Source organism: Exiguobacterium sp. s5, from assembly GCF_018618075.1.
Classification (GTDB): Bacteria; Bacillota; Bacilli; order Exiguobacteriales; family Exiguobacteriaceae; genus Exiguobacterium; species Exiguobacterium mexicanum_A.
On sequence record NZ_JACSLK010000004.1, the window covers coordinates 227405 to 282569 of the forward strand.

Genomic DNA, 55165 nt, shown 5'->3' on the forward strand with positions numbered 1-55165 from the left:
GTGTGCCGATCGTATGCAACAAGACGTCGATACAGCCGCCGAGCAGTCGTCCGGTCGCTTCCGTCCCACCGAGTGATTTCCATTCGGTCGGCTCGGTCAAGTGATACACATGAGGGCTCGGGTTCTCATGCTGCCACTCTTTTTGGAACTGTTCCGAGGCGAGCTGGATGACCGTCTCGCCTTCTTTCGCCGATACGACGTCGAGCCAACGCGAGCTCGTCGCGTCCCATTCTTCGCCGCGCAGGTCGACGAGGTTTGTGCCGTGGGCCGAGGCGATGCCGGTCTTGAGCGTGTACACGAATAAAAATAAGCTGACGTCCGAATATCCGAGCATCCATTTCGGCGGGAGCGCATCCCAGTCGATGGTGTCTAATAGCTCGATCAATAAGACGCCGCCCCATGGCGGAATAATCAGGTCAATGGCCTCGTCATGGAACAAGAGCGTCAACTCATCGGCCCGGACTTCTGCCGGTGCCGATTTCGCTTTGTCTTGCGTCCAGACCGATGGTTCAAATTGAAGCGTGAAGCCATGGCGAGTGAATGTGGCTTCGGCCTCGTGGAGCAACTTGTGCAGTTCAGCAGGAACACCCGATGAAGGGGCCGTCACACCGAAGTGATGACCGGTTAACTGTGGATAACGAATCATGTGAGCCTCCTGTGGATAAGTGATAGATGATGTTACGGAAATGGGTTATCCACATGTGGACAATTATTTGTTGCGCATGCGTTCGGCGTGTTGAATGCCCCAGGCGTTCATCGTCTCGAGCACCGGGATGAGCGTTTTCCCATACTCGCTCAAGCGATAGTCGACACGAGGCGGCACCTCCGGATAGACGGTCCGGATGATGAGGTCCTGCTCCTCTAAATCGCGGAGCTGGGCCGTCAAAATCTTTTGACTGATGTTCGGAAGGGAACGTTTCAATTCGCTGAACCGCAACGTGTCTTCGTTGATGAGTGCGAGTAAAATCGATGGTTTCCATTTTCCCGTGATCATCTCGAGTGCGGTATCGACCTCACAGCTTGAAATCAGTGGCATCTGCCTCACTCCTCTCTAAGTATCCTTTAGGTAACTATACCACCTTTTTGTGCCGTCTTCTGTCGATCCTACTTAGCGAGTATACTGAGGACAGAGGTGATTAACTATGAAATTAACAAACATACAACTCGGCGCTGTCACGCTGCGCGTCAATGATTTAGAAACGATGAAAACGTATTATGAGCACGTCATCGGAATGGATGTACTCGAGACGTCAGAACATCGCGTCACGCTCGGAACGAACGAAATGGCGCTCGTCGTCTTACATGAAGTGAAGGGTGTTCGTCTGAATCCACGGGCAGCCGGCTTGTTCCATATGGCCATTTTATTGCCGGACCGTGTCGAACTCGGACGGATTCTTCGTCATTTGATTGAGCAACGGATTGAAGTCGGCCAAGGTGATCATTTGGTCAGCGAGGCGTTTTATTTGAGCGACCCGGAAGGCAACGGCATCGAGCTCTACGCGGATCGTCCCCGGGAGCAGTGGGAATATGAAGCGAACGGTCATGTGAAGATGTCGACGGACCCGGTTGAATATGAATCGATGCTCGAGGCGGCGGCCGACCGTCCGTTCACGGGCCTTCCGAACGGAACGACGATGGGGCATGTCCACTTCAAAGTACGTTCCCTAGAAGCGGCAAAATTATTCTATCAAGATCGTCTCGGTTTCACGGTGACGACCGATTCGTATCCAGGCGCCTTATTTTTAGCGGCCGACGGGTATCATCACCATATCGGGACGAACGTCTGGGCCCGGCCGAGCCAGGCGATGGGACAAGAGGCCGGTCTGGAGGCGTGGACGCTTTTGGTCGACGCAGAGACAAACCGCGCGCTTGGCGGGACGACACCGGAATGGTCGCTCACCGACGATGATGGCATCAAGGTAAATATAAAAAGCGTGGACTAATTGTCCGCGCTTTTTTAGCGTGCTGAAATTTTCTTTTGACTCGAATCAAACGAGAGGCGAATGCCGCGTTTTTGATACGCTTGTTCGACACGTTTTGAATTGATACTGAGCTCAAGATGAGCGAGTTTCAAGTGTTCGAGTTCTGGCACCGTGACATCGAGACGGACGAGCTCCATGTTGCGCTCGGCCTTTTTACGTGTGCGTCTCAAGTTACGGGGCACTTCTTCTGACGTCAGTGCCGCGATCGTTTCATTGATTAATTGTCGTTTGTCGCCTTTGACGCTTAGCGCCGTATAGAGCTTATCAAGCGAACCAAAGCGTTTGATCAACTGGACCGATTGGCTTTCGTCCAATCCGGCCACAGGCGGGATCCCGTCTGAACGGTCTCCTGTCAATGCTTTGACTGCTGAGAGCTGTTTTGGCTTCAATCCTTCGTACAATGCCGCAATCTCCTCAGGACGAATCTCGAGATGTCGCTTGAGCGGGAGCGGGCGATTGTCTTTGATGTCGCAACGAGCCTGCATTTGTTGCAACTCTTGCGTTTGAAGCCAAACGGTGATGCGTGGGCTCACGAGCTGAAGCAAGTCCTTGTCTTTCGTCATGATGACGACAGGAGCGCTACAGCTAAACTTCCGAGCGATATGAGCGATCAAATCTTCTCCTTCATAGCCTTCGACTTGATATTGCGGAATCCCGCTATCTTCAAGCAATTGGCGCATGAGTTCCATTTGAGCTTTCAACTCGGGTGGTGTCTGGCGGCGACGGCGTTTATAGCCTGGATAAAGCTCGCGGCGCCATAATGTTTCACGTGAGACGTCCCACACGACGACAAAATGAGTCGGACGATGTCTACGTAGAATCGTCCGGATGAGGCCGGTCATACCGATGACGGCACTCCGATCGTTTTTAGATACCTCGCGTCCTTTTTTCGTTCGGCTCGCGGCGGCACCGTAATAGGCACTGGCCAGCATGGAGTTTCCGTCAATTAAAAATAGTTTACGTTCCATGCGTAACCTTCTTTCTGTAGTTGTTGGACCGAACATTCATGAACTGTTCGGTGATGTTGTGTCAATGAGTGACACGCACTCAAATAAGCAACATATGTGCAGTATATCACGACAAGGTCTGAAAATATAGCGACAGTTCGGACCGCCTACGAAAAGCCCTCCCCGATTTTTCGGGGAGGGCGGTCTAATTGGTCAGTCGAGTTCAGGTTGAATCTCGTCTTTATGAGCCAAAATCAAATCGACGAAAACGATACGGTGATTGTCGATTTCACGAACAATCAGCTCATGTTCGCCCGGTAAGACGAAGCGTTCTCCAGTACGTGCATTCGCTTTTTGTGATAAGACGAAGCCGCCGATCGTATCGACATCATCCTCGATTTCGATGCCGAACCGTTCTTCGATCTCTTGCGTCAAGACGAGACCGGACAGGCGATAATGCCCGGGTGTGACTTCGGTGATTTCAGCTTGCTCGTCACGGTCGAATTCATCACGAATCTCCCCAACGATTTCCTCGAGGATATCTTCAATCGTGAGAAGTCCCGCCGTACCCCCATACTCGTCGATGACGAGACACATCATCGTCCGCGCGTTCTGCATTTTCACCATCGCCTCTTGAAGCGGCGTGAACTCCGTCACGAGCGGGAGTTGATGGATGAACGATTCGAACGGGGCGTCGCTCTTGACGAGTTGAGCGGTGAATAGCTGCTTGGCGTTAATAAAGCCAAGCACATCATCGCGGTCACCGTCACGGGTGACCGGGTAGCGCGTATATTGGTGCTCTTGGACGGTAGCGATAATCGTCTCAATCGAGTCTTCTTCGTCGATGGTCACCATGTTCATCCGTGGGACCATCGCGTCTTTGGCGACACGTTCGTCGAAAGAGAAGATATTTTGAACGTAGGCGAGCTCATTCTCGTTAATTTCTCCACTGCGGAAACTCTCGGTCATGATGATTTTGAGTTCTTCTTCCGAGTGCGCCGTCTCCTGTGCCGTCGTCTGTACGCCGAACAAGCGAAGTGTTAGCCGGGCTGTGCCGTTTAGCACGTGGATGAACGGATACAATAATTTCGTGAAGAAATAAAGCGGTCGGGCGACGAGCAGTGTCAAGCGCTCGGCTTCGTGCACGGCCAGTGTTTTCGGGACCAGTTCCCCGATAACGACGTGCAAGAAGGCAATCAGTAAGAAGGCAATCAAAAAGGATAGGACGGTCGCGAGCGACGTCGATACGTTCAAACGGTCGACAAGCGGTTGAATCATCCCTTCGATTTGATCCGCACCAATCCAACCGAGACCGAGTGCGGCGAGCGTGATACCGAACTGTGAAGCCGATAGCGAGTCATCAAGGTTTTCAATCACCTTTTTGGCGACAGAGGCCCGTTTGTTTCCCTCGAGCACGAGTTGGTCAAGACGGGCGCCGCGCACTTTAACAATCGAGAATTCAGCCGCCACAAAAAAGGCGGTCATGAAAATGAGCAGGGCGACGATCAATAAGCTGAATAACATGGGACTGTCCAAAAATTCCCCCAAAAATCGGGGAGTCACCTCCATTAGAGTAAGTTGTATGTCGTTCAGGAGAATCCCTGAAAACAAATAGTTTGTTTCAGTATAGTAGATTTGCCACAAATATTCAAAAAACAGCCTAAAAGGTTTCACGAAGAGGGGAATGAGGGAACTACAAATCGAGAAGAGACGAAGGAGGAATTGATATGGCTAACTATCCAGAACTGAAAGGCAAAGTCGCAGTCATCACCGGCAGTTCGAAAGGACTCGGTCGAGCGATTGCAGAGCGTTACGCAAAAGAAGGGGTCCATGTCGTCCTGAACTATCGCAGCAGTGAAGACGAGATGAAGAAAGTGATTCAAGGAATCGAAGAGGCCGGCGGCAAGGCAGTCGCGGTGAAAGGTGACGTCGCAGAAGAAGGACTCGCCGAGAAGATGATTGAAACGGCCGTGTCCGAGTTCGGGAAGATGGACATCTTCGTCAATAATGCAGGGGTGCAGGTCGAAGCAAAAACGCATGAGATGGAACTCGACAACTGGAAGAAAATTATCGACACGAACTTGACTGGAACGTTCCTTGGTGTGCGGGCCGCTCTCAAATATTTTGTGGAGCACAAAATCCAAGGGAACATCATCAACATGTCGTCGGTGCATGAAGTGATTCCGCGTCCTGGTTATACCCATTACGCAGCGAGTAAGGGTGGCGTCAAGATGTTCACGAAATCGGTCGCGCTCGAGTACGCACCGAACAAGATCCGTGTCAACGGAATCGCGCCGGGCGCGATTGACACACCGATCAACGAAGAGACAATGCAAGACCCGGAAGAGAAAAAAGGGCTTGAGGCACTCATTCCGACGCATGAGATCGGGCGTCCTGAACAGATTGCGGCCGTGGCGGCCTGGCTTGCTTCTGACGAGTCGTCGTACGTCACAGGCGCGACGATTTTCGCGGATGGCGGTCTATCGCTGTACCCGGCTTTCGGACCTGAAAATAAAGTACAATGACGAAAGGGAGGACTCGCTTTACGCGAGTCCTCCCTTGTTCGTTAGCTGCTCATCTGGTCTTCCATACTATACTTCGGCAAGATAATCGTGAACGTCGAGCCATGGCCGACGCTCGAATCGACTCGAATCGAGCCGCCGTGCCCTTCAGCAATCTCTTTACAGATGGCGAGGCCGAGGCCCGTGCCGCCGATTTTACGGCTGGCCGAATTGTCGACGCGATAAAACTTGTCGAACAGTTTCGGCAATGCCGCCATCGGAATCCCGATGCCTGTGTCTTGAATGGAAATCTCGATGACGTCTGATTTATCATTTGTAACGCAGACGGCCACTTTCCCGCCATCCGGCGAGTACTTGATCGCATTGTGGAGCAAGTTCGTGAACAGCTGACTGAGCCGATCCCGGTCACCATATACATAGAGATTTGTGTCACATTCGAGGGCGAGCTGATGATGTTCGCTCGCGCCTTGGTGGACGGCAATCGTCTCTTTCAAGATGTCATGCAGGCTCTCCGGTTGACTATGATACGTCTGTTTGCCGGACTCCATCCGTTGCACGTCCAATAAGTTTGAAATCAAGTCCTCGAGACGCAATGTCTCTTGGTGGATCATTCCTAAATATTGGTCGGTGCGTTCGGCAGGCATCGTGCGATAACGCAACAGCTCGGTGAAGCCGATGATGCTCGTGAGCGGTGTACGCAATTCGTGCGACACGGTCGAGACGAGCTCTGTCTTCAACCGATCGACCTCGGTCTCTTGTGTCACGTCCCGGAAGACGAGCATCGTACCGTGCCGGGTACCACGCAAGTGAATCTTTTCCGCGTACATCTGGATGAAACGGGCTTCTTGATTCATTGAGAACGTCACGCTCTCTTCCATGCTCTCGCCATCAAACGCGCGACGCATAAATGAGAAGAACGAATCTTTTTGATCGACTTGAAGACCGAGTTCTTCTAGATCGGCGTCCAAGCGATACAAGTCCATCTCATTTCGTTTCGTGGCGGCTTGATTGAACATGATGAAGAGGGCCTGGTTAGCGAATTTTTCATGCGTCGTATGCTCCATATAAATGACCGCATCACGAATCGAGTGAAGGAGCCGCGCCGTCTTCTCGCGTTCTTCCTCGACTTGATTGCGTTGCGTCGCGAGCGAAGAGGCCATTTGACGGAAGGAGTTCGTCAATTGTCCAACCTCATTTCGTGACGACACAGCCGCCGGGATCGGGATGATCCGTTCGTCCGCCAAACGTTCACTGTTGATGATCAACTCATGAAGTTGACCGGTCAGTCGTTGGACGTAAGGACGGGCGGCGATGAAGAGGACGAGCAAGACCGCTAAGAGAGAGAGGAGCCATAACACTTGGGCCCACTTCGTATGTGTGGCCAGTTGTTCCCGTAGCAGATTCTCTTCTTCATTCAATGAGTTGCGATACTCCGTGAATACGGTCTCCATGTCGACGATGCTCGCGCTCATGTCAGCGGCACTTTTCGAATTGATCTTGAATTTGCGATCGGCAGGTGGTTCCGCTTGTGGATTCACTTTGCCAAGTGTCGGCATTTTCAAGAACGGTTCGGTGACCGTCCCTTCGCGTTTGGCGATGACATATCGCTCTAGACTCGGCATGACGCGTTGTTGATAGGCCGAGAAGAGCGTCCGCGCGTCGCTCGCATACGTCTTCTCTTTTTCCGTGACCGCGTTCGTTTCGAACCAAGCGGTCTGAATCTCAATCAAGTCTTGTTTTTCTTTGACGCGAGCGAGCATCGCCTCGTCGCCGAGGATGACGTAACCGCGCATTTCATATTGCATCGACTGCCACGTTTCGAATAGTTCGGTCGCGTTCGTGCGACGTTCGCTAATGTTTTCGAGCGATGATGTCGTCTGTTCGATTCGGTTTTCCGTATACATGTACACGGCGAGTGAGGTCAGGAGGATCAGTCCGATGAATAAATAGAAGACGAATAAAAACTGTCTTCCGATCCGCTGGTCAATCCATGCTTTCATAAAAATCGGTCCTTCCCGGAACTGCGTACATTCCTACTGTAACAAATATCCTGCGAGTGTCGTTCTTTCATTGTACAGATTTAAACCAGTTGTTTCCACCAATCAAGAAATATGCGGAAATTCAACTATTGTCTATTGAATAATAGTGAACGATAAGCTATTGTTTAATATATAGTAGGGGAGGCGAGGGAATGAATCCTCAATTTAAGAAAGGCGTGCTCAACTTGTGCGTGCTCGCACTTGTCGAGACGCATGATCGTTACGGTTATGAGCTCGTGCAAGCCATTTCGGCAAAAGTCGCCATCTCAGAAGGTGCCGTCTACCCGCTCCTAAGGCGGCTCACGTCAGACGGGTACTTCACGACGTATTTAAAAGAATCGGCAGAAGGACCACCGCGAAAGTACTACGCCATCACGGAGCAGGGGAAAGCTCATTTGGCGGAACTACGCGCGGAATGGGAGACGTTCACGACCGGCGTCAACGAATTGATCGAAGGGGGAACGGACAAATGACAGAAGAACAGTATTTATTGGAACTCGAACGTTTGTTGATGGGGATGAGCGTCATCGATCGGGTTGATATTTTACGGGATGTGTCGGAGTACTTTGCGAGCGGACGACTCGACGGGAAAAGTGATGCGGCAATGGTCGAGGAGCTCGGAACGCCAAGCGCACTCGCGAGCGAGTTGCTCGGCACGGTCGAGCCACTCACTGCAGAGCGAAAGGAACCGGCTATTGTGAAAAGTCCGAACGTTGCGTTCCGCAACGTCTCGATCAATGTCCTGCAAGCACACGTCAAAGTCGTCCCATCTGATGACGGCTTTGCCTACGCGACGCTCGAGACGGAACGGGACCACGGGGTGACGATGGATATCGTTGGAGACACGCTCGAAATCCGAATTGAGTCAGAACGTCGTTTCGGTCTGTCGAACCTATTCTCCTGGATCGTCACGAAAGCACCGGTGTTACACGTCGAGCTGCCGCGCCATGCGTATGAGAAGGTCATGATCAAAAACCGTCTCGGCTCGTGCGATATGAGCAATGTTGACGCCACGTCGGTCGACGTCGAGAGTGAGAATGGGAGCATCACGGCCCACACAGTTCGCGCCGAGCGTGCCTCATTCCGCTCCTCGAACGGAAAAGTCAGTTTGACGTCGATAACAGGACAGATCCTTGACGCGCAATCATCGAACGGGAGTGTGGAAGTGGGCGCCTCGAACGTGGACCGCCTCGAAATCCAATCGTCGAACGGTCGCCTCGATATTAACGACGTGACAGGAGCGATTGAGGGGAAAACCTCGAACGGCCGCATCGACTGTGTGATTGATGTGATCGAGCATCCAATCCGTCTGAAGACGAACAATGGCCGCATCGATATGCGTCTGAAGCAAGATCCGCGTGATGCCGTCATTCGGGCCAAGACGAGAAACGGCAAAGTCGAGCTGTTCGGGGATCGGGCGAACGAGCGGACGTTCGGGGACGGAGCGGTTGAAGTCAAACTGACGAGCTCAAACGGGAGTATTACGGTCGAATAAACTGAACACAAAAAGACTCGCTACGTGAATGGCTTCATCACGCGGCGAGTCTTTTTCCTTATAAGTCATGGACGAGCAAATAGGCGACACGGACAGGTCCGTGGACGCCGACAATCAAATTCATCTCGATATCGGCTGAGTTCGATGGACCGGAGATGAAGTTGACACCGTTCGGCGAGGCGAGGTCACCGGTCCGGTCAAGTTCGGCTAATTTTTTGGCTGCCTGTGTCATCCGCGGCACGAGCACCGATTTCGGGATGATGGCAATATGGTCGCGCGGCAATAAGCTGATTGTGCGTGACTTCCCTGGAGCCGCGTACTGGACGATCGTCGCACTCTCGGCGAGGGCCTGGTCGGCAATCGTGATACCGATATCGGCCTTCACGGCGAGGGCACGGCTGTCTTCTGGCCGCTCCGCATCCCACCAGTCGAACGATTCGCTCGTCTGGGGCGCCCATGCCTGGATTCGGTCGTCACGTTCGGCGATGATGCTCTTCCCGTCATACCGTTCAATCAAGAGACGGAGTGTATCATCGAGGTTAGCCGACTCGCATTCGACGACGTCAGTATGGATGCGTGTCGCGACCAGCCGGAACGTCTCGAGCAGTTCCTCGTCAGAGGCGTTTTTCAGCACCTCGTCTTGCGGGCGGTGTTTATACACGCGTTTCGGCGGCGTCAAGTCGACGTCACGTCCGAGTTGTCCGGCGATTCGTTTTAGAAAATCTTCGCGATTGGTGATCGTTCCTGGATTCATTCTACATTCCCCCGTTTCTTGAACCAATCCCGTACCGTCTGCTTGGCGGGTTGCGGCAAGTCTTTCGAATCTGTCCAGGCCGGCAAGCCTTTCTCAATTTGTCCCGCTTTCGTGAATGGGGACGATGCGAACGGTGCGATGTGTTCGGCCGCTTCGAACAAGAACGGGCTCGAAGACGTGACCGCGAAGCCTTTCATGGCGATGCGCTCGACGAACGGTGACTGTTTTTTCTCTTCGACGATGACACGGCGATGTTCGATCAATAGCTCGTGGAGCGGAATCTTGACCGGGCAGGCTTCCGTACAGGCACCGCATAGACTCGAGGCATACGGCAACTCTTTATAATTCTCGTAGCCGTCGAGGAGCGGAGCGAGCACAGCGCCGATCGGACCCGGATAAATCGAGCCGTAGGCATGACCACCGATGTGGCGGTACACGGGACAGACGTTGATACAGGCCGCACAACGGATGCATTGGAGCACAGATTGGAACTGTGTGCCGAGGATGCCGGAACGTTTGTTGTCGACGATGACGAGATGGAACTCCTCTGGTCCATCGACTTCGCCGTGATCGCGCGTGCCAGCGAACGTCGTGATGTACGAGGTGAGTCGTTGACCGACGGCGCTCCGGCACAACATGTTGACGAGTACTTCGAACTCCTCGTACGACGGGACGATCCGTTCCATCCCCATGACGGAAATGACAGTGTCCGGAAGCGACGTCACCATGCGGCCGTTCCCTTCGTTCGTGACGAGTCCGACGGCACCGCTCTCGGCGATGGCGAAGTTACAGCCGGTGATGCCGACCTCCGCTTTCAAAAAGTCTTTTCGTAACTCACGGCGTGCATAGCGCCCGAGCTCGGTCGGGTCGTTCGTCCCTTCGTAGCCGTGGGCCGTGAACGTCTCATGGACGGCGTTCCGGTCTTTATGGAGGGCCGGGGCGACGATATGCGACGGCGGATCATTATCGAGTTGAAGGATCCATTCCCCGAGGTCGGACTCGACGACCGTGCAACCTTCCTCATGGAGCGCCTCGTTCAGCCCGATTTCTTCTGTCACCATCGACTTCGATTTGACGACATGTTTGGCGTTTTTGGCGCGTACAACTTCCCGGATATAACGGTTTGCTTCTTCCGGCGTCTCGGCGAAGAAGACGTTGCCGCCTCGTTTCGAGATGTTCTCGCTCAATTGATATAAGTAATAGTCGAGATGTTCGAGTACGTGTTGGCGAATCTCTTCCGAATGGTCCCGGAACGCTTCCCAATCCCCGAGTTCACCTGCCGCGTTTAAACGACCGTCACGCAGACGGTTTTGCGCCGAACTGACGGCCTGACGCATGAATGGATTGTCGATTCCGTCTTTACGTCGATCCTGAAACTTCTCATCTAACCGAATCCCCATACTCATGCTTGTTTCACCCCTTCGTTCAACACTTCCGCGATATGCATCACTTTGATCGGATGACCTTGTTTATGCAAACGTCCCCCGATGTTCATCAGACATGAAGCGTCAGCCCCAATCAACACTTCGGCTCCCGAGTTCAAGATCGACTCGACTTTCTCATCGACCATCTGCACCGAGACGTCTGGCATTTTGACGGAGAACGTCCCCCCGAAGCCACAACAGTTGTGGACATTGTCGAGCGGGAGCATCGTCAATCCGTCGACATTTTTAAGTAGCTGGCCCGGTGCCGCCTCGATTCCGAGGAGGCGCGTCATATGACAAGACGCATGATACGTTGCCTTGGCTGGGAATTTGGCCCCTACGTCCGTCACTTCAAGCACGTCAACGATGAACTGCGTCAACTCGAACGTCTTCGCCGCATGAGCCTCAGCCCGCGCCTTCCAAGTGGGATCGTCTTTAAATAAATGTGGATAGTCGCGCATCATCATGACACAAGACCCAGACGGACCGACGATATACTCAGCATCCGCCTTCTCGAACGTCTCAATCATATGTTTCGCAATCTTTTTCGTCTCTTCATGGTAGCCACTGTTGTAAGCGGGCTGCCCGCAACACGTTTGTTCAAATGGGAAACTGACGTCACAACCTAGATGTTCTAATAGTTCGACCGTCGCTTGTCCTACCGATGGGAACAACGTATCGGAGAGACAAGTGACGAACAGCGCCACGTTAGGCATGTCCATTCCTTCTTTCCTGTTCTTAGTCAAAATCGAAAACGGTTTCACAGTTATTATTCCATAACAAACGAGGCCAAAACAGAAAAATGGAACGATTCTCACAAAAAATTGTCAAATCCTGTCTAATTGAGAACTAAATGATAATGAATCAATATTCAGAAGATGACTGCTATAAAACAGCATTACCCTGCCCGATAACAGAAAAACCCTCGTCGGTCGACGAGGGCTCGAATCTAACTTATAAGAAAAACATTTCCAGGATGAATAGCGCGCCGAACAAGTAGATGAGCGGGTGGACCGTTTCTTTGTTCATCGCTTTAAAGATCGGATAGAGGATGAAACCGAAGGCGATCCCGCGTTCGATACTGCCTGAGAGCGGCATGATGAGAATCGTCATGAACGCCGGGAAGTATTCGCTGAAGTCTGTCCAGTCGATGTAACGGACGTTCGTCAACATGAGTGCACCGACGATGATGAGGGCTGGTGCCGTGATGGCGGCAACGCCAGAGATGGCACCGATGAGCGGGCTGAAGAACAATGTCAGTCCGAACAAGGCGGCCACGACTGCTGTCGTCAGACCGGTCCGTCCGCCTTGGGCGACACCGGCGGCCGACTCGATATAAGCCGTCGACGGGCTCGTCCCGACGAGCGAACCGCCCATCGTCGCGAGTGAATCGGCGAACAAGGCGCGGTGCCCGTTTTCGATTGTCCCATCCTCTTTCAACAGGTTGGCCTGTTTTCCGACTCCGACGAGTGTTCCCGTCGTATCGAACAACGTGACGAGGAAGAACGACAAGACGGCACCGAACAAACCGTACTGGATGACATCCGAGAACGCCGTGAGCGGATTGACCATAAGTCTTTCCGGCAATGTCGGCATCGCCGTCACGCCTTCAATCTTCAAGAGACCCATGAAGGTGGCCGCGATGCCTGTGAGCACCATCCCGATGAGGAGCGAGCCCGGCACGTTCCGTGAGAACAAGAGGGCCGAGACGATCAAACCGCCGAGGACGAGCAAGACACTCGGTGACGACAAGTCCCCGAGGCGAACGAGGTTTGCTTCATCGGCGACGATGAGGCCTGATAACTTCAACCCGAGTGAGGCGATGAATAAACCAATACCGGTCGTGATGGCATGCTTGAGTGACGCCGGGATGGCTTGAATCAGTTTCGTCCGAATCGGTGACAGCGACAAAATCAAGAAGAAGACCGATGAGACGAAGACGACGCCGAGCGCGGCGGACGGCGTGATCTGTTGCTGGGCGACGAGCGTATACGCGAAGAATGCGTTCAGTCCCATCCCTGGGGCGACGGCAATCGGGAGGTTGGCGTAGAACGCCATGAGCCCGGTACCGATCAAGATGGCGATAATGGTCGCCGTGAACGCTTGTGCGAACGGGATGCCGGCGTCTGACAGAATCGCTGGGTTGACGACAGAGATATAAGCCATCGTCACGAACGTTGTGATGCCGGCCATCACTTCTTGTTTAACGTTCGTTCCATGTTGTTTCAATTGAAATAAGTTCATGAGTAGGACTCCCTATAATTAGAAATTTCCGAACAATAATGCCCGACAATCGTCGAATTAACGTTATCAACTTGATGACTATACAAAATGAGCTGGCTGTCGTCAATGATTTTGAGTTAAAAAACTTTAAATATCCTCATGTAAGCGTTGAATGTTCGGAAATAGACGAAATAAAAATAGTACTTGCTCTGAAACGCGTTTCAGACTGTACGGTTAAGTCAAAGGAGGGAAAGCTCATGAATCCGACAACGTGGAAAACATGGTGTAGTGGGATCGTCTACGAACTCGTCATCAATCAGTTGTATACGCCGCTCGGAAGAATGTTGTGCGCCCGTTTTCAAGACGAGTTTCTTCATCTACCCGTCGAAGAACGGTTCCGCCTCGTCCAAGCCATCCGAAAGCAAGTGATTGCGAAAGGTGACAGTCAGGAGTCAGACTGGGTACACTATATGCAAAGACTGACAGATTGAGGTGAAGCGGAATGGCGAACATCCGAGATATCGCGAAATATGCGGACGTCTCCGTGACGACGGTGTCGCGCGTGCTCAACGAGCATCCGTATGTGTCGAAAGAGAAGCGGGAGCGGGTGCGACGGGCGATGGCCGAGCTTGGCTATTTACGGAATCAGCAGGCGCTGACGTTATCGACCGGTCGCACGCAACGTTTCGTCGTCGTGTTGCCGTATTTGGATCATCCGTATTATGGACTGTTCGTCAACGGGCTCGCGAAAGCTGCCCTCCAAAGAGATTATCGACTCGTCATGTGGCAGACAGAGTATCAACTCGACCAAGAACGGCAAGCGCTTGATCTATTGAAGCACCGTGAAGTCGATGGGGCGATTCTGTTATCCCATACGATGTCATTCGATGAGATGGAAACGTATCGACAATTTGGTCCAATCTCGGTCGCGACCGTCGGGGCGCCGCAGACGATTTCTTCGGTCCACGTCGATCATTACACCGCGTTCGTCGCCGGTTTGCGCGTGTTGGCGCAAGCGGGATATGCCGAAATCGGCATCGTGTTGTCAAGACAAGACAGTCCAAGCTCGATCGCGCGTCAGCAGGCGTACTTCGATGAAGTCGAACTTGCGCGTGAGCGATGGGTTTGGACCGGTTACTTGACGAGCGAGGACGGGATCGGACTGGCCGATGCGTTTCTGCGTCAACAAGAGCGTCCTCGAGCGCTCTTTTTCTCGTCGGATTATGTGGCGCTCGGTTTTTTAGGAGAATTACGCCGTCGTGGTGTCAGCATCCCGGATGAAGTCGCCATCCTGGGCTTCGATGGTCATCCGATTGGTCAGGCGTTCGGCCTGTCGACGATGCACTCGCCAAATGAAGACATCGGACGGACGTTGTTCGATGTGACGTTCGAGGAGATGAATGGCGGAGCTTCGGTCACAAATAGTTTAACGGTCACATATTTGCCGGGGTCGACGCTCTAGGCAACTTCCTCGCTCGGTTTTTCTGAAACGATTAGAATGGAGACAGAAGTCGAGAGGAGGATGACGAATGAAGATTAACGTGACAGAAGAAGCACTCCAATTTTTTAAAGATGAGATGGAAGTCGAGGCAGGCCAGACGGTGCGCCTTTTCGCCAAATATGGGGGTTCGACCGATTTGACGCACGGCTTCTCAGTGGGAGTCATCACAGAAGACATCGACAACGCTGTAGTCGAAACGGAAGCGGACGGGATTCGCTTCGTCGTGGCTGAACAGGATGAGTGGTTATTCCAAGGACAAGACGTCAACGTCGAGATTCGAGGCGACGAGGTCGTGTTCGTTCAAGCGTGACATCACAGTTTGTTAACAGAAATGCGACATCCGTTTGAAGCCATCCAGCTCGGGGAACAGTCTACGACATGACAAAACCGAAAGGATGAGACAGATGTCAGAACAAGATAAAAAGCGTGAACAAGAAGAACAAGAGAAGTTGAAACGAGACCAACCGGATATTTCGCACGAAGAAGATTCAAAAGGGGATCATTCGGACCTTGAAGAGACGGACGAAGACGAACAAGCGTAAAGAGCCCCTGGTGGCTCTTTTTGTTTGGGAATTGAAAGAATGAGGATAGACGGTATAATGGATAAGGGAAAACTATCATAGTGAGGAGAATGCATCATGAGTACAGTACTAGTTTTCGGACATAAAAATCCAGACACGGATACGATTTGCTCGGCGCTCGCTTACGCGGAGCTGAAGAAAAAGTTAGGCATGGACGCTGAGGCGGTCCGTCTCGGTGAAGTGAACGGGGAGACGCAATATGCGCTCGACCACTTCCGCGTCAAGGCACCACGCCTCGTAGAACGCGTGTCAGACGAAGCGAACTCGGTCATCCTGGTCGACCATAATGAGTTCCAGCAAAGCGCGGAAGACATCGCAGACGTGCGCATTCTTGAAGTCGTCGACCATCACCGCATCGCCAACTTCCAAACAGCGGATGCCCTCTACTATCGTGCGGAGCCGGTCGGTTGTACGGCGACGATTTTGCTCAAACTCTATAAAGAGCACGGTGTCGAAATCGCGCCTGACATGGCAGGATTGATGCTATCGGCGATCATCTCGGACTCGCTCTTGTTCAAGTCACCGACATGCACAGACGAGGACATCAAAGCGGCAAAAGAACTCGCAGCCATTTCAGGTACAGACATCGAGACATATGGTCTTGAGATGTTGAAAGCTGGGGCTGACCTTAGCCAAAAAACGATCCCAGAACTCATCTCGCTCGACGCGAAAGAGTTTGCGATGGGCGACTACCGCATTGAGATCGCTCAAGTGAATACGGTCGACGCGAACGACGTGTTGAGCCGTAAAGCTGAAGTCGAAGCGGCAATGGCCGTGAAGATGTTAGACAAAGAACTCGATTTGTTTGTCTTCGCCATCACGAACATTTTGACGAACGATTCAGAAGCACTCGTTGTCGGTAAGAAGACGGATCTATTCGAGCAGGCGTTCAACGTCAAATTGGTCGATGGTCTCGCGACACTTCCTGGCGTCGTCTCACGCAAAAAACAAATCGTACCGGTGCTCACAGCAGCGGCGACGAACTAAGAAACGAGAAAGGCTCGAAGCAGATTGATCTGCTTCGAGCCTTTTTTTGCGGTTAAGATGATTGTTTTTGTCGTCCATACGTTCCCATTCGCCATAACTTCTCGAACGGACCGTATCGATGCGATTTCAGCCACCACATCGAGAAGAACGCTTGGGCAATCAAAATCGCGATACTTAAGAACAATCCTTCCGTCAACGACAGGCGACCGTAGTAGCCGAGGGCGATAACGGGCAAAACGACGGCGAGGGTGTGCGTCAAATAGTTCGTCAGCGCCATACGGCCGAGCGCCTGCAGCGGACGGAACGCGCGCCCGTTACGGACGGCAATCGTAAAGAGACAGACGTACGTCGTCGCGAGCAGTTTCCCAGAGACGATGACGGCCGCAGAATTCGTCGCGGTATAGGCTGCACCGCCACCGTAATGATGCCAAACAATGACTGCGAAGAACGGTAGGGCCGCTACCGTACAGATGATGGCCGTCCGGGTCAAGCCTCGGATACTCCACGTGAGGAGTTTCCGTTCGCGTCCAATATACAGACCGAACAAGAACAGGCTTAGAATTTCAATCCCGACGAAAAATGAGTTTTGGAACATGTCAAAAATCTCATTGTCCAAGCGGTAGTCGAACCACGGACCGAATCCGGAATTAAAGACGGTCGGGAACGGTCCGCCAATAGACATAAATCCTAAAGCCCATTCTAAATAGATGGACGAGACATAGAATAGTAAAAAACTCCCGATTAATAAGCTCCATGCCCATGTCAAAATCGCCCGATTACTCAATCCATAAAACAGTGGGAGCAACAAGCCCCACATCGCATACGTATGTAAGATGTCACCCGACCAAATGGCCAGGTGAGCGAGTCCGAATAGGAACAAGATGGCGATACGGCGGATATAACGGCTGACCGAGTCCCCGCGCGCATACGAACGCTCGAGGAAAATCGAGAAGCCGATTCCGAACAGGAGCGAGAAAATCGTGTAAAACTTCGTCTGGACGAACAAATCGAATAGCGTCCGGACGAGTAAATCGCTCCCCGCATAATCGGTGCGACCGAAAATCCAGTCGCTCCCGAGCATCGTGGGGATATTGACGAGGAAGATGCCGCACAGGGCAAAACCTCGAATGATGTCATACAGAACGATGCGTTCATTAACTTGAATCGGGCCAGCCATACGCCACTTCCTCTACACGGATTAGAATACTTTCGTCGTCCACGATTCGCAGTTCCAGACGTCGGTGACGATGTCTTGATAGAACTCCGGTTCGTGACTGATGAGTAGGATACTGCCTTTATATTCTTTCAACGCGCGCTTCAACTCTTCCTTCGCGTCGACGTCCAAGTGGTTCGTCGGCTCATCGAGGAGGAGCAAGTTCGATTCGTTGTTTTGGAGCTTACATAGACGAACCTTCGCCTTCTCTCCACCACTGAGGACCGCGATTTTACTCTCGATATGCTTCGTCATGAGACCGCATTTCGCGAGCATGGCGCGGACTTGTTGCTGGTTGAGTGATGGGAACTCGCTCCAAATCTCTTCGATACACGTGTTGTTGCTGACGGCCGCTTCTTGTTCGAAGTACCCGATCTCCAAGAACTCACCGCGTTCGACGGTTCCTTCAAGCGGGTTGATCATGCCAAGAAGGCTCTTCAACAGCGTCGTCTTCCCGATCCCGTTCGCACCGACGAGGGCAATCTTCTGACCGCGCTCCATTTGGAGGTCGAGCGGGCGTGAGAGCGGCTCGTCATAACCAATGACGAGATTTTTGGCGTCAAAGATGAGACGACCTGACGTGCGTGCCTGCAAGAACCGGAACTCTGGTTTCGGACGTTCCGCACTCAGTTCGATGACATCCATCTTATCGAGCTTCTTCTGGCGTGACATCGCCATGTTCCGTGTCGAGACGCGTGCCTTGTTACGGGCGACGAAGTCTTTCAAGTCGGCGATTTCAGCCTGCTGGCGTTTATAAGCCGATTCAAGCTGCGATCGTTTCATCTCGTACACTTCCATGAACTTGTCGTAGTCCCCGACATAGCGTGACAAGTCTTGGTTCTCCATATGGTAGACCAAGTTGATGACGCTGTTTAAGAACGGGATATCATGCGAAATCAAGATGAAGGCGTTGTCGTAGTTTTGGAGATAACGCTTCAACCATTCGATGTGGGCCTCGTCCAAATAGTTGGTCGGCTCATCGAGGAGGAGGATGTCCGGCTTCTCGAGAAGCAATTTCGCGAGCAATACTTTCGTCCGCTGACCACCTGAGAGGTCCGTGACGTCACGGTCGAGTCCGACATCTAAAATACCGAGACCGCGAGCGACTTCTTCGACTTTCGCGTCGATGATATAAAAGTCGTTCGAATCGAGCATTTCCTGCAGTTCGCCGACTTCGGCGAGCATGTCGTCCATCTGTTCAGGCGTCGCATCGCCCATTTCCATGTAGAGCTCACCGATTCGTGTTTCGGTGTCAATCAAGTATTGGAATGCGCTCTTCAACACGTCCCGAATCGTCATCCCACGCTCGAGGACAGCGTGCTGGTCGAGGTAACCGACACGGACGTTTTTCGCCCATTCGATTTTGCCTTCGTCCGGTTGGAGTTTGCGCGTAATGATGTTCATGAACGTTGATTTTCCTTCACCGTTCGCTCCGATGAGGCCGATGTGTTCGCCTTTCAATAGACGGAAAGACACGTCGTTCAAAATGGCGCGGTCACCGAAACCGTGGCTCAAGTTTTGTACTGTTAATATACTCATATTTCTTATTCGTTCCCTTCAAAGTTGACTATCCGATATTGTAGCATGGATTCAAAAAAATTAGTACGCCAGGCCGACTGATTGGCGGACGAAGTGTTGTTCTTCAACGGCGTTCAGCATGAACTGGGCGACATCGGCCCGTGAAATCTGTTTTCCGTTGTCTGGAATGGTGTCGATAGACGTTCGATACACCGAGGTCCGGGGACCGTCCGTCAGTTGCATCGGCCGCACGATTGTGTAATCGAACGACGAGTTGCGCCACAAATCGACCGCGGCCCGGTGATCACGGAGCGGCTTCCGAAGCATGAACGTCACCACCGTACCAGCGATGCCCGGAATCTCTTTGTCGATTCCAGCCGAGGCGAGGTAGACGACCCGAGTGACGTCATTTGCTTTCAGCGCCGGGACGAGTGCGTCGGTGACGCGGGCCAGGAAGTCCGAATCGCTCAAGTCGGTCCCGAGACAGCTGATAAGGGCGTCATGACCAGCGAGGGCGTCTGTCAAAGCGGCGCTGTCTGTGACGTCGCCTTCGATGATTTCAAGTTGCGGGGTCGGAATCAATTTTTTTTGTTCCCGCACGAAGGCGGTCACATGGTGGCCATGCTCGATGGCCTGGTCGACAAACTGATGACCGGTCCGGCCGGTGGCACCTAAAACGAATAGCTTCATAATGGATGTGGCTCCTCTCGTTTTTCCAGTATCTTTAGTATACAGGAGTTTCAGAAAAATCGAACTTTTAGCCGTCTTTTCCAAAACGGGTTGCAATTTCTACAATATCGTCTAGAATAAGTCCTATCTTATATAAATAAAAGATTCGCACTCGTATATCAGCGGGAATATGGCCCGCAAGTCTCTACCGAACCACCGTAAATGGTTCGACTACGGGTGACGCTTGTCGTGTGCATTCGTTTTGTTTCCATGCGGTTCGTCGTCCCCGGGTTGGGGTGACGAATCGCATTTTTTTATTGGAGGGAAAACAATGAAGCAGTTAGAAGACAAAATCAGAGATGAAGGACAAGCGTTGTCCGAACACGTGTTGAAAGTCGATGCCTTCTTGAACCATCAAGTCGATCCTGTCTTGATGCAGGCGATCGGACGCGAGTTCGCGGACCGGTTCCGTGACGCTGGAATCGACCGTATCGTCACATTGGAATCGAGCGGGATCGCTCCGGCCATGATGACGGCGCTCGAGATGAACATCCCGTTCGTCTTCGCTCGTAAACGCAAATCACTTACACTTCAAGATGACCTCGTCGAAGCGGACGTCTACTCCTTCACGAAACAAGAGACGAACCGCATCAGTTTGAGCCGTCGCTTCGTCCAACCTGGGGAGCGCGTGCTCGTCATCGATGACTTCCTCGCTAACGGGGAAGCCGCTCTCGGTTTGACGCAACTCGTCGAATCAGCCGGGGCGGTCGTCGCCGGTGTCGGCATCGTCATCGAGAAGTCGTTCCAACCGGGACGGGGCAAGTTGCTCGAGCGAGGCTATCAAGTCGAGTCACTCGCTCGGATCGCCAAGCTTGAAGCAGGTAAGATTTCCTTCATGGAGGTAGTCCGATGAACACGTTCAAGACAGCCAGTCTCGGATTCCAACACTTACTTGCCATGTACACGGGCGCGGCGATCGTCCCGCTCATCGTCGGCGGTGCCATCGGGCTCGGTCCGACTGAACTCGCTTACCTCGTCGCAATCGATTTGTTCATGTGCGGCGTCGCGACGCTGTTGCAAGTCTGGACGACCCGTTTCACCGGTGTCGGTCTGCCAGTCGTACTCGGTTGTACGTTCACCGCGGTCGGTCCGATGATTGCCATCGGTAGTTCGAGCGGCATCACCGCCATCTATGGGGCACTCATCGCGAGCGGAATCATTGTCATCTTAATTTCAGGCTTTGTCGGGAAACTGGCTCGCTTCTTCCCGCCGGTCGTGCTCGGCTCGGTCGTGACGATTATCGGTCTCTCGCTCATCCCAGTCGCTGTCAATGATATCGGCGGTGGGATGCCAGGTGAGCCTGGCTTCGCTTCGATGCAAAACTTGGCGCTCGGTGGCTTGACGATTGGTTTGATTCTCGTCTTGAACCGAATCGGTACCGTGTTCACGCGCGCGGCCGCTGTCTTGTTTGCGGTCTTGATCGGTACAGGGGTCGCCGCGTTCCTCGGTCTCGTCGATTTCAGTCCGGTCCGTGAGGCCGGTTGGTTCCAAATGGTACAACCGTTCTACTTCGGGATGCCGACGTTTGACGTCTCGGCCATCCTCGTCATGACGCTCGTGGCCATCATCTCGATGATTGAATCGACCGGTGTCTTCTTAGCATTGAGCGATATCACGAAAAAACCGATTGGCTCGAACGAGTTGACGAAAGGGTATCGGGCCGAGGGTGTGGCAACGATTCTCGGAGGGATTTTCAACAGCTTCCCGTACACGACGTTCAGTCAAAACGTCGGTCTCGTCCAATTGTCAGGCGTCAAATCACGTCGCGTCATCTTCTGGACGAGCGGTCTGTTGATTTTGCTGGGCTTCTTGCCGAAAGTCGCGACGTTCACGACATTGATCCCGAAACCGGTGCTCGGTGGGGCGATGCTCGTCATGTTCGGCACGGTCGCCGCTTCAGGGATTCGAATCTTGAGCCAAGTCGATTTTGCGAAAAACGAGAACTTGATTACAATCGCCTTGTCGATTGGGGTCGGTCTCGGTATCACGGCCAACCCGGCCATCGTCGTGAACATGCCGGAAGCGGTGCAGTTGTTCACGGACAGCGCCATCGTCGCAGGATCGTTCACCGCCTTGTTATTGAACGGGTTCTTCCGACTCGTCGACCGGTTCCGTCCGGCCGAGGTCGTTGCCGAGAACCGGCAAGTCAGCTAGACTGAAAGGAACTACGTAACTAGGGGGAACAAGCATGGGGAAAACTGCACTTGTCGTTGGCGCCACCGGATTGATTGGACGCGAACTCGTCGAACAGTTGCTCGAACAAGAACGATATGATCAAGTCTGGATTGTCGTCCGTCGCTCGAAGCGTTGGAGTCACCCGAAACTGCACGAGGTCGTCGGATTTGAAGGAATGGACGAGGCGTTGCCGCATATTGATGACGTCTACTGCGCACTCGGAACGACGATCGCTGTCGCCGGTTCGCGTCAGGCATTCAAACACGTCGATCTCGACTTGCCGCTCGAAGTGGCACGGGTCGCGAAACAACACGGAGCGACACGTTATGCCGTCGTATCGGCTCAAGGCGCGTCACTTCGGTCACCGTTCTTCTACAACCGGGTGAAAGGGGAGCTCGAGAATGGGCTCAAAGTGTTCGGCTTCGAGCACTTGATTATCGCCCGGCCATCGCTCCTCCTTGGGGAGCGGGATGAGTTCCGACTCGGCGAAAAAGCGGCCGAAGTCGTCAGCCGTCCGCTCCAACCGTTGTTGCTCGATAAACTACCGGATGCCGCGCCGATTCAAGCGCTCCACGTGGCCCGCGCCTTGATTATGGCCGCAGAAGAAGGACAGGGCATCGAAGTGTTGACGTCAGGTATGATGCAGAGGATGAGCCAATGAACCCATTAACGAAGAAACGTACCCAAGCCGTCTTGATTGATGGCGTCATTGCCGGATTGCTCAGTTTTGGTGTCGAACAGCTCGTTCGGAAGAAAGTGAAAAGCGAGTTCGTCCATGCTGTCATCACCCCGACGCTCGTCTCCTACGCGCTTGAGGCATGTCAGATGCGCCGCAGTGGACAGACGCTCGGCTATAAGCTGATGGGTCTCGAGTTGAAAAATGACGACGGGACACCGGTCACGGCCGAGCAAGCGTTCAAACGGGCGCTTCACCGCGACACAATCTCGATTGTCGCCTACGTCAAAGACCGCGCGCACTTCGAGGCCGAAGACGGTGCCGTCTTGCCGCACGACGCAGCGTTCCATATGCACGTAACCGAAAAAAACTGACCTCTCGAGGTCAGTTTTTTTAGTCTTTGATGCGGCTGAGAATGGCCGTCGTCAAGGCGACGATCGTTCCGAGGACGAGTCCGTTCGAGAACACGGTCGCCAAGAGCGGCGGCAAATCGTTCATTGCCCCAGGTGGGAGCAACATCGCCCCGGCCCCAATGACGAGCGGGAGACCGACAGTGAGTGAGGCCGTCTTTTGGTTCAATTCGAACGCCGCCTCGTTGATTCCGATGATAATCATCGTCGCGATGAGCGGGGTGACGATGGCGTATCCGACAGCGGCTGGGATACTTGCGATCAGCGAGACGAACGGACCGACGAGGGCGAGCACCATCATCAAAGCATGGGCGATGAGGTGTGGCGTGCGATGCACACTTTCAGTCGAAGACAGGAAGCCGGCTGTCCCAGAGATGGCGACCGGTCCCGGTGTCCCGAACAAGCCCGCGACCATTTGGCTGATGCCGCTGACAACGCCGGATGCCGGGACGTTCCCTTCGATTTGACGCTTCTCGCGCGAGCTGACGATGCGCTCAATCAATTTGATATTGGCAAGGACGTTCGTCATGAGCAGGAGCGTGATGACGAACGCAGTCGGGAGCAAGTTCCAATCCCACACCCACGTTCCGAACGGGAATAGTTCAGGGACGAGGAAAAATGACTCGGAACGGACGATCGGGTTCCCGAGGCCGAGCATGTTGAACAACCAAAATCCGGCGATTAGCGTCATGACGAGGCCGTACTGCTTGAACCGGCTCCGCTCGAGCGTGAGCGCGAATAAGACGAGGCCGGCCGTCGCCACGGCTTGGATTGTGTTGATGCCGTCCTCGGTCACACCGAAGCCGCCTTTGATGACGGCGCCGGACAATTGCAACACGAGCAAAATCATATAGACGCCGAGGACTTGCGGGGTAAACAACGACAGCATCCGTCGCAACAGGCCGGTGACAGTCATGACCACACCGAGCACACCACTTAAGAACAACATGAAACCGAGCGCTTGGAGCGTCTCTTGTCCGCTCCCATAAAGTGCTGGACCGATGGAGGCATAGAGTGTGAACACGCCCCACCAAATCCCGGCTGGTCCTTCTAAGATTGGCAGGCGGTGGCCGAGCAGCGTTTGGATAATGCTGAAGAGTGCGAAGACGAACAGTGAACGTGAGATGAACGTCATCGTCTCTCCTGGCGACAGTTCAAATAAGGCGGCGATTGAGAGCGGTGGTACAATGTTTGTAGCTAAAATAAAAATAAACCACTGAATCGTCGTGGTTACAGAACTTTTGGTCATGGTGTCCCCCTGGTATTTCCCTTTTTTAATACTAGTGTACCGTGACGGGGAAGTGGATGCAAATGGAGGTATATAATGAAGAAAAAACTGAAGTGGATTGGCCTTGGCCTATTAGGAGTCATCTTGGTCGCCATCATCGGCTTCCTCGTGTGGACGCAACTGACGTACGGACCGACGGAAGAAGCGCGCGGTTACGCGGCTGAGGCGAGGGAGGTGGACAATCGTCTCGAGTTCGGGCAGACGGACAGCGAGGTTGGGTTCATCCTGTATCCTGGAGCGAAAGTCGAGAAAGAGGCGTACGCTTACTATGGCACCAGACTGGCAGAGGAAGGTGTCTTCGTCGCTATCCCATCGTTGCGCTTGAATCTCGGGATAGCAGATATCGATGCGGCAGAAGATATCATCGCCGCCCACCCGGATATCGAACGTTGGGTCGTCGGGGGGCATTCACTCGGCGGGTCGGCCGCGTCCGGTTACGCGCTCGAACACGAGGCGCAAGTCGACGGGGTCATCTTCCTCGCCTCGTATCCGATCAGTACGATGGCGGACAGCAATTTACGTGTCTTGTCCGTCTCTGGGGAAATCGACGGTCTGGCCACACCGGCTGATATCGAGGCGAGCCGTGACAACGTCCCGGATGACGCCGTCTTCCATCAAATCAAAGACGGCAATCACGCCAACTTCGGGATGTACGGCCCGCAGGACGGAGATAACGATAGCCCACTCAGCGCCAAACAACAACTCGACGAGACGATCGATCAAATCTTGGATTGGTTATGAAAACAGCGTGCCCACATGATGGGGCACGCTGTTTTAACGTTGGTCGAGCTTATGACTGACCGCTGTCAGCAAGGCTGTCACGAGCGCGACGGCGCCGCCGACGATGGCGAGGGTCATCACGGGTGCGTTGGCATAGACAAGACCACCAAGCGCCGAACCCATGCCGATACCGACGTTGCTTGCGACCGGCATGAGCGATGAAGCCAGTCCTTTAGCGTCCGGATTGAACTTCTCGGCCAAGTCGATCAAGTAGATTTGCGTCGATGTCGTCAGTAGAATCGCCATGAACGACATGAGCGCGATATTGATCAGGCCGAGCGTCACGTTCGACGTCGTCACATACAAGGCCGCCAAGACGAGCGCTTGGATGAGAAAGACGAACCGGAGACGTCCGATTGGATTATGATTGGCGATTTTCCCGGCCGCCATGTTGCTGAAGATCGAGATGAATCCGTAAGCGAACAGGATTGGACTGACCCAAGCGATCGGGACGCCGAGCACGCCTTTCAAAATCGGGACGAGATACGTATAGACGACGTACGTCGCGCCGAAGCCGAACGCCGGGATGAAGAACGCGATTAGGATGCGCGGGTTCGTCAAGAGCCGCAATTGATCGGCAATCGACGTTTTGACGCTCGTTAAATGGCTCGGCACGACACGGTAGACGGCGAGAAATGCGACGACGCCTAAAGCGGTCGTCAACAGGAATGTCGTTTCCCATCCGGCGCGTTGGCCGATGAACGTACCGAGCGGGACGCCGAATACGTTGGCCATCGTGAAACCGCCGAAAATGAATGAGACAGCGATGCCGCGCTTCCCGGTTGGAACCGATTCACTGGCGACGAGCATGGCGAGCGAGATGAGCACGCCGGTCACGACGGCGGTCATCATCCGGAGCACGAGCAATATCCCGTACGTCGGAGCGAGGCTGCTGAACAAGTTAAAGACGATGAACGCAGCGGTGAGTGTAAGCATCAGTTTTCGTTTCGGCAAATGGCTCGTCAGTGACATCGTCAGCGGGGTCCCGATGGCGAAGGTGATCGCGAACGCCGAGACGAGCGTTCCGGCCGTGGCAATCGAAATCGATAGTCCATCGGCGATATCGGGTAAAATCCCGACGATGACAAATTCACTCGTCCCGAGCACGAACGTGAGCAAGGCGAGCGATAAGATAAGCGTCCAGTCGGTCCGACTGAGCGATGGGGTAGTCGTCAAAATAAAATCACTTCTTTCGTTCAAGGTTGTTAGACTTCAGTCGTTTTCAACCATACAGGATTTCCACGCAAAGCAAAACCCTTTTCCCTTCCGTGAGGAAAAGAAAAGGGTGCCATTTACCGCCAAAATGCCGTTGCTTCAACACCGGCATGATCCGAGACGATCGGACCGTTCTCGCCATCGAAGACGACGGCATGGCGAGAGACGTGGATCGGAGCGTTCGTCAGCATCAAGTCGATGCGAAGCGCCTGCTTGTTCTCGTCCCAGCCGGCAATCTTGCCTTGGACGGTCGCATCGCCTTCACGCTCGGTCGCCAAATGGAACAAATCTTGGAGACCGTGCTCGATCAAGTAATCGTACCCTTCGCCACGGATGAAGGCGTCGTTATTAAAGTCACCGAGCAGCAAGGCGCGGTCGTCGTCCTCGACGCGACGAAGTAGTTCATCGAGCTGATGGCGCACCGGCTCATCGGCGTCATGCCACCAACCGAGGTGACAGGAGTAAATCGCCGTCGGCGCGTCCATGCCGTCCACGACCGCCTTGACGATTTTCCGAGATTTGTAATCGTTCGGGTCGGTCGTCTGGGAGACGAAGAACGATTCGGTCGACACGAACGGAGTGCGCGATAAAATCGCGACGCCCTCCTCGTAGATGTCGTATCCATAATGGGCGAAGTCCCACGTCATGTAGTAATCGACGCCTTGCTCTTTCAAACGCTCGACGAGCACATAGGCGAAGTTGTTCTCTCGAATCAAGCCGTCGATGAGTGGGGCCTCTTTATGTTGATTCACTTCTTGGAGTGCGATGATGTCATATTCCTCGCTCGCAATCCGTTCAACGATCGAGTCGATTTTCTCTTGTTGACGGTCCTCTAACCAGGCGTGACAGTTCAGCGTTAAAATATTCACGATAGTCCTCCTTTAGAAAAAACAGGCCAACTCGTACGAGCTGGCCTGTTGATTATGCACCGATGACGTCTTGAATATCAGACTTCAATACGTCGGCTTTCGGGCCGTAGATTGCTTGGACACCGCGGTCTTTCAAGATGAGACCCATGGCGCCGTTCTTTTTCCATTCGCTCTCTTCTGAGACGAGCGACATGTCTTTGACTGTGACACGGAGACGCGTCATGCAGGCATCGACGTCTTCGATGTTCTCTTCCCCACCGAGTAGAGCGATAATCCCCATGACCTGCTCGTTGCCTGTCACAGTCGATTTCTCTGTCACTTCTTCCATATAGTTCCCGTTACGACCAGGCGTCGGAAGGTTCATCTTCTTGATGAAGAAGTTGAACACACCGAAGTTCAAGAAGAAGAAGGCAGCCGAGACGAGGAAGAAGTTAATCAAGTCTTGTAACAGTCCCGCTTTGACAATCATCGGGATGCGTGTGAGCAATTCAATCGCACCGAACGCGTGGACACGAAGGTCGATGACATCCGCTAAAGCGAAGGCGGCACCGGCCAAAAGCGCGTAGACGACGTAAAGGACTGGAGCGACGAACATGAACATGAATTCGATCGGTTCTGTGACACCCGTCAAGAAGACGGCGAGACCAGCCGACAAGAACATCGGCTTGTATTGTGCTTTCTTGTCTTCGTCGACGTTGCGGTACATCGCGTAAGCGGCACCAATCAAGGCAGCGAATGACAAGATGACTTGACCGACTTTGAAGCGGGCCGGTACGACGTCAGCGAGCAAGGCGTTGTAAGCAGCAGTGTCACCAGCAGCGCGCAGGTTAACGAGGTCTGTGACCCAAGCCAACCAGAGCGGATCTTGACCCGCAACGACCGAACCGGCTGTCGCACCTGTCAAAATCGTGTACGTGCCACCGAGCTCCGTGTAGTTCATCGGCACAGTGAGCATGTGGTGAAGGCCGAACGGCAAGAGGAGACGTTCGAGCGCACCGTAGATGAACGGCGCGAGAACTGGTGCCGTGTTACGTGACGTCGCAATCCATTCACCAAAGCTGTTGAGCGCACCTTGAATCGTCGGCCAAATGATTGACAACGCGATGGCGGCAACGACCGAACCGAGGATGACGACGAATGGCACGAAGCGCTTCCCGTTGAAGAACGAGAGGGCGTTCGGCAATTTGTTGAAGTTATAGAACTTGTTATAAAGGGCTCCACCAAGGAAACCGGCGATGATCCCGACGAACACGCCCATGTTGAGTGCTGGTGAACCGAGTACAGATGTGAAGTAGTCGGCGACGACAAGGTCAGCCCCGAAGAGAGACTGGACTGTCGCTTCCGGGTCTTGGAGCATCGCTCCGTTGACGCCGAAGATGGCGCCTGTGACACGGTTGATCAAGATAAAGGCGATGAGTGCAGCGAAGGCACCGCCGGCTTTATCTTTCGCCCATGAGCCACCGATGGCCACCGCGAATAAGATATGTAAGTTGACGATGATTCCCCAACCGAGGTCTTCGATGATGCGTGCCGTCGTGAGCAAGATACTGACGTCTCCGGCTGACATGCCAATCAATTTACCAATCGAGATCATGAGACCTGCGGCCGGCATGACGGCGATGACGACCATTAAGGCCTTACCGAGTTTCTGCCAAAAGTCGAACGAGATGAGTTGTTTCATGCTATACGCTTCCTTCCTGTACGGAACTTTTTATCTGTCTATGGCGACTGTCAATGCAATCGCTTGCATAGATGATTGTAATCGATTGCATAACTTTGTGCAACCGTTTTCCTAATTTTCATGGATTTTCATAACGAGAGGATATTCGACTCGTTTCTCACCTAGCTTGTCAGTCGGAACGAATCTCGCTACAATACTAAAGGTTGAAAGGGGCGAGAACGATGGGATGGAGACAGACAACATCGGCATTATCAAAAGAAGAGCAAGCGGCATTACTCGATGAATTGTTGCAGTCGGGCCTGTTATTAGAAGAGGATCGACTGCTGTACAGCATGTTGATGCCCGACCGCGTCAAGCGGATGCAGGAAGTGCTGGAGTTACGGACGAACCATATCACGATTTTGACGGAAGGGGTCGATGACCCGCACAATCAGTCGGCCGTGCTCCGTTCGGCGGACGCGTTCGGTGTCCAGACGTTGCACGTCGTCGAGGGACGGGCCAAGTTCAAGCCGAACTCGATTATCGCCAAAAGCGCCGATCGCTGGGTCGACGTGGTCGAACATCCTTCGATCGAGGACGCAATCGATCGGTTGAAGGCGGACGGTTACCAAGTGCTCGCGACGGCACTCAGTGAAGAGGCGGTCCCACTTGAGGACATCGATGTGTCAAAACCGACCGTGCTCTTGTTCGGGAACGAACATCACGGCGTATCGGAACGAGCGCTCGCCAAGGCAGACGGCAATTACTTGATTCCGATGCAAGGATACGTCCAAAGTTTGAACATTTCTGTCGCTGCCGCCATCTCGTTGTACGATGTGACGACGCGGGCGCGCCATGTCGTGACGGACGGATATGGACTGAAGGTGGAAGACAAGCAGCGCATCTTAAAAAATTGGATGGTAAAGAGCCTTCCGAAGCGGTCGCTCGGTGTGTATAAGCAAAAAGGTTTGACCGCTTTTGCGCGTGAGACAGGAAAAACGGAGTAAACGGCGAAAGGTACAGGCGTACGAACAACTTGTCCATATACTGAAAGGGGATGGAAAGATGAGTACGACCAGTTCATTTATCGTGAAAGATGTGACGACGAATTTCAAAGACTACGAAGAGGAATTCTTTAACCTGTACCGCACGCTTTACGGGGACATCGATCAACTGCGTTTTAAAGAACGGCTGTATCGTCATGCGAACCCGCTCGTGTTGCTCGCATTTTCAGATGAGCGCCTCGTCGGCTTCAAAATCGGTTATGAGGCCGAGCCGTATCGCTTCTATAGCTGGGCCGGAGGTGTGCACCCCGAGTTTCAAAAGCATGGCATCGGCCGCAAGCTGATGGACACGCAACTCGAGTGGGTGAAAGCGCAAGGGTTCCATTCGATTCGAACGAAAGCCCGTAACACGAACAAAGGGGTCATCATCTTGAACCTGTTGTGTGGCTACGACATCATGGGGGCGTATACAGAGGATAACGAGCCTCGCATCATGATGGAGAAACAATTGAACTGACCGCTGAGCCGTGGCGCATGCCACGGTTTTTTTGTTGGCATGAAACCAAATGGGGCTGCATCCGTATTATAGAAAAAAGGGGGAGACATCATGGTCCATACGTTTGCATTCGGGGAAGAAGTATACATCGATTCAACAGGGATGGGGGACTCGTTTTTTAGTGGAGTACCAATCATTTTCCCGATATTCTTTTTCCTGATTATCGGTATTATCGTGTTCGCTGTTATTGGAGGCATCGGTAAGCAAGTGAAGACGAACAGTCTATTGAAAGACATGCAACAGTTCGCGTCAGACTTGGCCGACCATCCGAGTGACGAATCGGCAAACCGTCTCGCTGACTACTTGCGAGACGTGACGTCGTTCCCGGTCGAGCGGACACAGATGGAGCCGTTCCGAGTCGCGCTCGGCAGCTATCACTTGATTATGGAGTCGTCGCACGTGCACGACGAGACGAAAGAGCGGGTCGATCGCCAATACAAACGGCTCGGCATCTTGGACGGGGAGAAGTTCGCCGATGAGCCGGTCCCGCGACGCCGTTCGAGCTCACACCATCATGACCACCATAATCATCACATGTAAAAACGCGTCGGGAACGTCCCGACGCGTTTTTGTTACATATAACGGCTCGCATCGAAGTCAATCTCGGTTCGATGATTGGCTGACTCGATGGCGCTGGCGATGCGGTTGGCCCGTTTCTCGACGTCACGGGCTTTCAGCCGGTAAAGTTCCGGGTCATAGAGCGCATGCTTGATGACGCTCGTCCCTTCCCCGTAACCCGTTTGGAACTCGCGTTTCGGACGCTCGGCCAAATCTTGATACATCCGAGCCTGAGCTCGTAATTGAACGGCGAACTCCATCGCTTCGACGAGTGGGAGCGGTCCGTCATTCGTCTCGATGACGGTATGCAGGTTCGCCTCACAGACGAGACGATCAAGACGGCGTAAATCGGTCCGGATCGCCTCGAGCTCAACTTCGATATCCTCGAGGGAACGGGACTGGATCGTCGGGAGCGGCTCATCTTTCTCGAGTTCGATGAATGCGACACGTTCGACTTCTTCGAGCAACTTATCAATCTGCTTCAGAAGCAGGTGTTTCAACTTGATGGCATCTGCCAAGTACATAGGGATTCCTCCTTCTGCTTTTTTTAACCGTACCATACTGCGATTCCTAAAAAAAGGAAGGCGTTACTTTTTCGAGGTGAGGCGATATGATGGAAGAAAGAGAGGAGGTCGACCGATGAACAAGTGGAAAACGCAATGGATCATTGCCATCGTCTTGCTCGTCTTCGGTACCGCGACGTTCCTTTATCAGTGGATCGACTTGCGACCGGGTGAGATTCGCGATTATATCGTTCAATTCGGGTGGCTCGCCCCGCTCGTCTATATTTTACTGTTCACCGTTCGCCCGTTGATTTTATTTCCGACGTCGGTCTTGTCCGTCGCCGGTGGATTGGCGTTCGGGACGCTGCCTGGTGTCGTCTATACAGTCATCGGGGCCACGCTCAGCGCGCTCGTCGCCTACTATATCGCGATTCGCTTCGGTGACCGCTTTCTCCACCATTTCGAGACGAGCAATTATGAGAAGGTGCAGCATAAGATCGAGGAGGATGGATTTTTCTATGTCTTGATTTTACGCTTGATCCCGCTCGTCAACTTTGACTTGGTCAGTTATGCTTCAGGGCTCGCGAAAGTGCGCCTCCCGGGTTATGTCTTCGCGACCACGGTCGGGATGATCCCGGGTGCGTTCGCCAACAATTTCCTCGGCAGTAGCCTCGCGAGCGGAGACTTTAAGTTAATCATCCTCGCCCTCGTCGTCTTGGTCGTCCTGACGCTCGTCGCGACGGTGTTCCGGGAACCGATCAAACGACAAGTTAATCGCTATAAAAAGAAGTAGGCGCTCCCGTTGAGCGCCTACTTTTTGGTTAACGGTTGTCGACCGTCTCAGGATACAGGTCGTGATTGAACAAGCGATGTTCAGCCATTCTTTCGTATTTCGTGCCCGGTTTGCCGTAGTTGTAGTACGGATCGATCGAGATGCCGCCGCGTGGCGTGAACTTGCCCCACACTTCGAGATAGCGTGGCTCCATCAACTTGACGAGGTCTTTTCCGATGACGTTGATGCAGTTCTCATGGAAGTCCCCATGGTTGCGGAAGCTGAACAAATATAGCTTGAGCGATTTTGACTCGACGAGCTTCTCGTCCGGGATATATGAGATATAAATCGTCGCGAAGTCCGGTTGGTTCGTGATCGGGCAGAGCGACGTGAACTCCGGTGCGTTGAACTTTACGAAGTAGTCGTTCTCCGGGTGACGGTTCGGGAACGCCTCGAGGACGTCCGGTGCGTATTCAAAAATGTATGGGACGCTCTTCTGTCCGAGGAGCGACAAGTCTTGTAAGTCTTCTGGTCTCATAGTTATTCTCCTTAGACGCCACGTTCGTTGGCGTACAGTAATGTGTGCAGCTGCGGCAGGACACGGACACTTTGCCATGACGGGTCGCGGGCGACGTCCTCCCATAGTTCTTTCAAACGACGGAGCTGGGCGTCGGTGATGTCACCGTCCGCACCGGGCTCGGGATTGCCGGCCGATAAGTACATGACGTCCGGGGTGTAGCGCGTCTGTACCGATTTCGCATAGGCGAGGTCGATCTCGTCGAAGACGGCGACTTTGAACGTCATCTGTTCGGGGCGCAGCCGTTCGACGATGGCGTCGAGTTTCTCCCAGTCGGTCGTCATGCCGGAAGATGGTGGTTTCGGGCTGAGCGTCACGTCGTCGATGTCAGCGAGCCAGTCCTGATAGCGGCTGCCTTGCGTCTCGACGGCGAGTTTGACGTCGCGCGCCTTCAGTTTCGTCACCAAGTCTTTCATCGCGGCGATGAGGAGCGGATTGCCGCCCGAGATGGTGACATAGTCGTACACGCCGAGCGCGTCGAGCCGTTCGATCACTTCGTCGGCTGTCAGCATGTCGGGTTTCTCCGAGCCGTCCCACGTGAAGGCGGAGTCGCACCACGAACAGCGATAATCGCAACCGGCGGTCCGGACGAACATCGTCTTTTGTCCGATGGCGCGGCCTTCCCCTTGAAACGTCGGGCCGAACACTTCGAGGACAGGGATTTTCATCAGTCCACCAACCATTCGCGGCGGAACTCGGCGTATGACGTCGGTGTCTCGTACAGTTTGACGAATTCGACGCGGACGTCGCGCTCGTCAGGCAAGTGTTTGGCGAGCTGCTCGAAAATCCAGTAGCACATGTTTTCGGCAGTCGTGTTCATATAAGGTAACGACTCATTCAAATAACGATGGTCGAGGTATGGTTCGAGTTCTTCTTTAAAGATGGCTTTTAAATCGCCAAAATCGAGCGTCATGCCGCGGTTATCGAGAAAACCGCTGATGCCCATTTGCAATTTATACGTATGTCCGTGTAGCGCTCGACATTTACCGTCGTAATCGAACAAATGATGCGCGGCGTCAAACGTTACTTCTTTGACGATTTGGACGCGGTGCGGACAATAGATGAGCGAGCCGTCTTGTTTGGCTTCGACACTCGTCGGGGCGAGGAATGGGGCGTTCTTCATACGCGCACCTCCTCATACGCGGCGAGGCCGTTTTGACGGAGCACACAAGCCGGGCATTCGCCGCAACCTGATCCGAGGATGCCGTTATAGCACGTGAGCGTCCGTTCTTTGACGTAATCGAACGCACCGAGTCGGTCCGCGAGTTCCCACGTCTGCTTTTTGTCGAGCCACATGAGCGGTGTGTCGATGACGAACGGATAGTCCATCGCCAAGTTGAGCGTCACGTTCAAGGATTTGACGAACTGGTCCCGGCAATCCGGATAACCTGAGAAGTCGGTCTCACATACGCCGGTGACGATGTGATGCATACCGAGCTGTTTGGCCATGACGGCCGCAAAGGATAAGAATAAGTGATTGCGTCCATCGACGAACGTGTTTGGGACGTCCGCATTGTCGATGTCGAGATCGTGTCTCGTCAACGCGTTAGAGGTGAGTTGTCCGAGTAAGGACAAGTCGAGGATGTGGTGCGGGACATCGAGTTCGGCCGCAATCTCTTTCGCGACCTCGATTTCCGCGTCATGGCGTTGCCCGTAGGCGAACGTCACCGCTTCCACATGAGAGAATTGTTGTTTTGCCCAAAATAGGCAGGTGGTTGAATCTTGACCGCCGCTAAAGACGACCAATGCTTTTTCGTGTTGCAACGTGCACACTTCCTTTTTCGCTAGTTTTGATGTCGGAGGAGGTTACGAACTCCGGAGGTCACCCTCGAGCGTTTACTTTACCATAAAAAGACGTTTGACAGGGAAAAGAGAAGCAGGTATAGTAAAGAACATCACTGAAACACTTTCGCGCATAAAAGCGTTTAAGCGGTTAGGTAGAAAATAATGGAACTGAAAGGAGGGGACGTCGATGCAGATGAAAGGAAAAGAGGCTGTATTCGTCGTGCTGATGAGCGGTATTTCCCTGCTCGCACTGATGTTTTTGGCCAAAGCGACGCCACACATGGCGATCTTTGGCACAATGGTATTAATAGGGGGTTACGCGTATTATCGCACGCGTGATTTTAAACGAATCGAAGCCGCGATGATCAGCGGGATCCGTGAAGCCATCATGCCGGTCTTGATTTTACTGTTGATCGGGATGTTGATTGGTGTATGGCAGATGTCTGGTACGGTGGCGACAATCCTCTCCATCGGTTTAGATACAATCTCAGCGCAATGGTTCTTGCCGAGCGTCTTGCTCATCACAATGATTGTCTCGTCGTTCACGGGCAGTGCCTTTACGACGGTCGGTACGGTCGGGGTCGCCTTGTTCGGTATCGGGATGGCGCTCGGGATTTCTCCGGCGCTTGCCGCAGGGGCGATCGTCTCAGGTGCATTATTCGGCGACAAAATGAGCCCATTGTCAGATACGACGAACTTCGCGCCGGCCGTGGCCGGTGTCAAACTGTTCGACCATATCCGTTTCATGATGGGGACGACCGTCCCGGCTTTCCTCATCACCCTTGTTTTGTTCACAATCCTCGGTCGGAGCGGGCAAGCGGCGGATACGACACAAATCGCTGAGGCACAGGCGGCGCTCGCCGGGCGGTTCAACTTATCATGGCTGACTTTGCTCGCGCCGATCCTAGTTGCCGTTCTCGCCTTCCGCCGGATGCCGGTCTTGCCGACGATGCTCGTCGGCATGTTCGCCGGTGTGTTGACGGCAGGGTTTGTCCAAGGCAACTGGAACGTCACGAACTGGTTTGGCGTCATGCAGGCCGGATTCAAATCGGGCGTCGAGAATGAGACGATTGCGGCCGTACTCGACCGTGGCGGACTCGAATCGATGCTCTGGTCGGTCAGCCTCGTCTTGATCGCGCTCGCGTTCGGTGGATTGCTCCGTGAACTTGGTGTGTTCCAAGCGATCGTCGACGCATTGCTCGAACGGTTGAAGTCACCAGGCAGCTCGGTCTTGTCGGTCGTCCTCAGCTCGATTGGTGTCAACTTGCTCGCGGGTGAGCAGTACTTGTCGATCTTGCTTCCAGGTCAGGCGTTCAAACAAGGGTTCATCGATCGCAGCATCGATCCCCGTTACTTGTCACGTGCTCTTGAAGACGGCGGGACGGTGATCAACCCGCTCATCCCATGGGGCGTGTCGGGTGCATTCTTCGCGGCCACGCTCGGGGTACCGGTACTTGAATACGCACCGTTCGCCTTCTTCCTCTGGCTCAGCCCGATTTTCTCGATCATTCTCGGATACGTGAAGTTGGGAAAGCAACGTGAGGCGATGCGGATCGCATCATAATTTAACAGATGTCCTGAATCGTTCAGGGCATCTTTTTTGTATCTTCCCGTCTTCATTTGAGAAAATGAGACCGAGGAGGGATGACGATGAAACGACTCGATCCATCATTTTATGAGCAACCGACGCTCGAATTGGCCCGTTCGTTACTTGGTCACTATCTCGTCCATGATCATCTCGACGGTCAAATCGTCGGAAAAATCGTCGAGACGGAAGCTTATCTCGGCGCCATCGACCGGGCGGCCCACAGTTTCGGCGGCAGACGGACGAATCGGACCGAGGTGATGTTCGGGTTACCTGGACACGTTTACACGTATCAGATGCACACGCATACGCTCTTGAACGTCGTGAGCGGTCCGGTCGGCACGCCGGAAGCCGTCCTCATTCGGGCCATCGAGCCGATTGAAGGACAGGGCATCATTGAGGCGAATCGTCCCGGCATCAAGCGATTCGACCAGACGAACGGACCCGGAAAACTGACGAAAGCGCTTGGCATCACGATGGACCTATACGGACATTCGCTCCAACATGAGCCACTTTATATCGTTGAAGGGAGTGCCATCCCGGAAATCGAGGCCGGTCCACGCGTAGGGATCCCGAATACGGGCGAAGCACGCGATTACCCATACCGCTTCTTCGAACGAGCCAATCCGTACGTCTCGAAGTTTCGTTGAATGTTTATGGGCCGGTTAGGTGTGGAACACTCCTTATGTGCATAAAAATAATGAGGGAGTGTTTTCAATATGGCAAAAGTAGCAACGCTAATCACAGATATGTTTGAAGACGTAGAGTTCACGGGTCCACGCGACGCATTGGTGGAAGCGGGGCACGAAGTTGTCACGATTGAAAAGAAAGCCGGTAACACGGTTGAAGGCAAACAAGGCGAGTCGAAAGTCACGATCGACAAAGCAATCGATGACGTGTCGCCGGAAGACTTCGACGCGTTGCTGTTACCAGGTGGGTTCTCACCCGACTTGTTACGTGAAGACGAGCGATTCGTTCAATTCGCGAAAGCGTTCATGGACGCGAAGAAACCTGTGTTCGCTATCTGTCACGGCCCACAACTGTTGATTACGGCGAAGACGCTCGAAGGCCGCGATGCAACCGGTTATAAGTCGATTAAAGTCGACATGGAGTATGCCGGTGCGAAGTATGCGGACAAAGAAGTCGTCGTCTGCCAAGAACAGCTGGTGACAAGCCGTCAACCGGACGACATCCCGGCGTTCAATCGCGAAATCCTTAATCTGCTCAAATAATCGTCTGGCCACGGCATTTCCCGTGGCTTTTTTTGTGCAATCGGGAATAGGTGAATAAGGAGGAGATTTAGATGAAACGAGCACGTTCACCTAGCTAAGTCGGTCGAAACGTTACGTTGCTTGGATGGATGCGTTGGTTCGAGGCGCTCATCCCAGCCTACACGATTGAGCGTCTGTTTTGGGAGTCGCGGACGATCACAATGCAAGAAGTCGTCTATCTCGAAATGCTCTATGCCATCCTCGTCGTCATCCTCGAAGTGCCGACCGGGGTGTTAGCCGATCGCTTGGAACGGCGACGTCTGTTGCAAATCGGGACTGCACTCGAGTGGGGTTCCTTTGTCGTGTTACTTGTGTCCTTTTCGTTCGGCGGTTTCGCCTTAGCCATCGCCTTGTCAGGCATTGGGGCGGCGCTCCGGAGCGGGGCGGAGAATGCACTGCTCTATGAGACGCTTGAACAAGATGGGAAGACGGAGGCGTTCGAGCGCTGGGTCGGCCGGTTGAATGTCATCGGAATCGTTGCAGCCGTTCTCGCGGCGATCAGCGGCGCCTTGCTGGCCACACGCTTCCCGTTTGAACTGAACTATGTGCTGTCGATTGTCAGTTTGTTTATCGCGACAGCGTGTAGCCTCGGCCTTGTCGAGCCGAGACGAGTCGTGACAGAGGAACGAATGACGTGGGCGGATATCGGGGCAGGTTTTCGCTTCGTGTGGCTCGACCACCAGCTACTTGCCTTGTCGTCGGTGTTCATCGTGACAATCGGTGCGTTCAACTTCATCAATGAGTTTTGGCAGTTGTACGCCCGTGACGTCGAAGTTCCCATCTATTGGTTCGGAATGATTTCGACTGTCCTGTTGCTCATTCAAATACCAGGGCAACTGCTCGCCCCGGTCCTGTTACAAATCACGACGGTCGATCGTTGGTTGCACGGAATCGGTTGGGGCATCGGTCTCGGTTTTGTCATTCTCGGCTTTTTCCCAGGACAAGTCGGACTTGTCTGGATGGCAGGCATGGCGTTTCTTATCGGCATCGTCGAACCGCTCTATCTCGGGGCGTTGCATGACCGTGTCCCGTCTGTCATCCGGGCGACGACCGAGTCATCCGTCTCGATGTTGTTGCACATTAGTATCATCCTCATCGGACTAGTGTTTGTAATCGGGGCCGGTATGACGCTCTTCGTTGCCTTTTTATGGATTGGGATCGTCGTTTGTATGCATCAATTGCTCATCATATTCGTTACTTGGAAAAAGGATGCTTAAGCGAGCATCCTTTTTTTACGCCTCAAGACCGAGGCGGGCGGAGAAGCAACCGTGTATGATAAGAAACAATACTGGAGTAGGAGACAGACCATGGAATGGTATGAGTTACTGATTGGATTTTTGTTAGGGGTCGTCGAAGGGATGACAGAGTTCGCCCCGGTCTCGTCGACGGGGCACATGATTCTTGTGGACGACCTATGGCTCAATTCGAGCAGCTTCCTCGGTCAAGAGGTCGCGAACACGTTTAAAATCGTGATTCAGCTCGGTTCGATTTTAGCGGTCATCGTCGTGTTTCGAAGTCGGTTCAAAGAGTTATTGAATCCGAAAGAATTGCTGGCGATTCGTAACAGCGGGACGACGAACAAATTGAATGTGTTACATATTTTGATTGGGCTGCTCCCGGCCGCTGTGCTCGGGTTGATGTTCGAGGATTATATCGACACACACTTGTTTTCAATTAAGACGGTCTTGATTGGGCTCGTCATCGGCGCGTTCTTCATGATCGCCGCCGATTTGTCAGGCGTGAAGCGTCAGACGACAGCAACGCTCGATGAGATTTCGTATAAGCAGGCGCTCGGTGTCGGCTTGATTCAATGTTTCTCGCTCTGGCCAGGTTTTTCACGCTCAGGGTCGACCATTTCGGGCGGTGTCCTTTTAGGGATGAGTCACCGGGCCGCGGCGGACTTCACGTTCATCATGGCCGTACCGATTATGTTCGGTGCTAGTGCGCTCTCGCTCTACAGCAAATGGGAGTACTTCACGATGGCGACCCTCCCGGTCTTCGTCGTCGGATTCATTAGCGCGTTCTTATTCGCGCTGTTGTCAATCAAGTTCTTCTTGAAGCTGATCAATAAAGTCAAATTGACGCCGTTCGCCATATATCGCATCGCGTTGGCGGCTGTCATTTACTTCTTGTACTTCTAAGAAAAAAAGCGCATGTCAGCACATGCGCTTTGAAACCAATGATCCATCAAGTTCGTATAACCAAGTAGAGGTGAGAACATGGAACATATCGTTGTCGTATTGGGAACGTTGATCGGCCTCGGGGCTGTCGGTGCACTCTTGTACATGACACGTCTCGCTTACGAATCATGAGAACGGATAGTGATAGAAGCGCTCACGTTGGAGTAACTCCATGACGTGGGCGTTTTCTGCGTTGTCGATGGCCCGCAGCAATCCTTCCGTCTGAGAGCGGTGGGCGAGCAACGCCTCGCGTTTCGCGGCACTCTCGTCGCCGACTTCGATGAGGACGTGCGGCTTTCCGAGTTCCGCTTCGGTGCGATGGTCAAAGGCGACGCCTAAAAACTCTGGACGACTCGCTTCATCCATCTCTTGGAGCGCTCGAACGACCGCTCGTGCTGTCGCCTCATGGTCGGGATGGACGGCGTAGCCCGGGTAGAAGGAAATGACGCGGGCCGGTTTCACTTCTTCGATTAACGCGCTGAACCGTCCAGCGAGTTCCGCTTCGTCTTCGAACTCGACGGTCTTATCACGGAGTCCCCACATGCGGAGGTCGTCGATGCCCATGACGGCACATGCTTCCTCGAGCTCATGCTTGCGAATCTTCGGCAACTCTTCCCGTGTTGTGAAAATCGGCGAGCCCATATTGCGGCCCATCTCACCGAGCGTCAGACAGACGTACGTGACCGGGAAGCCGTTCTTATGGTGTTGGATGATCGTCCCGGCCGAGCTGAACGCTTCATCATCAGGATGCGGAAAAATAACGAGTAACGGTCCATTCATTGGCTTTCCACCTCCGAGGCTCCTTGTGGGAGCGGTTTGATATCTAAGTGTAAGGCGCAGGCGAGGCGACCGAGCCGGTCATGACCGGCGAGCAGGAGCTGGTCCCCATGCTGTTCGTAATCGGTCAATCCTTCGACGTAAAGCCAACCGTGATCGAGCTTCAAGCCGACCCGATATGGACCGTTGCCTTTGATTTGGCCGATGCTGTATTCGATGACGACGTTGCGGATGAACATGCCGGCGTTATGAAAGTCAGGGTCGTTATGCGTCGCATACGCCCCGTTCGTCGTCTCGACGTGGACATAGAGCGGCATGGATACATGCGCGTCCAAGTATGTCTGGATAGTTGTAGGTTGAATCGATTTCACGCGGTTCCCTCCAATGGAAACGATGACCCGAGACATACGTCCCGGGCCACCCGTTAAGATTGTGTTGCTAGTTTTTTACGGTAACCGGTATGGTTCGTCGGGCCAACGTATTGGTTGAGGCGGAACGAATGACGGACCGCTTCAGTGATAAACTCTTTTCCGATTTGGATAGCCTCGTCGACCGAGTGACCGTTCGCGAGTGAGGCCGCGATCGCTGACGAGAACGTGCAGCCGCCGCCATGTGTGAAGGCAGGCTCGATTTTCTCGCTCTCAAGGAGACGATACTCGTTACCGTCGTAAAGCACGTCGAATGCTGTATCAAACCCGAGCTTGCCGCCGACTTTGACGATGACAATCTCAGCGCCGAGCTCATGGATCAAACGAGCAGCTTCTTTGATTTCATCCATCGTCGAAGGTGTTTTATCGAGACCTGCGAGCATGCGCGCCTCGAACAAGTTCGGTGTGATGATTTTAGCGACCGGTACGAGGTGCTTGCGCATCGCGACCGCGACGTCCGGGTTGAGAATCTCGTCTGCACCTTTACAAGCCATGACCGGGTCAACGACCGCGTTCTGGATGCCGTATTCTTTAATTTTACGAGCGGCGAGTTCGATGATCTCTGGCGTCGGGAGCATGCCTGTCTTGACGGCATCGACACCGATTCCGGCGAGGACCGTATCGATTTGTTTCTCGATCAACGTCGTGTCGATCGGGAATACTTCGTGGTGCCACGCGTTATGCGGGTCTTGAGCCACGATGACCGTGAGTGCGGTCATCCCGTAAACACCGAGCTCTTCCATCGTCTTCAAATCAGCCTGGATGCCTGCACCGCCGCTCGTATCCGAGCCAGCGATCGTTAACGCTTTTTTCATTGTCATAGTCGTTCAATCCCCTTTGTCTGTTTGGATAGTTTCACTATAACGACTTTTTGACGCTACGACAAATTCCGAGGTCGTTTTCGCGCCGGAATAAGTTTCGAAAATTGATGGCAGGATTTCAATCATATTTGGGGAATAGTAATGAATAGGGTGTAGACCACTTTCAATTGGCTAGGAGGAAAACCGCATGTTAGTGCATAGCTTATGCATTCCGAAGAAAGATGTCGTCACAATCAGTGAAAAGGCGACATTACGCGAGGCGCTCGACACGCTCGAAAAGACAGGCTACCGCTGTGTCCCTGTGCTCGATGAGACGGGAACGTTTTTCCGCGGTAATATCTATAAAATGCATATTTATCGCCACGGGATGAGTGGGGCGAGCCTAGACGACAACGTCATGGAGCTCATCAAGAACACGCAAAAGTACGTCCATGAATCGGACGGTTTCTTCAAAGTGTTCTTCTCGATCAAAGAATTACCGTATATCGCGGTCTTGAAAGATGAGAGCAACGAATTCTACGGGATTTTGCCGCACGGGAAGATGCTCGGCATGCTCGAAGAGGCATGGAGTCGTGACACGGGGAGTTATGTCGTCACAATCGCACTCAGTGAGCAAGCGGGGGCGCTTGAGAAGATTACGAAAATCATCAGCAAATACTCATCGATTGCCAGTCTCATGACGCTTGATGCCAAGAGTAAAGTCTTGCGCCGGGTATTGATCACGTTGCCGCCTGATTGCGACGAGCCGAAGAAAGACAAAATCGTCGCGAAACTCGAACAAAAAGGGTTCCGCGTCGTCGAAGTCGAGAATTTAAATAACTGACGAAAGGCCTTCCTCGATGCGAGGAAGGCCTTATTCAATCCAATCGTTTTTCCATCCGGATATCCGGCCAAAATTGACCGTCCCAGTACGTGAACGCCTCGATACGGGCAATCTCCGTGTAGCCGACCTTTCGATAAAGGTGATGAGCCGCTTCATTGAACCCAAACACACCGAGCTCGATGCGAGGCACATTTTGTGCACGCAATCGTTCTTCTAACAGGGTCAGGGCCGTTGTACCGACACCTCTCCCGCGACCGGTCGGCTCTCCAATCACGAGTCCGAGCCAGGCGCTTCCGCGTTCGTTGTCGTACAGATGCGGGGCATCATAGATGATATTCACCTCACCGACGAGCACGTCATCTGCGTAGATGAGGAAGATATCATGGGTCCGGAGGCGGTCCGTCAAGTCTTCGACCGTCATGTGATGTTCGGCGGCGAGTTCTTCCTCCGAGCGGACGGGACGAATCAAATGGACGATTGTCGGGTCGTTGTTCCAACGATTGAACGTTGCGACGATGGCGTTCGACGCTTCCTGTAAAGGGACGAGCGAGATGGTCATCCTTTCCCCTCCTTTCCGTGACGTTCTTTCGCGTTTAAGGGGGAAAATCCTTGTTTCACTCGACCGGCTTCAAAACGTTCAAATGACTCGGGAGTACTTCAAACGTGAGCGGCAGCTGCCCACCCGTGTCGCCGTCGGCATTGACCGGAAGCGATTCTGGTGAGTCGACATGCACGCGTTTCGTCGTGAACGACGTGACGCTGTCCGTTTCTTTCAACTTGCCGGTGAAGAGGGCCGGTGCGAGTTGGACCGCGTCTTTGAAGCCGAGGTTTTCAAATAAATAGACATGAAGCAAGCCATCGTTCAACTCAGCGTCCGGTTCAAAGTTCTCAAACCCGCCGACCGAGTTCGTGAGGGCGATGACGACCAAATAGGCGTCTCCGTCGAACGTGTGCTCATCGGCTTGGACCGACAGCGCATACGGGCTATGTTCGCGGAACGCTTTGATGCCTTCGATCAAGTAGGCGAACGGGCCCCATTTCGTTTTCTCCTCGACACTGACCTCGTCGACGGCCTCGGCGATGAGCCCGATGGCGATGACGTTCATGAAATAGCCATTCTCATATTTGCCGATATCCATGGGTGTCGGTTGAGCTGTCTTGAGCGCCTCGATGGCATCTGCGGGATCGCTCGGGACGCCGAGCGCGCGGGCGAGGTCGTTGACGGTACCGAGCGGGATGATGCCGAAATCAGGACGATGGTCGGCTTCGGCGAGACCGGTGACGGCCTCGTTCAGTGTCCCGTCGCCACCCATCGCGATGACGGCTTTATATTGTTTCGATGCCGCTTCTTTTGCGAAATGGGTGGCATCGTCAGCTTTCTCCGTGAACCGGACATCGACGTTCCCGTAACGCTCACGTAAGACTTCCTCCGCTGCCGCGGCGTGTTCTTTCCCTAACTCTTTCCCAGACGATGGGTTGACGATTAACATGACTGTATCCATCAAAGCACATTCTCCTTTTCACACTCAGATATTGTCATCTATTCCCGTCATATGCCCAGACTAGTCATAAAAAAAACAACACAGATGTGTTGTTCAGTAGTGCCGGAACGCCGACATATCGAGATGGCTCGCATCCGATTCGTCGACGGCGAGTTCAATCTTCAAATGCTCATGGAACGGTGAGTCGAACGCGCCCATGCAGGCGACCGGTTCATGGTCCGGGACGGGGGACTTGCGTTTCGTTTTGACGAACAAATAGTCCTCACGCGCCAACGTCAACAAAAAGCGCTCGACCGCATGGGGTTCGCGCGTGACGTTCGGCCATGGTAAGTGGTTGAACAATAAAAAGACCGCGCCTTCTTTTTCGAGCGCATAGTCTGGGGCGATCCCTTCCCGGTTCAACAACTCGATGACCGTACTCAAATAGGCTTGTTTAATCGTCAATGAAATCTCGTAATACTCACGCATACCGTCCACCCTTTCTAAAAATCGCAATAATTCCATTCTATACGTTTCAGACAGGGGCGACAATGAAGAAGTTTCTTGACGAAGCGTTTTTCCCACCGTATACTGCTCATGTCCTGCTATACTAAAGGTAAATGATGAACGAATTGAGGTGAAACCGACATGATTGAATCACTCGAATTGAAGGCGTGGATCGTTTTAGCGCGGGCGATGGACGCGATCAGTGACCGTGTAAAGGACGATTTAAGACGCCACCAATTGAATTCAACAGAGTTCGGTGTTTTATCCGTATTGTATAAACGAGGGGATACCCCGCTCCAGCAAATCGGAGATCAAATTTTGATTACGAGCGGCAGTGTCACATACGTGATCGATAAGCTTGAAAAACGTGGCTTGATTGAACGTGTGGCTTGTCCATCTGACCGACGCGTCACGTATGCTTCGTTGACCGAAGAAGGCAAACGTTTGATGGACGTCGTCTATCCCGAGCATATCGAAATCTTTAAAGACATTTACGGTCCACTTAATGAAGAGGAGACGGAAATGCTGATCGACCTATTAAAACGGGTCGGTTATAACGCGGCAGGCAAATGACGCCTGCCGGTTTTTTTTTGACTCATTTATCTTGAAGTTAAAATAATTGACTGTGAGATATACAGATGATATAGTTCAAACTGTTGTTACAAATAGAGATTACTTTTATGGAGGAACCCATTATGAAAAAGGTATTATACGTATCTGCTAACCCGAAACCGACAGAATTGTCATACAGCAAACAAGTCGCTGAAACATTCATGACGACACTCACGAACGAGAATGCGTCACTCGAAGTTGAAGCGATTGAACTTTACGATGTCGATGTCCAAGAAATCGATGGCGACGTCCTCAGCGCATGGGGCAAATTCGCATCAGGCGAAGCACTCACAGACGTCGAAGCGGCTAAAGTCGCAACAATGAACGGTATGCTCGAGAAGTTCATGGAAGCTGACATGTATGTGTTCGCGACGCCAATGTGGAACTTCTTCTTCCCAGCACGCATGAAGATGTTCCTCGACAGCGTCTTGACGGCTGGTAAAACATTCCGTTACACAGAGCAAGGTCCAGTCGGTCTTCTCGAGAACAAACAAGCAATCCACATCCAAGGCACTGGTGGTATCTACACGGGTACGGACCTCAACTTCGCAGACGCATACCTTCGTCAAGCACTCGCATTCGTAGGCGTGACAGAAGTGACGACACTTCCAGTTGAAGGCATGAACCAATACCCAGACAAAATCGAAGAAATCGTTGCTGACGCAAAAGCGAAAGCCGAAGCACTTGCGAAAGAAGTCGCAGGCGCAGTCACAGTATAATTATCAAGGGCGAGTCCAATCGGGCTCGTCTTTTTGTGTGCCAACGATTCGGGTATGATAAGACGGAAAGGGGAGAAGAACATGGGAGAACAGTTATCAAATCGCCTGCTCGGGGATTGGAGTGACATCATCGCGACCGAGATGAGCGAGCCATATTTTGCCGAGCTAAAGACGTTCGTCGATGAAGCGTACGAGACATCGACCGTCTATCCGGAGCGAGAAGATATTTGGAACGCGTTCGTCTATACGAAGTTCAAGGACGTCAAATGTGTCATCCTCGGGCAAGATCCCTATCACGGACCGAACCAAGCGCATGGACTCAGTTTCTCGGTCCAAGACGGCGTCCGCCTTCCACCGTCACTCCGTAATATCTTTAAAGAATTGCAGGACGATATCGGCTGTCCGGTCCCGACCAGCGGCAATTTGGAGAAATGGGCCCGACAAGGCGTGCTATTGCTCAACACCGCCCTCACGGTCGAGGCAGGCAAGGCCGGGTCTCACCGCGGGAAGGGCTGGGAACAGTTCACCGACTCCATCATCGAGCGACTGGGGCAGCGTGAAGAGCCGATCGTGTTCGTCTTATGGGGGAACGACGCGAAGAAGAAACAGAAATGGATTGGCCCGCAACATGCCGTCTTGACGTCGGTCCATCCGAGCCCGCTCTCGTCCCATCGCGGCTTTTTCGGATCGAAGCCGTTCTCGCAAGTGAACGCGAAGTTGAGTGAGTGGGGACAACCTGAAATTGATTGGTGTTTGTGACAGTCTGCAGATGCGGACTGTTTTTTTTGTTGACGACATTCAAACGGTCTGTTATCGTTACTACCAACAAGATACTTTAGCGCTTAAAAGCACATGTGCATAGAAGCATAACTGTATAACAGTATAAAAGCGATGACCGAACCGAAGTAGAGACATCTTCCCTGGCCCAGAGAGCGTGTGGTGCTGTGAACACGCCCAAAGGATGAATCGAATTACAGTTCGCGAGCTCTCACTTGTTGAGCGGTCCCCCGTTATCGGAATAGAGTGACTAGACGTCCGTCTAGTAATCAGGGTGGTACCGCGGCATCGTCGTCCCTATCGAGTGAATCGATAGGGACTTTTTTACGTTCAGTCAATCAAAGGAGGAAACATCATGCTCACACAAATCATTCCACGCCATTTGGCCCCACATATTTCGCCACAGTTCTACGACGAGTACACGCCGACGGATCATGCTGTCTGGCGCTTCGTCTTGCGACTGAACTTGCACACGCTTGAAGGGAAGGCACACCCGTTCTACATCGAAGGGTTGAAAAAGACGGGCATGGGGCCAGAGCGTCTCCCTGACGTTGAAAAGATGACCGAAGAGATGCGAGCGGCCGGTTGGTCGACGGTCGCGGTCGATGGACTCATCCCAGGTGTCGCTTTCTTTGATTTCCAAGGCAACGGCATGTTGCCGGTCGCGACCGATATTCGTAAAGTCGAGAATATTTTGTACAGTCCGGCACCAGATATCATCCACGAGGCGGCTGGTCATGCACCGATGTTGATGGATCCGGAGTTCTCCCAAATCGTGAAGCGGTTCGGACAGCTCGGGGCGAAAGCGTTCATGAATCGTGAAGAACACGCCTCGTTCGCAGCACTGAAACGATTGACCGTCGTGAAGGAGAATGCGAACTCGACGGACGAGGAGATCGCGGCAGCCGAAGCAGCTGTTCATGCGGCCAAAGCCCAAGTGACCGGCTTCTCTGAAGCGCAACAAGTCGCCCGCATCTTTTGGTGGACGGTCGAGTTCGGTCTCATCGGTGAGGTGGACAACCCGCTCATCTACGGGGCAGGACTATTATCATCGGTCGGGGAGAGCCGTCATTGTTTGACTGACGCTGTCACGAAACATCCGTTCAATTTAGAGCACGCACTCGAAACGAAACAGGACGTGACGAATATGCAACGCGAGTTGTTCGTCATCCCGGACTTTGAAGCGTTGAAGGACGCGCTAGACGAACTCGAGTCACGGATGGCGGTCAACCAAGGTGGAATCGCCTCGCTCGAGAAAGCGCTCGCGTCGGGCAGTCAATCGACTGTCCGGCTTGAAGACGGGACGGACCGTGTCGGTGTGATTCGTCACGTGACACGCTCCGGGGCCCATGCGCTCGTCCAGTGGGACGACTGTGTGAACGTCAATCACGGTCAATTGACGAACTTACAGAACCACGGCGTACTCGTTCTTGATGGACCGCTTCAAGACGTATTGGCGACGGCAGGGATTCGACTGGACGGACGCCTCGTCAGCGAGACGACGGAAGCGTTACGGTTCGAAGACGTCATCGTCACGATTGAAGACCGACAAATCCATCTCACGACACTTGAAGTGAGACAAGACACGCTCCCATCGATCTTCCCAGGCACCGAGATTGAAGAGCTCATCATCTTGGAGAAGCCGGTCCAGATCGAACGTGACGCCCGAGTATGGACGAACGATGACCCGATGTTCAATCAGGTCCGCAATATGCGGGAGCAAGGCGAGTCGATCGATGAGCTCGTGCCGACGATTCTTGCCGATCATCCCGATGCTTGGTTGCTCCACATCGAATGTTTGGAGCTCGTCGAGTCCGATGCGCTTCGACAGGCGTTGACGGAACGGTTGCACGCGTTACGTGAGACGTCACCGTCACGGCATGAGTTGATTGGCCGCGCGCTCGCATTGCTCAACTGACAAAAATAATCCCCGCCCAATGATGGGCGGGGATTATTTGTTAACGCGTCGTTTCACGCAAGAACGTGATTAAACGGCGATACGTGGCACTGGCGGCTGGTTTATCCATCTCAAAATGGTAGTCGTGGCCGAGTGTGTGCTCGTTTCGGTCGTAAAAGACGCTCGTGACGTCCGCACGACCTGAGAGGATCGTCGCAAATTCTTTCGCTTGCGTTTCGAACGAACCGGTGTTGCCATCGGTGATAAACGTCGGAACGAACGTGGCCGGGATATTGACGAGCGGCGACGCTTCCGCGACGACCGGCAAGTCTTCCCAATTGTACGTTCCGAAGTAAGCCCAACCGATCCGTTTGAACAAGAAGCGGTTGACCGCCTTCGATGACTCGATGATGCTTCGTTTCAAGTCATAAGGACCTGACATGAGAATCGTGCCGAGGATCGACGTTTTCGGAACGACTTGATTCACTTCGGCCGATGGTGCGTAGTCGTCGTTCAATTGGATTCCGACGAATTGGGCCACAAGTTGGGCCCCGTTCGAATCGCCCGCAAAGAAGACGCGGTCGAAATCGAGCCGGAAGCGGTCATTGTTTTCAGCGATATACGTGTATGCCTCTTCAAGTTGTTGGAGCGGGACGGGGTACGTGACGTCTGGAGCGAGCGCATAATTGACGCTGACGACGTTGTAGCCGTTGCTTGCGATTGACGTCGCATACTTGAAGACGTCGGCCTTATCGCCACCGACGAATGAACCGCCGTGCACCCAAAAGATGGTTGGGACGATCTGCTTCTCACCTTCGTAGCGAATCAAGTCGAACGTTCCGTTCTCGTAAGCCGAATGGTAGTCGATGTCTTTACGGACCGACGTTTTTTGTACGACTTCCTCGAACCCTTTAATGGCCACTTCGTTCCCGCCGGCAAATGAGGTTTTGACGAGGCGTGAGGTCGGTTTCGGGGACAAGAATACATAGGCGGCACCGGCGACAGCCGTGCCGACGAGTCCGAGTCCCGCCCGTTTCAATCCTTTATTCATCGTAATTCCTCCTTGAATTCAACCTGAGTTGTCCGTTTATCGATCGACGAGGACAGTTCCCATGAACGTTTCGATAACGTGCGCGATCCCGTCTTCATTGTTTGATTTCGTGATGAAGTCGGCTTTGCCTTTGACCGTTGTGTTGGCGTTGCCCATTGCGACCCCAAGCCCGGCCCATTCAATCATCGTCAAGTCGTTGTTCCCGTCTCCGCAAGCGATGACGTGGGCTTGCTCGATGCCGACGTGCTCCGCTAAGAAGGCGAGGCTCGTCCCTTTCGTCACACCCGCTTCTGTGAACTCAAGGAAAAACGGTTTTGAACGCGCGACGGCGAGTTTGCCTTCGAGTTCGACTTGCAGTTTCGTTTCGATTGGAGCAAGCGTGTCGCCGTCACCGAGCATGAGACACTTGACGACAGGCGTCGTGACCGCTTCTTTGAAGTCATCGACATGGATGACCGGCATCCCTGTCAATTCACCTTCGATATCGGTATACGGGTTCGGTTGATCGGTTACGATTTCGTTACCGATGTACGTATGAATCGCGATTTCTTCCCGGACACTGATATCATGGAGATGGGCGACCGTCTCTGGAAGCAATGTACTTGAGAAGATTTCTTCATTTGTCTCACAGTTGATGATTGAGGCACCGTTAAATGAGAGAATATAGCTACCGTATTTGGCGAGCTCGAGCTCTCGGGCTGCGTCCCACATCGCGTACGTCGGACGTCCGCTCGCGAGCACGACTTTATGTCCGCGTTCTTGTACATCCAGCAAGGCAGCTTTCGTTTTGGCGGAAATCGTGTGATCGCTCGTGAGGAGCGTATCGTCCATATCTAAAACAATCATCTTGTAACTCATAATGGTAAGGAGTCCTCCTTCAGAATCTAATGACTCCATCCTAATACGATTTGAGGTCAATTGACAACCTTGTCGCAAAAACGTAACTATTAAGAAGTAGTGAATTTCAGAAGAGGTGGAATGATGAATCGAATATTAGTAGCCGAAGATGAGCATGCGATTCGCAGCTTTATCATCGTTAATTTAAAGCGGGCCGGATTCGACGTCTTTGAGGCGACGAACGGACGCGAGGCGGTCACGGCGTTTGATCGTGAACCGTTCGATGTCGTGTTATTGGATGTGATGATGCCAGAGATGGACGGTTTTGAGGCATGTGCGGCCATCCGTGATTTAGATGAGAATGTCGGTATTATCATGCTGACGGCGCGCACACTCGAAGAAGATAAAATCGAAGGACTCGGCCGAGGGGCGGACGACTACATCGCCAAGCCGTTCAGTCCCGGCGAACTCGTGGCGCGGATTCAAGCACTCCTCCGACGTGTCGAGAAAGTGAAACGAAAAGAGAAGAAGCGATTGAAGTCCGGACCGTTCGCCATCGACTTGGCAGCGAAGCAAGTGACGAAGTATGGGCAGTCGATTGATTTGACCCCGACCGAATACGATTTGATTTGTCACCTCGTCCAAAACGAGGAAGTCGTCTTATCACGTGATGCGCTGTTAGATGCCGTTTGGGGCATCAATTACTTCGGGGACAGAAAGACGGTCGACGTCAACATTCGTCGTCTCCGTCAAAAAATTGAAGATGATCCGAGCCACCCGGCTTATATCGAGACACTGTGGGGGCACGGGTACAAATGGCGGAGACATGACGGATGAAGCAACAGCTCGTCATTCGGATTATGCTCGTCATGACGTTCGTGCTCGTCTTGCTCGTGAGCGTCTTGTCGTACGGAACGTACCGCTACTACTATGAATATGAATCAGAGGCCTTACTTAGCCATGCGACGACGAGTGCCTATCTCTATCCCCAGGCGCAGGTCGGTTTTGAAACACCGAGCGCGTTCTCGGTTCTCGTCCGGACGTTCGGGTATCCAGGCACCGATTTGACGATTGTCGACCGGACCGGTCAAATCATTAAAACGACGGGACAGCGGGCGCAGCAGGCGGCCTTCACATCGGAACAACTGCAAGACCTCGCCCGCGGTGAGTCCGTCGTCCAAGATTACGATGCGGAAGGGAACCACTATTTGTCGGTGACGAGTCCCATCATCACGGACGGCACGAGTGAATTCGCCATCAGCTTCACGCGACCGCTCGCCGATCTCGATACGTTGATTCGCGAGATTTGGATGGCTGTCGTCATGATTGGTGTCTTGATTTGGCTGGTCGCGCTCTATGCCGTCATTCGGATTGCAGACCGCTTCGTCCGACCGATTCGAGACATCATTGAGACGGCCGATGAGATGGCGCAAGGTGATTTTGACGTCGAAGTCTATTCCAATGAAAAACATGAGCTCGGGGCACTGGCCCGGACGCTGACGTATTTAGGAGCGAAAGTGCAGCAGCATCAGTCGACGCGAAATGAATTTCTATCAAACGTGTCGCACGAGTTGCGGACGCCGCTCACTTCGATCAAAGGGTGGACCGAGACGATTCGCGGCGGGGACGAGAAAGTGTCGGAGGAGACCGAGCTCGGTTTGAGCATCATCCATTCGGAGACGGAGCGGATGATTGGGCTCGTCGAGCAGTTGCTCGATTACACGAAAATTGAAGAGAGCCGGCTCGTCTTGTATCGGCAAGAACTCGACCTCGTATCGCTGTTACGGAAAGTGACGATTCAGTTGAAACAGTCGCTCGAGGATAAACAGATCACCCTCATCGAACGGTACCCCCAAAAATCGATTGGACTGTTTGATGAGAACCGGTTGAAACAAGTATTTTTAAACTTACTCGAGAACGCCATTCGCTTCTCACCCGAAGGTGGGACGTTGACCGTACGGTTCGTGCAATCCGAGCGGGTCGCGTTCATCTCGATTATTGACGAGGGGCCTGGTATCTCACGGGATCACCTGCAACGCATCACGGAAATGTTCTATCAGGCGCAAGTGACGAAAGGCAGCAGTGGTCTTGGTCTCGCGATTGCGAAGGAGTTGATCGAGGCGCACGAAGGAAAGCTCGTCATTGAAAGTGAGGTCGGTCATGGGACGACGGTGACTGTTTTGTTGCCGCTCGATCCAAGCGAACTGCATTAAAAGGGTTAAACCTTCCGAATTCAGGATACATGTAATTGTATGTAGAATGAGGGAGGTTTTTTTCGTGGCAACGAAATCATTGAAGCCATTGTCAGGTAGTCCGAACGCTGTCTCGACCGAAACAGAAATTGAGGCGCTACGTATGGAGCCGCTCCCATACGGGCAAGACCGCGCTGAGAGCATCGAGACAATGAAGATGGTGATGGGGCAACTGCCTCGGACCGAGCTCGTCAAGGAGACGGATGACACGCTCCATTATGTCGTCACGTCGAAAATGATGCGCTTTAAGGATGACGTTGAATTCCGATTCGACGATGAGACAAGACAGATTGAATTCCGCTCGGCATCACGACTCGGTCACTCAGACTTTGGGGTGAACCGGAAACGGATGCAGGATGTGAGTGAACGCTATCGGAGGTTGATGAGATGAAGGATTATCAGTTGATTGTGATTGGTGGTGGCGCGGCCGGGATGACGGTCGCGGCTGGTGCCGCAAACTTAGGCGCAAAGGTCGCCTTGGTCGAGAAGAAAAAACACCTTGGTGGAGACTGTCTTCACGTCGGGTGTGTCCCGTCGAAAGCGCTGATTGCCGCTTCGAAAGAAGCGAGTAGCATGATGCAGGCGGCGCGTGTGCTCGGAGCTGAGTTTGATGGCCGCGACCATTACCAGACGACGAAGGCGCGTGTCGATCGTGCCCGCGCTATAATCCAAGATCATGACGGAACGGAGCGTTTCGAAAAACTTGGTGTCGATGTGTATATCGGCGAGGCATCATTCCAAAGCCCGTACGAGCTTAAAGTCGGAGACGATTTGTTGATTGGGAAAAAGTTTGTCATCGCGACCGGATCGAAACCGACCGTACCGCCGATTGATGGATTGGACAGTGTGCCGTACTTAACGAACGAACAAGTTTTTGAAGAAGAGACGCTGCCAGAAAGTATCATCGTCATCGGCGCCGGCACGGTCGGGCTTGAACTTGCCCAATCGTTTGCTCGTCTTGGAAGCCAAGTGACCGTGCTTGAGGCACAGGACACGTTCTTACCGAAAGAAGATGAGTCTGTCAGCAAATTGCTCCGCTCCCAGCTCGAGATGGCGATGCGTCTGAAAATCGGGGTGAAGGTGAAGCAGATTGCGGAAGAGGACGGACGTATTCACGTCACGACTGAAGTCGATGGCGAGACCGTGACGTATGAGGCTGACAAACTGCTCATGGCGACGGGCCGTAAACCGAGAATTGATGAACTACGGCTCGACCGGGCGCATGTGAACGTGAAAGACGGGTACGTTGATGTCACTTCGACATACCGGACGTCCCAACCGCACATTTTCGCGATCGGTGACACGATCAAGACGTTACCGTTCACCCATGCGGCCGGAGAAGAAGGGAAAGCCGTCGTGGCGAACGCCTTGTTCGGACTATGGAACAAGGTCGACTACACGAAGATGCCGTGGATCACGTTCACGGACCCGGAAGTGTTCCACGTCGGCATGACCGAGGCCGAGGCACGTGAGCGTCACGGCGATGACGTCGAGATTTTTGAAGCGAAACTGTCTGAGGTCGATCGGTTCGTCGCCGACCGTCAAGAGACAGGATTCGTCAAAATCATCACCCGGAAGAACGGTAAGATTATCGGTGGGCACGCGGTCGGAATGACGGCCGGGGATTGGATGCAAATCGTCGTCTATGCGATGCAGCGGGGCGATAAGATCGGTAAACTGTCCCGGATGATCTATCCGTACCCATCGCGTAGCGAAGCGGTCAAGAAGGCGGCCGACTTGTACTGGCGGAAACGTTTGTTCAACAGTCCGCTCACTGAGCTCGCTCGTAAATATTTTGAATGGACGCGGTAACGAAAAAATCCCACTCTCGATCGAGTGGGATTTTTTTATGGCAAAACGATCGTATCAATCATTTTGGGCGATCCTTCTGACAAATCGACGAGTGGTTTAATCAACACTTCGACGCGTCGGTTTTTCGAACGTCCGGCTTCCGTGTCGTTCGTCGCAATCGGTTTGTATTCCCCGTAGCTCGCAAGTGTGAACTGCCCAGGGTTCAAGGCGTCGTTCGTCAACAAGCCGCGCATGAAGGCGGTGGCTCGGGCTGAACTGAGTTCCCAGTTCGACGGGAAGCGGGCCGTGTTGATTGGGATGTTATCCGTATGACCCGATACGACGATTTCACGATTGCCGGCTTGTTCGAGAATACCGCTGATGGAGCGGGCGACTGCTCTGGCATCGCCATCGAGCGTCGCTTCACCCATGCTGAATAGAGCCCGGTCTTGGATCGTCAGGACGAGACCGCTCGAATTGATGGTCGCTTCGATCTCATCCTCGAGTCCATTCTTTTGAATGTATTGATTGACCTCTTCTTTCAACTCATCGAGCTTGGCGAGTTCGTACGTCCGTGGATTCGCCGTCGTGTCCGTTTTGTTCGTGCGGCTAA

General features: G+C 53.2%; 62 protein-coding genes, 1 riboswitch and 1 other annotated feature (2 of these 64 cut by a window edge). Of the genes, 32 read left to right on the plus strand and 30 right to left on the minus strand.

Going from position 1 to position 55165, the window contains the following annotated elements; all coding sequences use genetic code 11:
- Both KNP60_RS10210 and KNP60_RS10215 read right to left on the minus strand, forming a co-directional pair.
- A protein-coding gene (locus KNP60_RS10210; RefSeq protein ID WP_214797416.1) for a S66 family peptidase crosses the window boundary here: on the minus strand, window positions 1-646 show its 5' portion. The gene continues 362 nt to the left of window position 1, outside the view; 646 of the gene's 1008 nt are visible here — the first part of the coding sequence; the start codon lies at window positions 644-646; its stop codon lies off the left edge, out of view.
- Window positions 647-709: 63 nt separating this feature from the next.
- The gene (locus tag KNP60_RS10215; RefSeq protein WP_034780682.1) at window positions 710-1036 is read right to left on the minus strand and encodes a winged helix-turn-helix transcriptional regulator; all 327 of its coding nucleotides are present in this window, start codon (window positions 1034-1036) and stop codon (window positions 710-712) included.
- 106 nt (window positions 1037-1142) lie between these two features.
- Between KNP60_RS10215 and KNP60_RS10220 the strand changes: the two genes are divergently transcribed.
- Complete coding sequence (locus tag KNP60_RS10220) at window positions 1143-1943, plus strand: VOC family protein (RefSeq protein WP_138860099.1); 801 nt, start codon at window positions 1143-1145, stop codon at window positions 1941-1943.
- A gap of 14 nt (window positions 1944-1957) precedes the next feature.
- Here KNP60_RS10220 and KNP60_RS10225 read toward each other — a convergent pair whose 3' ends face one another.
- Both KNP60_RS10225 and KNP60_RS10230 read right to left on the minus strand, forming a co-directional pair.
- Window positions 1958-2950, minus strand: a complete 993-nt coding sequence (locus KNP60_RS10225; RefSeq protein ID WP_034780689.1) for a 5'-3' exonuclease — start codon at window positions 2948-2950, stop codon at window positions 1958-1960.
- A 192-nt stretch (window positions 2951-3142) separates the two neighbouring features.
- Window positions 3143-4465, minus strand: coding sequence for a hemolysin family protein (locus tag KNP60_RS10230; RefSeq protein ID WP_034780692.1), 1323 nt, complete (start codon window positions 4463-4465; stop codon window positions 3143-3145).
- A 191-nt stretch (window positions 4466-4656) separates the two neighbouring features.
- Between KNP60_RS10230 and KNP60_RS10235 the strand changes: the two genes are divergently transcribed.
- The gene (locus KNP60_RS10235) at window positions 4657-5454 is read left to right on the plus strand and encodes a glucose 1-dehydrogenase (RefSeq protein WP_034780694.1); all 798 of its coding nucleotides are present in this window, start codon (window positions 4657-4659) and stop codon (window positions 5452-5454) included.
- A gap of 41 nt (window positions 5455-5495) precedes the next feature.
- Here the strand turns inward: KNP60_RS10235 and KNP60_RS10240 are convergent, their stop codons facing one another.
- Window positions 5496-7451, minus strand: coding sequence for a HAMP domain-containing sensor histidine kinase (locus KNP60_RS10240; RefSeq protein WP_214797417.1), 1956 nt, complete (start codon window positions 7449-7451; stop codon window positions 5496-5498).
- A 191-nt stretch (window positions 7452-7642) separates the two neighbouring features.
- Here KNP60_RS10240 and KNP60_RS10245 point away from each other — a divergent pair, with 191 nt between their 5' ends.
- Both KNP60_RS10245 and KNP60_RS10250 read left to right on the plus strand, forming a co-directional pair.
- Window positions 7643-7963 carry a PadR family transcriptional regulator gene (locus KNP60_RS10245; protein WP_034780699.1) on the plus strand — a complete coding sequence of 107 codons (321 nt, stop codon included), beginning with the start codon at window positions 7643-7645 and terminating at the stop codon, window positions 7961-7963.
- A complete protein-coding gene (locus KNP60_RS10250) occupies window positions 7960-8985 on the plus strand; it encodes a DUF4097 family beta strand repeat-containing protein (RefSeq protein ID WP_034780701.1) in 1026 nt (341 codons plus the stop codon). The genes KNP60_RS10245 and KNP60_RS10250 overlap by 4 nt, the downstream gene beginning before the upstream one ends.
- Before the next feature lie 58 nt (window positions 8986-9043).
- Here KNP60_RS10250 and KNP60_RS10255 read toward each other — a convergent pair whose 3' ends face one another.
- The 4 genes from KNP60_RS10255 to KNP60_RS10270 form a co-directional block, all read right to left on the minus strand.
- Window positions 9044-9739, minus strand: coding sequence for a LutC/YkgG family protein (locus KNP60_RS10255; RefSeq protein WP_034780704.1), 696 nt, complete (start codon window positions 9737-9739; stop codon window positions 9044-9046).
- On the minus strand, window positions 9736-11139 hold the full coding sequence (locus KNP60_RS10260; protein ID WP_034780929.1) for a LutB/LldF family L-lactate oxidation iron-sulfur protein: 1404 nt from the start codon (window positions 11137-11139) through the stop codon (window positions 9736-9738). Before KNP60_RS10260 ends, KNP60_RS10255 begins: the two co-directional genes overlap by 4 nt.
- A gap of 2 nt (window positions 11140-11141) precedes the next feature.
- Window positions 11142-11879, minus strand: a complete 738-nt coding sequence (locus KNP60_RS10265; protein WP_214797459.1) for a (Fe-S)-binding protein — start codon at window positions 11877-11879, stop codon at window positions 11142-11144.
- 238 nt (window positions 11880-12117) lie between these two features.
- Window positions 12118-13407 (minus strand): NCS2 family permease, encoded by a 1290-nt coding sequence (locus KNP60_RS10270; protein WP_214797418.1) that lies wholly within the window; start codon window positions 13405-13407, stop codon window positions 12118-12120.
- 236 nt (window positions 13408-13643) lie between these two features.
- Between KNP60_RS10270 and KNP60_RS10275 the strand changes: the two genes are divergently transcribed.
- The 5 genes from KNP60_RS10275 to KNP60_RS10295 all read left to right on the plus strand — a co-directional run bounded on the left by KNP60_RS10275 (window position 13644) and on the right by KNP60_RS10295 (window position 16455).
- Window positions 13644-13877: a hypothetical protein gene (locus KNP60_RS10275; RefSeq protein ID WP_034780710.1), complete on the plus strand. Its 234-nt coding sequence runs from the start codon at window positions 13644-13646 to the stop codon at window positions 13875-13877.
- Window positions 13878-13888: 11 nt separating this feature from the next.
- Entirely contained in the window at window positions 13889-14848 is a 960-nt protein-coding gene (locus KNP60_RS10280) for a LacI family DNA-binding transcriptional regulator (protein ID WP_214797419.1), read from the plus strand.
- Window positions 14849-14915: 67 nt separating this feature from the next.
- Window positions 14916-15197: a HesB/YadR/YfhF family protein gene (locus KNP60_RS10285; RefSeq protein ID WP_034780715.1), complete on the plus strand. Its 282-nt coding sequence runs from the start codon at window positions 14916-14918 to the stop codon at window positions 15195-15197.
- Window positions 15198-15291: 94 nt separating this feature from the next.
- A complete protein-coding gene (locus KNP60_RS10290) occupies window positions 15292-15429 on the plus strand; it encodes a hypothetical protein (protein WP_021068076.1) in 138 nt (45 codons plus the stop codon).
- A gap of 96 nt (window positions 15430-15525) precedes the next feature.
- Window positions 15526-16455, plus strand: a complete 930-nt coding sequence (locus tag KNP60_RS10295) for a manganese-dependent inorganic pyrophosphatase (protein ID WP_034780718.1) — start codon at window positions 15526-15528, stop codon at window positions 16453-16455.
- Between the two features lie 52 nt (window positions 16456-16507).
- Here KNP60_RS10295 and KNP60_RS10300 read toward each other — a convergent pair whose 3' ends face one another.
- From KNP60_RS10300 to KNP60_RS10310, 3 genes are read right to left on the minus strand one after another with little or no spacing between them, the layout of a single operon-like run.
- Window positions 16508-17632 (minus strand): DUF418 domain-containing protein, encoded by a 1125-nt coding sequence (locus KNP60_RS10300; protein ID WP_214797420.1) that lies wholly within the window; start codon window positions 17630-17632, stop codon window positions 16508-16510.
- Between the two features lie 21 nt (window positions 17633-17653).
- Window positions 17654-19207 carry an ABC-F family ATP-binding cassette domain-containing protein gene (locus KNP60_RS10305; RefSeq protein WP_021068083.1) on the minus strand — a complete coding sequence of 518 codons (1554 nt, stop codon included), beginning with the start codon at window positions 19205-19207 and terminating at the stop codon, window positions 17654-17656.
- A 60-nt stretch (window positions 19208-19267) separates the two neighbouring features.
- A complete protein-coding gene (locus KNP60_RS10310) occupies window positions 19268-19876 on the minus strand; it encodes an NAD(P)-dependent oxidoreductase (protein ID WP_214797421.1) in 609 nt (202 codons plus the stop codon).
- A gap of 131 nt (window positions 19877-20007) precedes the next feature.
- Window positions 20008-20109, plus strand: a riboswitch (purine riboswitch).
- Between the two features lie 77 nt (window positions 20110-20186).
- Here KNP60_RS10310 and KNP60_RS10315 point away from each other — a divergent pair.
- The 4 genes from KNP60_RS10315 to KNP60_RS10330 are packed head-to-tail and all read left to right on the plus strand — an operon-like array spanning window position 20187 to window position 23140.
- A complete protein-coding gene (locus KNP60_RS10315; protein WP_214797422.1) occupies window positions 20187-20768 on the plus strand; it encodes a xanthine phosphoribosyltransferase in 582 nt (193 codons plus the stop codon).
- Window positions 20765-22069, plus strand: a complete 1305-nt coding sequence (locus tag KNP60_RS10320; protein WP_214797423.1) for a nucleobase:cation symporter-2 family protein — start codon at window positions 20765-20767, stop codon at window positions 22067-22069. The genes KNP60_RS10315 and KNP60_RS10320 overlap by 4 nt, the downstream gene beginning before the upstream one ends.
- A gap of 34 nt (window positions 22070-22103) precedes the next feature.
- Entirely contained in the window at window positions 22104-22751 is a 648-nt protein-coding gene (locus tag KNP60_RS10325) for an NAD(P)H-binding protein (RefSeq protein WP_034780733.1), read from the plus strand.
- The gene (locus KNP60_RS10330) at window positions 22748-23140 is read left to right on the plus strand and encodes an RDD family protein (RefSeq protein ID WP_034780735.1); all 393 of its coding nucleotides are present in this window, start codon (window positions 22748-22750) and stop codon (window positions 23138-23140) included. Before KNP60_RS10325 ends, KNP60_RS10330 begins: the two co-directional genes overlap by 4 nt.
- A 19-nt stretch (window positions 23141-23159) precedes the next feature.
- Here the strand turns inward: KNP60_RS10330 and KNP60_RS10335 are convergent, their stop codons facing one another.
- Entirely contained in the window at window positions 23160-24425 is a 1266-nt protein-coding gene (locus KNP60_RS10335) for a purine/pyrimidine permease (RefSeq protein ID WP_034780737.1), read from the minus strand.
- 75 nt (window positions 24426-24500) lie between these two features.
- Here KNP60_RS10335 and KNP60_RS10340 point away from each other — a divergent pair, with 75 nt between their 5' ends.
- Window positions 24501-25205, plus strand: a complete 705-nt coding sequence (locus tag KNP60_RS10340; protein WP_214797424.1) for an alpha/beta hydrolase — start codon at window positions 24501-24503, stop codon at window positions 25203-25205.
- 33 nt (window positions 25206-25238) lie between these two features.
- Here the strand turns inward: KNP60_RS10340 and KNP60_RS10345 are convergent, their stop codons facing one another.
- The 3 genes from KNP60_RS10345 to KNP60_RS10355 all read right to left on the minus strand — a co-directional run bounded on the left by KNP60_RS10345 (window position 25239) and on the right by KNP60_RS10355 (window position 29009).
- Window positions 25239-26420, minus strand: coding sequence for an MFS transporter (locus tag KNP60_RS10345; RefSeq protein ID WP_034780741.1), 1182 nt, complete (start codon window positions 26418-26420; stop codon window positions 25239-25241).
- Window positions 26421-26536: 116 nt separating this feature from the next.
- Window positions 26537-27328: an endonuclease/exonuclease/phosphatase family protein gene (locus tag KNP60_RS10350; protein ID WP_029596278.1), complete on the minus strand. Its 792-nt coding sequence runs from the start codon at window positions 27326-27328 to the stop codon at window positions 26537-26539.
- 52 nt (window positions 27329-27380) lie between these two features.
- Window positions 27381-29009, minus strand: coding sequence for a PTS transporter subunit IIBC (locus KNP60_RS10355; protein WP_034780743.1), 1629 nt, complete (start codon window positions 29007-29009; stop codon window positions 27381-27383).
- Between the two features lie 221 nt (window positions 29010-29230).
- Between KNP60_RS10355 and KNP60_RS10360 the strand changes: the two genes are divergently transcribed.
- From KNP60_RS10360 to KNP60_RS10370, 3 genes are all read left to right on the plus strand, one after another.
- Window positions 29231-29995 carry a TrmH family RNA methyltransferase gene (locus KNP60_RS10360; RefSeq protein ID WP_114164885.1) on the plus strand — a complete coding sequence of 255 codons (765 nt, stop codon included), beginning with the start codon at window positions 29231-29233 and terminating at the stop codon, window positions 29993-29995.
- A 58-nt stretch (window positions 29996-30053) separates the two neighbouring features.
- Window positions 30054-30509, plus strand: a complete 456-nt coding sequence (locus tag KNP60_RS10365; protein ID WP_021068095.1) for a GNAT family N-acetyltransferase — start codon at window positions 30054-30056, stop codon at window positions 30507-30509.
- Window positions 30510-30599: 90 nt separating this feature from the next.
- On the plus strand, window positions 30600-31088 hold the full coding sequence (locus KNP60_RS10370) for a hypothetical protein (protein WP_034780750.1): 489 nt from the start codon (window positions 30600-30602) through the stop codon (window positions 31086-31088).
- A gap of 32 nt (window positions 31089-31120) precedes the next feature.
- Here KNP60_RS10370 and KNP60_RS10375 read toward each other — a convergent pair whose 3' ends face one another.
- Window positions 31121-31630: a hypothetical protein gene (locus tag KNP60_RS10375; protein ID WP_214797426.1), complete on the minus strand. Its 510-nt coding sequence runs from the start codon at window positions 31628-31630 to the stop codon at window positions 31121-31123.
- Window positions 31631-31745: 115 nt separating this feature from the next.
- Between KNP60_RS10375 and KNP60_RS10380 the strand changes: the two genes are divergently transcribed.
- Window positions 31746-32402, plus strand: coding sequence for a TVP38/TMEM64 family protein (locus KNP60_RS10380; protein WP_138860076.1), 657 nt, complete (start codon window positions 31746-31748; stop codon window positions 32400-32402).
- Window positions 32403-32430: 28 nt separating this feature from the next.
- Here KNP60_RS10380 and queF read toward each other — a convergent pair whose 3' ends face one another.
- From queF to queC, 4 genes are read right to left on the minus strand one after another with little or no spacing between them, the layout of a single operon-like run.
- On the minus strand, window positions 32431-32919 hold the full coding sequence (queF, locus tag KNP60_RS10385; protein WP_021068099.1) for a preQ(1) synthase: 489 nt from the start codon (window positions 32917-32919) through the stop codon (window positions 32431-32433).
- A gap of 11 nt (window positions 32920-32930) precedes the next feature.
- Window positions 32931-33626, minus strand: coding sequence for a 7-carboxy-7-deazaguanine synthase QueE (gene queE, locus KNP60_RS10390; protein WP_251131381.1), 696 nt, complete (start codon window positions 33624-33626; stop codon window positions 32931-32933).
- Window positions 33626-34081, minus strand: coding sequence for a 6-carboxytetrahydropterin synthase QueD (queD, locus tag KNP60_RS10395; protein WP_021068101.1), 456 nt, complete (start codon window positions 34079-34081; stop codon window positions 33626-33628). Before queD ends, queE begins: the two co-directional genes overlap by 1 nt.
- Window positions 34078-34722, minus strand: coding sequence for a 7-cyano-7-deazaguanine synthase QueC (gene queC, locus KNP60_RS10400; RefSeq protein ID WP_034780758.1), 645 nt, complete (start codon window positions 34720-34722; stop codon window positions 34078-34080). The genes queD and queC overlap by 4 nt, the downstream gene beginning before the upstream one ends.
- Before the next feature lie 208 nt (window positions 34723-34930).
- Between queC and nhaC the strand changes: the two genes are divergently transcribed.
- The 5 genes from nhaC (at window position 34931) to KNP60_RS10425 (ending at window position 39740) form a co-directional block, all read left to right on the plus strand.
- Window positions 34931-36307 (plus strand): Na+/H+ antiporter NhaC, encoded by a 1377-nt coding sequence (nhaC, locus tag KNP60_RS10405; RefSeq protein ID WP_214797428.1) that lies wholly within the window; start codon window positions 34931-34933, stop codon window positions 36305-36307.
- 80 nt (window positions 36308-36387) lie between these two features.
- A complete protein-coding gene (locus KNP60_RS10410; protein WP_138860072.1) occupies window positions 36388-36978 on the plus strand; it encodes a DNA-3-methyladenine glycosylase in 591 nt (196 codons plus the stop codon).
- 69 nt (window positions 36979-37047) lie between these two features.
- Window positions 37048-37560 (plus strand): type 1 glutamine amidotransferase domain-containing protein, encoded by a 513-nt coding sequence (locus KNP60_RS10415; protein ID WP_034780765.1) that lies wholly within the window; start codon window positions 37048-37050, stop codon window positions 37558-37560.
- Window positions 37561-37676: 116 nt separating this feature from the next.
- Window positions 37677-38816 (plus strand): MFS transporter, encoded by a 1140-nt coding sequence (locus KNP60_RS10420; protein WP_251131382.1) that lies wholly within the window; start codon window positions 37677-37679, stop codon window positions 38814-38816.
- A gap of 90 nt (window positions 38817-38906) precedes the next feature.
- Window positions 38907-39740: an undecaprenyl-diphosphate phosphatase gene (locus KNP60_RS10425; protein WP_214797429.1), complete on the plus strand. Its 834-nt coding sequence runs from the start codon at window positions 38907-38909 to the stop codon at window positions 39738-39740.
- Window positions 39741-39905: 165 nt separating this feature from the next.
- Here the strand turns inward: KNP60_RS10425 and bshB2 are convergent, their stop codons facing one another.
- Genes bshB2 through pdxK form a run of 3 tightly spaced genes read right to left on the minus strand, consistent with a single transcriptional unit; the run spans window position 39906 to window position 41805 of the window.
- Window positions 39906-40559 carry a bacillithiol biosynthesis deacetylase BshB2 gene (gene bshB2, locus KNP60_RS10430; RefSeq protein WP_034780767.1) on the minus strand — a complete coding sequence of 218 codons (654 nt, stop codon included), beginning with the start codon at window positions 40557-40559 and terminating at the stop codon, window positions 39906-39908.
- Window positions 40556-40927, minus strand: coding sequence for a YojF family protein (locus tag KNP60_RS10435; protein ID WP_034780768.1), 372 nt, complete (start codon window positions 40925-40927; stop codon window positions 40556-40558). The genes bshB2 and KNP60_RS10435 overlap by 4 nt, the downstream gene beginning before the upstream one ends.
- Before the next feature lie 53 nt (window positions 40928-40980).
- Window positions 40981-41805 (minus strand): pyridoxine/pyridoxal/pyridoxamine kinase, encoded by an 825-nt coding sequence (gene pdxK, locus KNP60_RS10440; RefSeq protein ID WP_034780769.1) that lies wholly within the window; start codon window positions 41803-41805, stop codon window positions 40981-40983.
- Between the two features lie 187 nt (window positions 41806-41992).
- Here pdxK and cbpA point away from each other — a divergent pair, with 187 nt between their 5' ends.
- Entirely contained in the window at window positions 41993-42628 is a 636-nt protein-coding gene (cbpA, locus tag KNP60_RS10445) for a cyclic di-AMP binding protein CbpA (RefSeq protein WP_034780770.1), read from the plus strand.
- 34 nt (window positions 42629-42662) lie between these two features.
- Here cbpA and KNP60_RS10450 read toward each other — a convergent pair whose 3' ends face one another.
- The 3 genes from KNP60_RS10450 to KNP60_RS10460 form a co-directional block, all read right to left on the minus strand.
- Window positions 42663-43187, minus strand: coding sequence for a GNAT family N-acetyltransferase (locus KNP60_RS10450; RefSeq protein ID WP_214797430.1), 525 nt, complete (start codon window positions 43185-43187; stop codon window positions 42663-42665).
- Window positions 43188-43242: 55 nt separating this feature from the next.
- Window positions 43243-44130 (minus strand): diacylglycerol/lipid kinase family protein, encoded by an 888-nt coding sequence (locus tag KNP60_RS10455; protein ID WP_034780782.1) that lies wholly within the window; start codon window positions 44128-44130, stop codon window positions 43243-43245.
- 93 nt (window positions 44131-44223) lie between these two features.
- Window positions 44224-44598 (minus strand): hypothetical protein, encoded by a 375-nt coding sequence (locus KNP60_RS10460; RefSeq protein WP_034780785.1) that lies wholly within the window; start codon window positions 44596-44598, stop codon window positions 44224-44226.
- 159 nt (window positions 44599-44757) lie between these two features.
- Here KNP60_RS10460 and KNP60_RS10465 point away from each other — a divergent pair, with 159 nt between their 5' ends.
- From KNP60_RS10465 to KNP60_RS10480, 4 genes are all read left to right on the plus strand, one after another.
- Window positions 44758-45189 carry a MarR family winged helix-turn-helix transcriptional regulator gene (locus KNP60_RS10465; RefSeq protein ID WP_214797431.1) on the plus strand — a complete coding sequence of 144 codons (432 nt, stop codon included), beginning with the start codon at window positions 44758-44760 and terminating at the stop codon, window positions 45187-45189.
- A 122-nt stretch (window positions 45190-45311) separates the two neighbouring features.
- Window positions 45312-45947 carry an FMN-dependent NADH-azoreductase gene (locus tag KNP60_RS10470; RefSeq protein ID WP_029596264.1) on the plus strand — a complete coding sequence of 212 codons (636 nt, stop codon included), beginning with the start codon at window positions 45312-45314 and terminating at the stop codon, window positions 45945-45947.
- Between the two features lie 81 nt (window positions 45948-46028).
- The gene (locus KNP60_RS10475; protein ID WP_214797432.1) at window positions 46029-46706 is read left to right on the plus strand and encodes a uracil-DNA glycosylase; all 678 of its coding nucleotides are present in this window, start codon (window positions 46029-46031) and stop codon (window positions 46704-46706) included.
- Window positions 46707-46829: 123 nt separating this feature from the next.
- Window positions 46830-47026: a binding site (T-box leader), on the plus strand.
- A 53-nt stretch (window positions 47027-47079) separates the two neighbouring features.
- Window positions 47080-48642 (plus strand): aromatic amino acid hydroxylase, encoded by a 1563-nt coding sequence (locus KNP60_RS10480; RefSeq protein WP_214797433.1) that lies wholly within the window; start codon window positions 47080-47082, stop codon window positions 48640-48642.
- A 40-nt stretch (window positions 48643-48682) separates the two neighbouring features.
- Here the strand turns inward: KNP60_RS10480 and KNP60_RS10485 are convergent, their stop codons facing one another.
- The gene (locus KNP60_RS10485) at window positions 48683-49672 is read right to left on the minus strand and encodes an alpha/beta hydrolase (RefSeq protein WP_214797434.1); all 990 of its coding nucleotides are present in this window, start codon (window positions 49670-49672) and stop codon (window positions 48683-48685) included.
- Between the two features lie 36 nt (window positions 49673-49708).
- Window positions 49709-50530, minus strand: a complete 822-nt coding sequence (locus KNP60_RS10490) for a Cof-type HAD-IIB family hydrolase (RefSeq protein ID WP_034780799.1) — start codon at window positions 50528-50530, stop codon at window positions 49709-49711.
- Between the two features lie 123 nt (window positions 50531-50653).
- Here KNP60_RS10490 and KNP60_RS10495 point away from each other — a divergent pair, with 123 nt between their 5' ends.
- From KNP60_RS10495 to KNP60_RS10510, 4 genes are all read left to right on the plus strand, one after another.
- A complete protein-coding gene (locus tag KNP60_RS10495; RefSeq protein WP_034780802.1) occupies window positions 50654-51346 on the plus strand; it encodes a response regulator transcription factor in 693 nt (230 codons plus the stop codon).
- Window positions 51343-52722, plus strand: coding sequence for a sensor histidine kinase (locus KNP60_RS10500; protein WP_214797435.1), 1380 nt, complete (start codon window positions 51343-51345; stop codon window positions 52720-52722). The genes KNP60_RS10495 and KNP60_RS10500 overlap by 4 nt, the downstream gene beginning before the upstream one ends.
- Before the next feature lie 64 nt (window positions 52723-52786).
- Window positions 52787-53152, plus strand: a complete 366-nt coding sequence (locus KNP60_RS10505; protein WP_205729343.1) for a DUF1499 domain-containing protein — start codon at window positions 52787-52789, stop codon at window positions 53150-53152.
- A complete protein-coding gene (locus KNP60_RS10510) occupies window positions 53149-54573 on the plus strand; it encodes a dihydrolipoyl dehydrogenase family protein (protein ID WP_034780806.1) in 1425 nt (474 codons plus the stop codon). Before KNP60_RS10505 ends, KNP60_RS10510 begins: the two co-directional genes overlap by 4 nt.
- A 35-nt stretch (window positions 54574-54608) precedes the next feature.
- Here KNP60_RS10510 and KNP60_RS10515 read toward each other — a convergent pair whose 3' ends face one another.
- Window positions 54609-55165, minus strand: partial view of a flagellar motor protein MotB gene (locus KNP60_RS10515; RefSeq protein ID WP_214788341.1) — the 3' portion only. 220 nt of this gene lie beyond the right edge of the window; 557 of the gene's 777 nt are visible here — the last part of the coding sequence; its start codon lies beyond the right edge, outside the window — the gene reads right to left on this strand; it ends in the stop codon at window positions 54609-54611.

Excerpts from the sequence above, each read along its gene's own strand:
- KNP60_RS10250 (WP_034780701.1), top strand. The coding sequence starts at position 7,960 with ATGACAGAAGAACAGTATTTATTGGAACTCGAACGTTTGTTGATGGGG.
- KNP60_RS10485 (WP_214797434.1), bottom strand. The coding sequence starts at position 49,672 with ATGAATAAAGGATTGAAACGGGCGGGACTCGGACTCGTCGGCACGGCT.
- cbpA (WP_034780770.1), top strand. The coding sequence starts at position 41,993 with ATGTTAGTGCATAGCTTATGCATTCCGAAGAAAGATGTCGTCACAATC.
- KNP60_RS10380 (WP_138860076.1), top strand. The coding sequence starts at position 31,746 with ATGAACAAGTGGAAAACGCAATGGATCATTGCCATCGTCTTGCTCGTC.
- KNP60_RS10365 (WP_021068095.1), top strand. The coding sequence starts at position 30,054 with ATGAGTACGACCAGTTCATTTATCGTGAAAGATGTGACGACGAATTTC.
- KNP60_RS10255 (WP_034780704.1), bottom strand. The coding sequence starts at position 9,739 with ATGAATCCAGGAACGATCACCAATCGCGAAGATTTTCTAAAACGAATC.
- KNP60_RS10260 (WP_034780929.1), bottom strand. The coding sequence starts at position 11,139 with ATGGGGATTCGGTTAGATGAGAAGTTTCAGGATCGACGTAAAGACGGA.
- KNP60_RS10495 (WP_034780802.1), top strand. The coding sequence starts at position 50,654 with ATGAATCGAATATTAGTAGCCGAAGATGAGCATGCGATTCGCAGCTTT.
- KNP60_RS10295 (WP_034780718.1), top strand. The coding sequence starts at position 15,526 with ATGAGTACAGTACTAGTTTTCGGACATAAAAATCCAGACACGGATACG.
- KNP60_RS10275 (WP_034780710.1), top strand. The coding sequence starts at position 13,644 with ATGAATCCGACAACGTGGAAAACATGGTGTAGTGGGATCGTCTACGAA.
- KNP60_RS10220 (WP_138860099.1), top strand. The coding sequence starts at position 1,143 with ATGAAATTAACAAACATACAACTCGGCGCTGTCACGCTGCGCGTCAAT.
- KNP60_RS10280 (WP_214797419.1), top strand. The coding sequence starts at position 13,889 with ATGGCGAACATCCGAGATATCGCGAAATATGCGGACGTCTCCGTGACG.
- KNP60_RS10310 (WP_214797421.1), bottom strand. The coding sequence starts at position 19,876 with ATGAAGCTATTCGTTTTAGGTGCCACCGGCCGGACCGGTCATCAGTTT.
- KNP60_RS10375 (WP_214797426.1), bottom strand. The coding sequence starts at position 31,630 with ATGTACTTGGCAGATGCCATCAAGTTGAAACACCTGCTTCTGAAGCAG.
- KNP60_RS10330 (WP_034780735.1), top strand. The coding sequence starts at position 22,748 with ATGAACCCATTAACGAAGAAACGTACCCAAGCCGTCTTGATTGATGGC.
- queF (WP_021068099.1), bottom strand. The coding sequence starts at position 32,919 with ATGAGACCAGAAGACTTACAAGACTTGTCGCTCCTCGGACAGAAGAGC.
- KNP60_RS10305 (WP_021068083.1), bottom strand. The coding sequence starts at position 19,207 with ATGAGTATATTAACAGTACAAAACTTGAGCCACGGTTTCGGTGACCGC.
- pdxK (WP_034780769.1), bottom strand. The coding sequence starts at position 41,805 with ATGACAATGAAAAAAGCGTTAACGATCGCTGGCTCGGATACGAGCGGC.
- KNP60_RS10360 (WP_114164885.1), top strand. The coding sequence starts at position 29,231 with ATGGGATGGAGACAGACAACATCGGCATTATCAAAAGAAGAGCAAGCG.
- KNP60_RS10290 (WP_021068076.1), top strand. The coding sequence starts at position 15,292 with ATGTCAGAACAAGATAAAAAGCGTGAACAAGAAGAACAAGAGAAGTTG.
- KNP60_RS10510 (WP_034780806.1), top strand. The coding sequence starts at position 53,149 with ATGAAGGATTATCAGTTGATTGTGATTGGTGGTGGCGCGGCCGGGATG.
- KNP60_RS10480 (WP_214797433.1), top strand. The coding sequence starts at position 47,080 with ATGCTCACACAAATCATTCCACGCCATTTGGCCCCACATATTTCGCCA.
- queD (WP_021068101.1), bottom strand. The coding sequence starts at position 34,081 with ATGAAGAACGCCCCATTCCTCGCCCCGACGAGTGTCGAAGCCAAACAA.
- KNP60_RS10415 (WP_034780765.1), top strand. The coding sequence starts at position 37,048 with ATGGCAAAAGTAGCAACGCTAATCACAGATATGTTTGAAGACGTAGAG.
- KNP60_RS10455 (WP_034780782.1), bottom strand. The coding sequence starts at position 44,130 with ATGGATACAGTCATGTTAATCGTCAACCCATCGTCTGGGAAAGAGTTA.
- KNP60_RS10460 (WP_034780785.1), bottom strand. The coding sequence starts at position 44,598 with ATGCGTGAGTATTACGAGATTTCATTGACGATTAAACAAGCCTATTTG.
- KNP60_RS10465 (WP_214797431.1), top strand. The coding sequence starts at position 44,758 with ATGATTGAATCACTCGAATTGAAGGCGTGGATCGTTTTAGCGCGGGCG.
- KNP60_RS10240 (WP_214797417.1), bottom strand. The coding sequence starts at position 7,451 with ATGAAAGCATGGATTGACCAGCGGATCGGAAGACAGTTTTTATTCGTC.
- KNP60_RS10245 (WP_034780699.1), top strand. The coding sequence starts at position 7,643 with ATGAATCCTCAATTTAAGAAAGGCGTGCTCAACTTGTGCGTGCTCGCA.
- KNP60_RS10325 (WP_034780733.1), top strand. The coding sequence starts at position 22,104 with ATGGGGAAAACTGCACTTGTCGTTGGCGCCACCGGATTGATTGGACGC.
- KNP60_RS10410 (WP_138860072.1), top strand. The coding sequence starts at position 36,388 with ATGACGATGAAACGACTCGATCCATCATTTTATGAGCAACCGACGCTC.
- KNP60_RS10235 (WP_034780694.1), top strand. The coding sequence starts at position 4,657 with ATGGCTAACTATCCAGAACTGAAAGGCAAAGTCGCAGTCATCACCGGC.
- nhaC (WP_214797428.1), top strand. The coding sequence starts at position 34,931 with ATGCAGATGAAAGGAAAAGAGGCTGTATTCGTCGTGCTGATGAGCGGT.
- KNP60_RS10300 (WP_214797420.1), bottom strand. The coding sequence starts at position 17,632 with ATGGCTGGCCCGATTCAAGTTAATGAACGCATCGTTCTGTATGACATC.
- KNP60_RS10335 (WP_034780737.1), bottom strand. The coding sequence starts at position 24,425 with ATGACCAAAAGTTCTGTAACCACGACGATTCAGTGGTTTATTTTTATT.
- KNP60_RS10270 (WP_214797418.1), bottom strand. The coding sequence starts at position 13,407 with ATGAACTTATTTCAATTGAAACAACATGGAACGAACGTTAAACAAGAA.
- queE (WP_251131381.1), bottom strand. The coding sequence starts at position 33,626 with ATGAAAATCCCTGTCCTCGAAGTGTTCGGCCCGACGTTTCAAGGGGAA.
- KNP60_RS10215 (WP_034780682.1), bottom strand. The coding sequence starts at position 1,036 with ATGCCACTGATTTCAAGCTGTGAGGTCGATACCGCACTCGAGATGATC.
- KNP60_RS10265 (WP_214797459.1), bottom strand. The coding sequence starts at position 11,879 with ATGCCTAACGTGGCGCTGTTCGTCACTTGTCTCTCCGATACGTTGTTC.
- KNP60_RS10425 (WP_214797429.1), top strand. The coding sequence starts at position 38,907 with ATGGAATGGTATGAGTTACTGATTGGATTTTTGTTAGGGGTCGTCGAA.
- KNP60_RS10500 (WP_214797435.1), top strand. The coding sequence starts at position 51,343 with ATGAAGCAACAGCTCGTCATTCGGATTATGCTCGTCATGACGTTCGTG.
- KNP60_RS10315 (WP_214797422.1), top strand. The coding sequence starts at position 20,187 with ATGAAGCAGTTAGAAGACAAAATCAGAGATGAAGGACAAGCGTTGTCC.
- bshB2 (WP_034780767.1), bottom strand. The coding sequence starts at position 40,559 with ATGAATGGACCGTTACTCGTTATTTTTCCGCATCCTGATGATGAAGCG.
- KNP60_RS10490 (WP_034780799.1), bottom strand. The coding sequence starts at position 50,530 with ATGAGTTACAAGATGATTGTTTTAGATATGGACGATACGCTCCTCACG.
- KNP60_RS10285 (WP_034780715.1), top strand. The coding sequence starts at position 14,916 with ATGAAGATTAACGTGACAGAAGAAGCACTCCAATTTTTTAAAGATGAG.
- KNP60_RS10450 (WP_214797430.1), bottom strand. The coding sequence starts at position 43,187 with ATGACCATCTCGCTCGTCCCTTTACAGGAAGCGTCGAACGCCATCGTC.
- KNP60_RS10340 (WP_214797424.1), top strand. The coding sequence starts at position 24,501 with ATGAAGAAAAAACTGAAGTGGATTGGCCTTGGCCTATTAGGAGTCATC.
- KNP60_RS10370 (WP_034780750.1), top strand. The coding sequence starts at position 30,600 with ATGGTCCATACGTTTGCATTCGGGGAAGAAGTATACATCGATTCAACA.
- KNP60_RS10470 (WP_029596264.1), top strand. The coding sequence starts at position 45,312 with ATGAAAAAGGTATTATACGTATCTGCTAACCCGAAACCGACAGAATTG.
- KNP60_RS10355 (WP_034780743.1), bottom strand. The coding sequence starts at position 29,009 with ATGAAACAACTCATCTCGTTCGACTTTTGGCAGAAACTCGGTAAGGCC.
- KNP60_RS10225 (WP_034780689.1), bottom strand. The coding sequence starts at position 2,950 with ATGGAACGTAAACTATTTTTAATTGACGGAAACTCCATGCTGGCCAGT.
- KNP60_RS10475 (WP_214797432.1), top strand. The coding sequence starts at position 46,029 with ATGGGAGAACAGTTATCAAATCGCCTGCTCGGGGATTGGAGTGACATC.
- KNP60_RS10320 (WP_214797423.1), top strand. The coding sequence starts at position 20,765 with ATGAACACGTTCAAGACAGCCAGTCTCGGATTCCAACACTTACTTGCC.